59 protein-coding genes, 2 tRNA genes and 1 pseudogene (1 of these 62 cut by a window edge) are annotated in these 53,893 nt (G+C 63.7%); 24 read left to right on the forward strand and 38 right to left on the reverse strand.

The features are described from left to right. The 4 genes from BMX04_RS14030 to BMX04_RS14050 form a co-directional block, all read right to left on the reverse strand. Positions 1 to 234 (reverse strand): transposase (locus BMX04_RS14030; RefSeq protein WP_139194567.1); only part of this gene is annotated, 234 nt, incomplete at its 3' end. A gap of 21 nt (positions 235 to 255) precedes the next feature. Next, a complete protein-coding gene (locus BMX04_RS14035) occupies positions 256 to 726 on the reverse strand; it encodes a hypothetical protein (RefSeq protein WP_217644490.1) in 471 nt (156 codons plus the stop codon). 371 nt (positions 727 to 1,097) lie between these two features. Next, positions 1,098 to 1,295, reverse strand: coding sequence for a hypothetical protein (locus tag BMX04_RS14045; RefSeq protein ID WP_074787519.1), 198 nt, complete (start codon positions 1,293 to 1,295; stop codon positions 1,098 to 1,100). A 295-nt stretch (positions 1,296 to 1,590) separates the two neighbouring features. After that, a complete protein-coding gene (locus BMX04_RS14050) occupies positions 1,591 to 1,845 on the reverse strand; it encodes a helix-turn-helix domain-containing protein (protein WP_074787521.1) in 255 nt (84 codons plus the stop codon). Between the two features lie 254 nt (positions 1,846 to 2,099). Here BMX04_RS14050 and BMX04_RS14055 point away from each other — a divergent pair, with 254 nt between their 5' ends. After that, the gene (locus tag BMX04_RS14055; RefSeq protein ID WP_074787523.1) at positions 2,100 to 2,696 is read left to right on the forward strand and encodes a DUF6088 family protein; all 597 of its coding nucleotides are present in this window, start codon (positions 2,100 to 2,102) and stop codon (positions 2,694 to 2,696) included. A gap of 2 nt (positions 2,697 to 2,698) precedes the next feature. Beyond that, positions 2,699 to 3,706 carry a nucleotidyl transferase AbiEii/AbiGii toxin family protein gene (locus tag BMX04_RS14060; RefSeq protein WP_074787525.1) on the forward strand — a complete coding sequence of 336 codons (1,008 nt, stop codon included), beginning with the start codon at positions 2,699 to 2,701 and terminating at the stop codon, positions 3,704 to 3,706. Positions 3,707 to 3,780: 74 nt separating this feature from the next. Here the strand turns inward: BMX04_RS14060 and BMX04_RS14065 are convergent, their stop codons facing one another. Further along, entirely contained in the window at positions 3,781 to 4,644 is an 864-nt protein-coding gene (locus BMX04_RS14065) for a hypothetical protein (protein WP_074787527.1), read from the reverse strand. A 207-nt stretch (positions 4,645 to 4,851) separates the two neighbouring features. On the opposite strand from BMX04_RS14065, the gene BMX04_RS19460 reads away from it, so the two are divergent. After that, positions 4,852 to 4,916: transfer RNA gene (locus BMX04_RS19460), tRNA-Cys, on the forward strand. Between the two features lie 258 nt (positions 4,917 to 5,174). Then, positions 5,175 to 6,134: a DUF808 domain-containing protein gene (locus BMX04_RS14070; RefSeq protein WP_074787529.1), complete on the forward strand. Its 960-nt coding sequence runs from the start codon at positions 5,175 to 5,177 to the stop codon at positions 6,132 to 6,134. A 57-nt stretch (positions 6,135 to 6,191) separates the two neighbouring features. Here BMX04_RS14070 and BMX04_RS14075 read toward each other — a convergent pair whose 3' ends face one another. The 4 genes from BMX04_RS14075 to BMX04_RS14090 all read right to left on the reverse strand — a co-directional run bounded on the left by BMX04_RS14075 (position 6,192) and on the right by BMX04_RS14090 (position 9,794). Further along, on the reverse strand, positions 6,192 to 6,554 hold the full coding sequence (locus tag BMX04_RS14075) for a hypothetical protein (protein WP_074787531.1): 363 nt from the start codon (positions 6,552 to 6,554) through the stop codon (positions 6,192 to 6,194). Positions 6,555 to 6,788: 234 nt separating this feature from the next. Then, a complete protein-coding gene (locus tag BMX04_RS14080) occupies positions 6,789 to 8,012 on the reverse strand; it encodes a NifU family protein (protein ID WP_074787533.1) in 1,224 nt (407 codons plus the stop codon). Further along, complete coding sequence (locus tag BMX04_RS14085) at positions 8,005 to 9,195, reverse strand: P-loop NTPase (RefSeq protein ID WP_074787534.1); 1,191 nt, start codon at positions 9,193 to 9,195, stop codon at positions 8,005 to 8,007. The genes BMX04_RS14080 and BMX04_RS14085 overlap by 8 nt, the downstream gene beginning before the upstream one ends. Then, complete coding sequence (locus BMX04_RS14090) at positions 9,192 to 9,794, reverse strand: MarR family winged helix-turn-helix transcriptional regulator (protein ID WP_074787536.1); 603 nt, start codon at positions 9,792 to 9,794, stop codon at positions 9,192 to 9,194. The genes BMX04_RS14085 and BMX04_RS14090 overlap by 4 nt, the downstream gene beginning before the upstream one ends. Positions 9,795 to 9,887: 93 nt before the next feature. Between BMX04_RS14090 and BMX04_RS14095 the strand changes: the two genes are divergently transcribed. Further along, on the forward strand, positions 9,888 to 10,760 hold the full coding sequence (locus tag BMX04_RS14095; protein WP_074787538.1) for a sigma-70 family RNA polymerase sigma factor: 873 nt from the start codon (positions 9,888 to 9,890) through the stop codon (positions 10,758 to 10,760). Positions 10,761 to 10,976: 216 nt separating this feature from the next. Beyond that, a complete protein-coding gene (locus tag BMX04_RS19465; protein WP_175477377.1) occupies positions 10,977 to 11,123 on the forward strand; it encodes a hypothetical protein in 147 nt (48 codons plus the stop codon). A gap of 14 nt (positions 11,124 to 11,137) precedes the next feature. Here the strand turns inward: BMX04_RS19465 and BMX04_RS14100 are convergent, their stop codons facing one another. The 3 genes from BMX04_RS14100 to BMX04_RS14110 are packed head-to-tail and all read right to left on the reverse strand — an operon-like array spanning position 11,138 to position 15,504. Then, complete coding sequence (locus tag BMX04_RS14100; RefSeq protein ID WP_074787540.1) at positions 11,138 to 12,853, reverse strand: SulP family inorganic anion transporter; 1,716 nt, start codon at positions 12,851 to 12,853, stop codon at positions 11,138 to 11,140. A gap of 53 nt (positions 12,854 to 12,906) precedes the next feature. Further along, a complete protein-coding gene (locus BMX04_RS14105) occupies positions 12,907 to 14,583 on the reverse strand; it encodes a bifunctional protein tyrosine phosphatase family protein/NAD(P)/FAD-dependent oxidoreductase (protein WP_074787542.1) in 1,677 nt (558 codons plus the stop codon). Positions 14,584 to 14,619: 36 nt separating this feature from the next. Further along, a complete protein-coding gene (locus tag BMX04_RS14110) occupies positions 14,620 to 15,504 on the reverse strand; it encodes an MBL fold metallo-hydrolase (protein WP_074787544.1) in 885 nt (294 codons plus the stop codon). 244 nt (positions 15,505 to 15,748) lie between these two features. On the opposite strand from BMX04_RS14110, the gene BMX04_RS14115 reads away from it, so the two are divergent. The 4 genes from BMX04_RS14115 to BMX04_RS14130 are packed head-to-tail and all read left to right on the forward strand — an operon-like array spanning position 15,749 to position 20,402. Continuing rightward, entirely contained in the window at positions 15,749 to 16,912 is a 1,164-nt protein-coding gene (locus tag BMX04_RS14115) for an efflux RND transporter periplasmic adaptor subunit (RefSeq protein WP_244888559.1), read from the forward strand. After that, positions 16,912 to 18,117: an ABC transporter permease gene (locus tag BMX04_RS14120; protein ID WP_074787546.1), complete on the forward strand. Its 1,206-nt coding sequence runs from the start codon at positions 16,912 to 16,914 to the stop codon at positions 18,115 to 18,117. The genes BMX04_RS14115 and BMX04_RS14120 overlap by 1 nt, the downstream gene beginning before the upstream one ends. Then, positions 18,114 to 18,791: an ABC transporter ATP-binding protein gene (locus BMX04_RS14125; protein ID WP_074787548.1), complete on the forward strand. Its 678-nt coding sequence runs from the start codon at positions 18,114 to 18,116 to the stop codon at positions 18,789 to 18,791. Before BMX04_RS14120 ends, BMX04_RS14125 begins: the two co-directional genes overlap by 4 nt. Positions 18,792 to 18,824: 33 nt before the next feature. Further along, positions 18,825 to 20,402, forward strand: coding sequence for an ABC transporter substrate-binding protein (locus BMX04_RS14130; protein WP_074787550.1), 1,578 nt, complete (start codon positions 18,825 to 18,827; stop codon positions 20,400 to 20,402). A 78-nt stretch (positions 20,403 to 20,480) separates the two neighbouring features. Here the strand turns inward: BMX04_RS14130 and BMX04_RS14135 are convergent, their stop codons facing one another. From BMX04_RS14135 to BMX04_RS14145, 3 genes are read right to left on the reverse strand one after another with little or no spacing between them, the layout of a single operon-like run. Beyond that, the gene (locus BMX04_RS14135; RefSeq protein WP_074787552.1) at positions 20,481 to 20,870 is read right to left on the reverse strand and encodes a DUF4149 domain-containing protein; all 390 of its coding nucleotides are present in this window, start codon (positions 20,868 to 20,870) and stop codon (positions 20,481 to 20,483) included. Continuing rightward, a complete protein-coding gene (gene ubiG, locus BMX04_RS14140; protein ID WP_074787554.1) occupies positions 20,864 to 21,574 on the reverse strand; it encodes a bifunctional 2-polyprenyl-6-hydroxyphenol methylase/3-demethylubiquinol 3-O-methyltransferase UbiG in 711 nt (236 codons plus the stop codon). Before ubiG ends, BMX04_RS14135 begins: the two co-directional genes overlap by 7 nt. After that, a complete protein-coding gene (locus tag BMX04_RS14145) occupies positions 21,564 to 22,370 on the reverse strand; it encodes a methyltransferase family protein (protein ID WP_074787556.1) in 807 nt (268 codons plus the stop codon). Before BMX04_RS14145 ends, ubiG begins: the two co-directional genes overlap by 11 nt. Positions 22,371 to 22,564: 194 nt before the next feature. Between BMX04_RS14145 and BMX04_RS14150 the strand changes: the two genes are divergently transcribed. The 3 genes from BMX04_RS14150 to BMX04_RS14160 are packed head-to-tail and all read left to right on the forward strand — an operon-like array spanning position 22,565 to position 26,623. Next, positions 22,565 to 23,215: an ABC transporter ATP-binding protein gene (locus tag BMX04_RS14150; protein WP_074787558.1), complete on the forward strand. Its 651-nt coding sequence runs from the start codon at positions 22,565 to 22,567 to the stop codon at positions 23,213 to 23,215. Then, positions 23,212 to 25,596, forward strand: a complete 2,385-nt coding sequence (locus BMX04_RS14155; RefSeq protein ID WP_074787560.1) for an FtsX-like permease family protein — start codon at positions 23,212 to 23,214, stop codon at positions 25,594 to 25,596. The genes BMX04_RS14150 and BMX04_RS14155 overlap by 4 nt, the downstream gene beginning before the upstream one ends. Continuing rightward, entirely contained in the window at positions 25,586 to 26,623 is a 1,038-nt protein-coding gene (locus tag BMX04_RS14160) for a lipocalin-like domain-containing protein (RefSeq protein WP_074787562.1), read from the forward strand. Before BMX04_RS14155 ends, BMX04_RS14160 begins: the two co-directional genes overlap by 11 nt. A gap of 41 nt (positions 26,624 to 26,664) precedes the next feature. Here the strand turns inward: BMX04_RS14160 and BMX04_RS14165 are convergent, their stop codons facing one another. Next, the gene (locus tag BMX04_RS14165; RefSeq protein ID WP_074787648.1) at positions 26,665 to 27,951 is read right to left on the reverse strand and encodes a PQQ-dependent sugar dehydrogenase; all 1,287 of its coding nucleotides are present in this window, start codon (positions 27,949 to 27,951) and stop codon (positions 26,665 to 26,667) included. A 224-nt stretch (positions 27,952 to 28,175) separates the two neighbouring features. Here BMX04_RS14165 and BMX04_RS14170 point away from each other — a divergent pair. After that, positions 28,176 to 28,322 (forward strand): annotated as a pseudogene (locus tag BMX04_RS14170) (lipocalin family protein); the annotation flags it as partial. Positions 28,323 to 28,427: 105 nt separating this feature from the next. After that, positions 28,428 to 29,471: a patatin-like phospholipase family protein gene (locus tag BMX04_RS14175; RefSeq protein WP_074787564.1), complete on the forward strand. Its 1,044-nt coding sequence runs from the start codon at positions 28,428 to 28,430 to the stop codon at positions 29,469 to 29,471. A gap of 17 nt (positions 29,472 to 29,488) precedes the next feature. Here the strand turns inward: BMX04_RS14175 and BMX04_RS14180 are convergent, their stop codons facing one another. From BMX04_RS14180 to BMX04_RS14215, 8 genes are all read right to left on the reverse strand, one after another. Then, a complete protein-coding gene (locus BMX04_RS14180; protein ID WP_074787566.1) occupies positions 29,489 to 29,797 on the reverse strand; it encodes a hypothetical protein in 309 nt (102 codons plus the stop codon). A gap of 2 nt (positions 29,798 to 29,799) precedes the next feature. Further along, entirely contained in the window at positions 29,800 to 30,633 is an 834-nt protein-coding gene (locus tag BMX04_RS14185; protein ID WP_074787568.1) for a GAF domain-containing protein, read from the reverse strand. Positions 30,634 to 30,709: 76 nt separating this feature from the next. Beyond that, complete coding sequence (locus tag BMX04_RS14190) at positions 30,710 to 31,663, reverse strand: TonB family protein (protein WP_074787570.1); 954 nt, start codon at positions 31,661 to 31,663, stop codon at positions 30,710 to 30,712. Continuing rightward, a complete protein-coding gene (locus BMX04_RS14195) occupies positions 31,660 to 32,034 on the reverse strand; it encodes an ExbD/TolR family protein (RefSeq protein WP_074787572.1) in 375 nt (124 codons plus the stop codon). The genes BMX04_RS14190 and BMX04_RS14195 overlap by 4 nt, the downstream gene beginning before the upstream one ends. Next, complete coding sequence (locus BMX04_RS14200) at positions 32,031 to 32,411, reverse strand: ExbD/TolR family protein (protein WP_074787574.1); 381 nt, start codon at positions 32,409 to 32,411, stop codon at positions 32,031 to 32,033. Before BMX04_RS14200 ends, BMX04_RS14195 begins: the two co-directional genes overlap by 4 nt. Then, positions 32,404 to 33,081, reverse strand: coding sequence for a MotA/TolQ/ExbB proton channel family protein (locus tag BMX04_RS14205; RefSeq protein WP_074787576.1), 678 nt, complete (start codon positions 33,079 to 33,081; stop codon positions 32,404 to 32,406). The genes BMX04_RS14200 and BMX04_RS14205 overlap by 8 nt, the downstream gene beginning before the upstream one ends. Then, on the reverse strand, positions 33,078 to 33,527 hold the full coding sequence (locus BMX04_RS14210) for a hypothetical protein (RefSeq protein WP_074787578.1): 450 nt from the start codon (positions 33,525 to 33,527) through the stop codon (positions 33,078 to 33,080). The genes BMX04_RS14205 and BMX04_RS14210 overlap by 4 nt, the downstream gene beginning before the upstream one ends. Before the next feature lie 348 nt (positions 33,528 to 33,875). Beyond that, positions 33,876 to 33,951: transfer RNA gene (locus BMX04_RS14215), tRNA-Thr, on the reverse strand. Positions 33,952 to 34,090: 139 nt separating this feature from the next. Here BMX04_RS14215 and BMX04_RS14220 point away from each other — a divergent pair. Both BMX04_RS14220 and BMX04_RS19675 read left to right on the forward strand, forming a co-directional pair. Continuing rightward, complete coding sequence (locus tag BMX04_RS14220; RefSeq protein WP_074787580.1) at positions 34,091 to 34,966, forward strand: hypothetical protein; 876 nt, start codon at positions 34,091 to 34,093, stop codon at positions 34,964 to 34,966. Positions 34,967 to 35,098: 132 nt separating this feature from the next. Next, positions 35,099 to 35,716 carry a hypothetical protein gene (locus BMX04_RS19675; protein ID WP_074787582.1) on the forward strand — a complete coding sequence of 206 codons (618 nt, stop codon included), beginning with the start codon at positions 35,099 to 35,101 and terminating at the stop codon, positions 35,714 to 35,716. A 214-nt stretch (positions 35,717 to 35,930) separates the two neighbouring features. On the opposite strand, the gene BMX04_RS14230 is transcribed toward BMX04_RS19675, so the two are convergent. Continuing rightward, on the reverse strand, positions 35,931 to 36,191 hold the full coding sequence (locus tag BMX04_RS14230; RefSeq protein ID WP_050661118.1) for a DUF2312 domain-containing protein: 261 nt from the start codon (positions 36,189 to 36,191) through the stop codon (positions 35,931 to 35,933). 144 nt (positions 36,192 to 36,335) lie between these two features. Here BMX04_RS14230 and BMX04_RS14235 point away from each other — a divergent pair, with 144 nt between their 5' ends. Beyond that, a complete protein-coding gene (locus BMX04_RS14235; protein ID WP_050661117.1) occupies positions 36,336 to 36,551 on the forward strand; it encodes a hypothetical protein in 216 nt (71 codons plus the stop codon). Between the two features lie 19 nt (positions 36,552 to 36,570). Here BMX04_RS14235 and BMX04_RS14240 read toward each other — a convergent pair whose 3' ends face one another. From BMX04_RS14240 to BMX04_RS14250, 3 genes are all read right to left on the reverse strand, one after another. Beyond that, positions 36,571 to 37,491, reverse strand: a complete 921-nt coding sequence (locus BMX04_RS14240; RefSeq protein WP_074787649.1) for a DMT family transporter — start codon at positions 37,489 to 37,491, stop codon at positions 36,571 to 36,573. Positions 37,492 to 37,588: 97 nt separating this feature from the next. Then, positions 37,589 to 38,518, reverse strand: coding sequence for a pirin family protein (locus tag BMX04_RS14245; protein WP_074787584.1), 930 nt, complete (start codon positions 38,516 to 38,518; stop codon positions 37,589 to 37,591). 83 nt (positions 38,519 to 38,601) lie between these two features. Beyond that, complete coding sequence (locus BMX04_RS14250) at positions 38,602 to 39,195, reverse strand: LysE/ArgO family amino acid transporter (RefSeq protein WP_074787586.1); 594 nt, start codon at positions 39,193 to 39,195, stop codon at positions 38,602 to 38,604. Positions 39,196 to 39,321: 126 nt separating this feature from the next. Between BMX04_RS14250 and BMX04_RS14255 the strand changes: the two genes are divergently transcribed. Further along, entirely contained in the window at positions 39,322 to 40,209 is an 888-nt protein-coding gene (locus tag BMX04_RS14255; RefSeq protein ID WP_074787588.1) for a LysR family transcriptional regulator ArgP, read from the forward strand. Between the two features lie 72 nt (positions 40,210 to 40,281). Here BMX04_RS14255 and BMX04_RS14260 read toward each other — a convergent pair whose 3' ends face one another. Beyond that, the gene (locus tag BMX04_RS14260; protein WP_074787589.1) at positions 40,282 to 41,022 is read right to left on the reverse strand and encodes a YebC/PmpR family DNA-binding transcriptional regulator; all 741 of its coding nucleotides are present in this window, start codon (positions 41,020 to 41,022) and stop codon (positions 40,282 to 40,284) included. Positions 41,023 to 41,220: 198 nt separating this feature from the next. Here BMX04_RS14260 and bchE point away from each other — a divergent pair, with 198 nt between their 5' ends. Beyond that, entirely contained in the window at positions 41,221 to 42,882 is a 1,662-nt protein-coding gene (gene bchE / locus BMX04_RS14265; protein ID WP_074787591.1) for a magnesium-protoporphyrin IX monomethyl ester anaerobic oxidative cyclase, read from the forward strand. Beyond that, positions 42,854 to 43,468, forward strand: a complete 615-nt coding sequence (bchJ, locus tag BMX04_RS14270) for a bacteriochlorophyll 4-vinyl reductase (protein ID WP_420876409.1) — start codon at positions 42,854 to 42,856, stop codon at positions 43,466 to 43,468. Before bchE ends, bchJ begins: the two co-directional genes overlap by 29 nt. On the opposite strand, the gene BMX04_RS14275 is transcribed toward bchJ, so the two are convergent. The 5 genes from BMX04_RS14275 to mgtE all read right to left on the reverse strand — a co-directional run bounded on the left by BMX04_RS14275 (position 43,457) and on the right by mgtE (position 47,697). Beyond that, entirely contained in the window at positions 43,457 to 44,368 is a 912-nt protein-coding gene (locus tag BMX04_RS14275) for a DMT family transporter (RefSeq protein WP_074787595.1), read from the reverse strand. The two genes, bchJ and BMX04_RS14275, sit on opposite strands and share 12 nt — an antisense overlap. 1 nt (position 44,369) lies before the next feature. Continuing rightward, positions 44,370 to 45,182: a TIGR00282 family metallophosphoesterase gene (locus BMX04_RS14280; protein WP_074787597.1), complete on the reverse strand. Its 813-nt coding sequence runs from the start codon at positions 45,180 to 45,182 to the stop codon at positions 44,370 to 44,372. Between the two features lie 78 nt (positions 45,183 to 45,260). Beyond that, entirely contained in the window at positions 45,261 to 45,731 is a 471-nt protein-coding gene (locus BMX04_RS14285; RefSeq protein ID WP_074787599.1) for an OsmC family protein, read from the reverse strand. A gap of 15 nt (positions 45,732 to 45,746) precedes the next feature. Next, positions 45,747 to 46,304: a 5-formyltetrahydrofolate cyclo-ligase gene (locus BMX04_RS14290; RefSeq protein WP_074787650.1), complete on the reverse strand. Its 558-nt coding sequence runs from the start codon at positions 46,302 to 46,304 to the stop codon at positions 45,747 to 45,749. 7 nt (positions 46,305 to 46,311) lie between these two features. Beyond that, complete coding sequence (mgtE, locus tag BMX04_RS14295; RefSeq protein WP_074787601.1) at positions 46,312 to 47,697, reverse strand: magnesium transporter; 1,386 nt, start codon at positions 47,695 to 47,697, stop codon at positions 46,312 to 46,314. 146 nt (positions 47,698 to 47,843) lie between these two features. Here mgtE and guaD point away from each other — a divergent pair, with 146 nt between their 5' ends. Continuing rightward, complete coding sequence (gene guaD / locus BMX04_RS14300; RefSeq protein ID WP_074787603.1) at positions 47,844 to 49,127, forward strand: guanine deaminase; 1,284 nt, start codon at positions 47,844 to 47,846, stop codon at positions 49,125 to 49,127. 68 nt (positions 49,128 to 49,195) lie between these two features. Next, positions 49,196 to 49,438 carry a hypothetical protein gene (locus tag BMX04_RS14305; RefSeq protein ID WP_050661105.1) on the forward strand — a complete coding sequence of 81 codons (243 nt, stop codon included), beginning with the start codon at positions 49,196 to 49,198 and terminating at the stop codon, positions 49,436 to 49,438. Positions 49,439 to 49,440: 2 nt separating this feature from the next. On the opposite strand, the gene BMX04_RS14310 is transcribed toward BMX04_RS14305, so the two are convergent. The 3 genes from BMX04_RS14310 to BMX04_RS14320 all read right to left on the reverse strand — a co-directional run bounded on the left by BMX04_RS14310 (position 49,441) and on the right by BMX04_RS14320 (position 52,078). Beyond that, complete coding sequence (locus BMX04_RS14310; protein WP_074787605.1) at positions 49,441 to 50,781, reverse strand: 8-oxoguanine deaminase; 1,341 nt, start codon at positions 50,779 to 50,781, stop codon at positions 49,441 to 49,443. Between the two features lie 84 nt (positions 50,782 to 50,865). After that, positions 50,866 to 51,657 (reverse strand): inositol monophosphatase family protein, encoded by a 792-nt coding sequence (locus tag BMX04_RS14315; protein WP_074787607.1) that lies wholly within the window; start codon positions 51,655 to 51,657, stop codon positions 50,866 to 50,868. Positions 51,658 to 51,709: 52 nt separating this feature from the next. Further along, on the reverse strand, positions 51,710 to 52,078 hold the full coding sequence (locus BMX04_RS14320; protein WP_074787609.1) for a helix-turn-helix domain-containing protein: 369 nt from the start codon (positions 52,076 to 52,078) through the stop codon (positions 51,710 to 51,712). Positions 52,079 to 52,391: 313 nt separating this feature from the next. On the opposite strand from BMX04_RS14320, the gene BMX04_RS14325 reads away from it, so the two are divergent. Then, a complete protein-coding gene (locus tag BMX04_RS14325) occupies positions 52,392 to 53,360 on the forward strand; it encodes an NADPH:quinone oxidoreductase family protein (RefSeq protein WP_074787611.1) in 969 nt (322 codons plus the stop codon). Here the strand turns inward: BMX04_RS14325 and BMX04_RS14330 are convergent. Beyond that, a protein-coding gene (locus BMX04_RS14330) for a LysR family transcriptional regulator (protein ID WP_074787613.1) crosses the window boundary here: on the reverse strand, positions 53,341 to 53,893 show its 3' portion. 323 nt of this gene lie beyond the right edge of the window; 553 of the gene's 876 nt are visible here — the last part of the coding sequence; the start codon falls outside the window, past its right edge — the gene reads right to left on this strand; the stop codon is at positions 53,341 to 53,343. The genes BMX04_RS14325 and BMX04_RS14330 overlap by 20 nt on opposite strands.

The following is a 53,893-nucleotide window of genomic DNA, read 5'->3' on the forward strand; positions in this document are numbered from 1 at the left end:
GCTGTGCATCACCGTGCCAGCCGTCACGGATGTCTGTCGCCCGCAGCCAGCACATTCCCAGGTCGCCCGATTTCGCTTGAGAGGCCAACCCTTGCAGGTGCCACAAGAGGGGCAGACGAAGCCGTCCGGCCAGCGTCGTTCTGCCAGATACTCCGAACACGCTTCCTCATCGAAAAAAAGCGCGTCGAACGCTTGGCGGGACATAGGTCTATCGTTTTTCCATCTGGCTGGCATGAGCGGAACAATAAGCGAACATCACAGATTTGCAAGCCCGGTGGCACAACATCCTGTGCCGCCGGAACGAAGGGGATAAGCCTTATCTCCCCAAATGAAATTTTGTACATCCCGACCGTTAACCGTGGCAATCACAGCTGGCTCATCATCCATGCCAGAAGTAATCGTGTCCGGAAGCAAATCTTTCAACTCAGGGAAGCGAGCCAAAAGGCCCAATGCGATCATGTTGTGAGTCTTACCTCCGCCCATGGCCTGTCTGAGCTCGAAAATAGCTTGCTGACTTTGACCGCTAAGGCGCTTTAGAGCGCCGCGAAGAAATTCCGACATACCGCTAGTTACGTGGTTTCGCGCGTAGAAAGCCTTAGCCGAAGCGAGGTCCGCCCCTGTAATCGAGGACAGGTGCTCAACTTGTTCAGATCTACTCATTGAGAAAGCGTCTGGGCTGAGCTCACAAATCGACGTCACCAGGGGAATGTTATAACCAGAACTCATGAATTTCTCTTTTCTGTATCTTTAAGTAATTTAAATCCACGCCTAAACCCATCAACCTGCGTGATACCTCGCTCCGCGCACCAAACCTTGAACTCTCGCCTCTGGCGTTCAGTTATCTTAAAATTCAGACTCACGAGTTCTTCGAGAGGATCGTTCGTTTCAGGATCAGCCATGAGCACCTCAATCTTCAATACGCACCATCAATAAAGATACCTTTCTTTATTTCAAGTCATACTGTTAAGACCCACAGTTGCCCGTACAAAATTTTCCGTCGGGAACCACGTTCCGCATCGATCATTATGTGCTTTGCGGACGACAAACCGCTTCTAAGTGAATGCACTCGGGGCGGTATGTCCGCCCCGGCGCAATGATCACTCGGTGACCGGGTCGTCCTCGCGGCGCGGAAAGGCGACCATTTCGACGTCGGGGAACATGCTGTGTTTGACGTTGATTGAGGTGATGTTGCCGCTGTCGTCGGTGTTGACGAAGAGGACGCCGCAGCGGTCCCAGAAGTTCTTGCCGTCTTTTTCGCCGGATTTGACGTTCAGTTTCAGAGTTTGAGTAGCCAATTTTTGATCCTCACTTTGAGTGTTTCGATGAACATGACCAAAGCGGGCACCAAGGGGCTGTCAGCGAGAAAATTGCCTCGCGAGGAATGCGCTGGCGCAGGGGAATTTTCTTGTTGAAGCGGGGCTTGCACTGCGTCTGACACGGCTGCCTGCTTATGTTCAGCAATCAGAAACACAGCGTTGAGGATCGGACATGGCACTTGCAAACTAACCGATCGCGTCATACCGCACCAAAAAGATGAAGGGCTTTGGCCAACCGATGAGTCGCTGACAGCCACAACGCCGCGGCAACAGACTATTCAAAAATGCCATCAAACTCTGAAGACATGCCTTTGCTGCGCTTTTCGACCATGATCTCTAGGTCTAACGCAGCCAAGAGCGCGAAGATTGTGTCTAGTTTGGTGCCGCCCTTTCCAGCCTCGGCTTTTGAGATGGTTTCCTGCCAAACACCGCTGCGCGTTGCGAGTTCAGCCTGCGTCCAGTTCTTCTCTCGACGAGCCTGGCGGATTGCATGGCCAAGGTTTTTGGGAGTGCGAACAAGGTTCTGCAAATCAGTTCTCCTGCCGTGATTATGACCCTCAGATCATAAACCTCAATTATGATCGTTAGATCATACGTCAAGTAGCCTAACTCCTGGCCGTTTACGCTATAGAATAAATTCACGCAGTTTGCGCTGTAGCGTAAATTTGACACCGCCATACTACCTCCCGCTTTCATCCCTGCCGCACGGACCTGATCTGTCGCTATTAACAGCTCATTGACTTTCAGAAAAACATACCCTATTTTCTGACAAGGAGTTCAAACATGATTACGTCGAATATCAAGCAACGCATCATCGGAAAGAGACGCGGGGCAATCTTTGCACCGGCTGACTTTCTTGATATCGGGTCCCGCGCAAGCGTGGACCAAGCTTTGTCGCGTCTGGCCGATCAGGGAGTGATCCGACGGCTCACACGGGGGCTATACGACTATCCAAAGAAGAGCCCTCGCTTCGGATTTCTGTCTCCATCCACAGATGATATCGCCAAGGCAGTTGCCCTTAAGGACGGTCAGATTCTGCAACCGTCGCCATCAATGGCCGCCAACCGATTGGGCCTATCAACTCAGGTGCCCTCCAAGCCTACCTATATGACCGACGGCCCTACTCGTACCAAGAAGGTTGGGCGGCAAGTCATCCAATTCCGGAACGCGTCCTCCAAGACGCTCGTCGGCGCAGGCCATAAGACCGGGGTTGTCTTCCAGGCATTGCGTTATCTTGGCAAGGATCGTGTAGACGGCCAAATCGTCGACCAGCTTGCTCGCGCACTGGACGACAAGGACCGGATGCTGCTGGCAAAACAAAGCAGGTATGTCCCTGCTTGGATGCACCCGATCTTGCAACAGATTGTTGCACACGCATAAGCATGGAGCAGTTCGCCAACGACCCCCCAGTACTCAGAGACGAGGCCTTTCAAGAGACTGCAGCGCAGCTTGGAATATCAAAGGCAATAATTGAAAAAGACTTCTGGGTCTGCTGGTCGCTCAAACAGCTTTTCGCATTGCCATCCTTTGGCGAGCAAATGATTTTCAAAGGCGGAACCTCCCTCTCCAAAGCCTATGACGTCATCCACAGATTCTCTGAAGATGTGGACCTATCTCTCGATCGAGAACAACTTGGTTTTGTCGGTGATCGTGACCCAGAAGGCCCTGATCTATCAGGCAAGAAGCAAAAGAAATTGCTTCAGGAATTGCAGGGGGTGGCTGAAGAGGCCGTTGGTGGCCGACTGTTGGCTGAGATCCAAACAGCGTTTGACGCCAGCCTGGATCAGGAGTTCAAGCTATCAATCGACCCAAATGATGCGCAGACCATTCTCTTCGGATATCCCTCGACGGCTGAAAGTATTGCCGGGTACGTCCAACCAATTGTGCGTTTTGAGTTCGGTGCGCGCGGCGTACAACTTCCAGCCGAGCAGATCCATATTGCTCCATACTTGCATCAGGCGTTCCCTGATCTTTTGACCAACAGTCAGGTCGGCGTGAAAGTGTTGGGCGTCGAGCGCACGTTCTGGGAAAAAGCTACCATCTTGCACATGCTTTTCCATCAGGATGCCGCCAAGCCTCTCGCGGATCGAATGTCGCGCCACTACTACGACATGGCGCAGCTGATCGAGCATGAGGCCAAGGACCGCGCGCTTCAAAGTCTCGATTTGCTGACACAAGTGGCACATCATAAATCGGTCTTTTTCAAATCCGCCAAGGCGAACTACGAAGAAGCCAAACCTGGCTCTCTTCGCCTGACACCGAACGAAGAGCTCACTGCCGCGCTTCGAAAGGACTATGCAGGCATGCGGGAAATGATCATCGGTGACGTGCCCACCTTCGATGAAATTCTGGCTAAGATTCAGACTTTTGAGGCTGAGATCAACAGCTGACCCTTTTGCCCGATTTCCTGTGGTGCTTCTCAAGGCCTGCAGAGCGAGAACCGCTATTTTCAGAGCAACCCGCGTCACGCCTGCAGCCCCGCCGCGCAGACTTGCTCAGGCGTCACCTGTTTCGACAAAATCAAATCCTCAATCTGTCGATTGGTTATATGACGGCACATGGGATGACGCTCATGGATCCAGCTGGCGAGCCGAGTACGGCCGTTGACTTCGGCCTCTCGCGCCTTCTCGCGATCGGCCTGTATCTGGGCAAGCCTCTTCTCCCACCGGCGCATCTTGAACCAATTGTCCGAGAAACAGATCTTACTGCGCGTGTAACCTTCGGTCTCAGCAGCATAGGTTTTGACTGCCTTCAGCAGATCATCGGGCGCAACGCCTGCCTTCACCGCCGCAGCAATCTGGAACAGGCAGGTCCGTCGGTCTCGGATTCTGTCCTGAGGATAGGTTGCTAGGATCTTCTCAGATTCAAGATCTTCAACCTCCTCCGTCGCCTCGCGCCTGCGCGTAGGTGGTTTATGGATGGTTTTAGGAAGGTTTGGGGTCCACAGTGAACCCCGTACCCCGGCCACTGTGGACCCCGTACCGGGTTCAGGCCGGACGGGGTTCACAGTGACCCCCGTCTCGATATCGGGTTCCGCCGTGGTTTCCATCGCCGCCACGCGTTCGAGAACAATACGGTAGATGACGGTGTAGCCGTTCTTGCAGTTCCGCCGCCCCGTTTCGATCAAGATCCCCTCACGCAGGAAGTCGATGATGGTGCGTTTGACAGTGCTCTCGCTAAGCTCTGTGTGGCGCTGGATCGTTCCTTTGGAGCACCAGATACCCGAGCCGTCATCGCTTGCCTTGTCAGCCAGAAACATGATTATCTGTTTGCGCGCGGCACTACCAAAACGACGCTCTGCGCATTCATTTGCGATCCGCCAACTCATAATTGCACCGCCAATTGGCTTGAGGTCGGGCCAAAAATCGCGTAATGATGAGGGTGGAAAAATTCTTCTATGCCGTTGAGGTGGGTAGCCGCCCCCTCAGCGGTTTTTCTTTGCCTTTTGGCCTCCGAAAAACCGTTTACCTCGGCCTCGTAACCTATTGAAAAGTGACCGTGAACGAAACAAGTCCGTTTACAATTTATCCCTGCTAAATCAACGAAAATTTCCGGATTGCAAATCCGTGTACACCGGTTCGATTCCGGTACTCGCCTCCAATATGCATCACCAACCTGCATCAATCGTCCGGACCCAGCCCATGGCTCACGCGCCACGTCCGGTGCCAAGTGGCGACCGAATGCCACCCTCGCCTTCCGTCCATGCCATCCGTTGACACCGACCGAAGGCACGGACTTTCAAGGATCTGCGGGTTTCCCTGCCTTGAACACGGCGCGAAACTGCGACATCGTGACTGAGCAGTCTTTGCTCTTTGGAAGGGTCGGCTGTCGGCGCGACGAACCAAGGCAGAGAGTATCATGAGCGGATTACTGGCGCTTTTCGACGATGTGGCGGCGATTGCCAAGCTGGCGGCGACGCAGCTCGACGATGTCGCGGCACAGGCCAGCAAGGCCGGGACCAAGGCCGCGGGTGTGGTCATCGACGACGCTGCCGTGACTCCGAAATACGTGACCGGCCTGCCTGCGGCGCGCGAATTGCCGATCGTGTGGAAGATCGCGCGGGCGTCGTTTTTCAACAAGCTGGTGATCCTATTGCCTGCCGCACTTTTGTTGCAGGCATTTCTGCCCTGGATGCTGACGCCGCTTCTGATGATCGGCGGGGCGTATTTGTGTTTCGAGGGGGCCGAGAAGGTCTGGCATCTCATCGTGCCGCACAAGGACAAGGGGCCGCAGCAGGCCAAGACCCTGGATGCGGCGCATCTGGAAGAGCAGCGGGTAAAAGGCGCGATCAAGACCGATTTCATCCTGTCCGCCGAGATCATGACCATTTCGCTGTCACAGATCGACATCGGCAGTTTCTGGATCCAGGCCCTCGCGCTGGCGGCGGTGGCGATCGGGATCACGGCACTGGTCTATGGTGCTGTGGCGCTGCTGGTGAAAGCCGACGACCTGGGAATTTTCCTGAGCGCGAAAGGCCGACTCGCCGCGACCCGTGCCTTGGGGCGCGGCATCGTCAAATCCATGCCTGCCGTGATGGCGGGGATCGCCACCATCGGCACCGTGGCGATGCTCTGGGTCGGGGGCAGCATCCTCGTGCACGGGCTGCACGATCTGGGCTGGCATCTGCCCTATGAGCAAATCAACCAGGCCGCCAAGCTTGTGGCAGAGGCGGTTGGTTCTGCCCCAGGCTTCGTGACATGGGTGGTGACGGCAGGACTGGACGGCATCATCGGGCTGGCCAGCGGCCTCGCGTTGATCCCCGTTGTCACGCGCGCCCTGGTTCCTGTCTCGGGGTGGCTGTTTCCGGAGAAGGCCTGATTTGACACTGCAAATGATCACGCATTGCGCGAGACGTCTCTGAGCGCCTTTGGGCCTTCACTGAAGCGTCGCATCGAACGTGATCACGCGACGCTTGCCCTCGCCTGCGACATCCGTCGCGATCTTCGCGTTCAGAATGTCACGACCCGAGAATTCGATCGCAGTCTCGTCCAACTCGGCTTGCTGCGCGCGGATGGTGTAGCCGTTTTCCTCTAGCGCCACGGACCAATCGCCGAACAGAGCCTCCACGTCCTGCGCCGTGCTGAACGAAAACATCCGGATACTGGAGCCAATCGCCCTGTCCATCATGACCTCAGCGTCATCAGGCAACACAAGCACGTCCGGCACCCAACCCTGCGGCATGTCCTCCGCATAGACGATCACGGTCGCAAAGAGCGAAAGGACAAGAGCGAGCAGCATTTCCTTGATGTGCCCGCATACGCGGCGCAACAACGGGCGATCATAACGGGCGAGCGGAGAGAATGGGACGCAGATCGCGCCCGATTGGGGAGATAAAATGCACATACCGCCAGAATATCGCCGCCCCGAGGATGTTCAACATCGTTTCGAGGCCCGACAAAGACAACGGCGGTTTTTTGCAAGCCGCAGCACAGGTCAGTGGGCGGTGCTGCATTTGGCACAGGTCCAATCCCCTCAGGGCCGCGTGGTCAGCCTTTGACGGTATGTGGCGAGGGCCTCCTGATCTTTCGGAATGGCGTGCCCGAGGGCCTGTGCCAGATCGAAGAACCCCTTGCCCGGCAAGCCGGAATGCCGGTTGACCACCCCCGCTGCCACGAAGGGTCGGTCTGCCGCCGCGTCCTCGCGCATAGTGGCTTCGAGCGCCTGTGTCACCTTGCGCACAGAACCCGGCAGGTAAAGCCCGAGCGCCCGAGCCAAGGCGCTGTATGTTATCGGTCTGACGTCGGTATCAAGGCTGTTCAAATGCGCGCGCACCCGGTCTGTGAGGGTCGCGGTCTTGGCTTCGATCCGGGCCTCGCGGCGCGGCGGCGGCACCTCGAAAATGCGGCCATTGTCATGCAGGTCCGCCGCCCAGGACCGGGTCGGCGCGAATACGCTGACGCGCGTGATCGGGCCACTCTGACCGGTGCGGGTCTCGACATGGCGCTCGATATCGCCATTGGCGAGGCCTGCCGAAAGCGTTTCCGGGGTAAGCCCGAGACGCCTTGCCAGAAACTCCGGGTCGATCCGCAGCTCGCCCTCGCTGTGATCCACGACCGAGGCGGGCACCGGGCGGGTCAGCTTTGGCGACGGGCCATCATCGCCGGTGTAATACGGGTTCACCCCGGCGTCGTGATCGGTCACGTCGATAATCTCGGTGATCTCCGGCAGCGCCGCCCGCAGCATCGTCTCGATCCCCTCGCGCAGGGTCTGGGACGAGGCCGCACAGCCCTGGCACCCCCCGGCAAAGCGCAGATGGACGCGGGCCTTTTCCACCCGGTCAACGCTCACACTGCCGCCATGCGCCGCAATCGCCGGATTGGCCTGCCGGTCGAGCAGGTCCTGCACCTGATCTAGGAGGCGCGCATCGTCATCCCGGGGCGGCTGCGCCGTGCCAAGCGGATGATCGCAGGTATCAAGTACCCTGCGTATCGCCTCCGCGATGCGCGGCTTGAGGTGCGTCCACTCTGCCCCTTCGGCACGCCGGACATGGATCGAGGCCCCGCCGACCTGCACTTGCTCCACCCCGTCGATGGCGAAAAGGGCGGTGGCCAAGGGGGCGTTCTCGGCCTCGGCAGCCGTGAAGCTCACACTTGATCCGGGCTGAACATCGCTGTCGAGCAGGAACCGCATGGTCATCGGGTCACGATCAGAGGCCTGCACGCGAATCCGGCGCTTGGGGGGCGTAAGGTCAGACATCCTCGAGATCGCTTGCCTCCATCGCGCGCAGCGCCTTGAAGGTGTAAATCCCCGAACTGTGGCCATCGCTGAACGCGACGCCGATCCCGTAATTGCCGACATTCCAGATCCGAGTGGGTGCCACGTCGAGCGGCACGGCCGCGGGATCGAGCAGTCGCGCGCCCGACATCTCGTCGCGGCAGGCCGCACACTGGCAGGCCAGTCGCATGTCGCGCGGGTTCAGCGCCATCTCGGCCCCGTCTTCCCAGGTAATCCGCAGGGTGGCGTCGTCATAGCGCATCGCGACGGGCAGTTCCGGGTTTCCATCCGGGTCGACGGCCCCGGGGGCGGGCTGTCCCGTGCCCTTGGCCACCTGCCAGTCGAACGGCGTCTGAAGCCCACGTCTGCCACCCTCCACCCGGCCTGCCAAGGCCGAGGCAACATCACGATACGCCTGCGCGGCCTTGCCCTGGGGTGCGCTCAGGATCGCGGGCCGCCCGGTATCGCCGCTCTCCACCACCTCGGGGTCCAGCGGAACACTGCCGAGGAAGGGCACGTCGAGCGCCTGCGCGATCCGCGCACCACCGCCCTGCCGGAAAATATCAGTGACCGTGCCGCAGCACGGGCAGGTAAACCCGCTCATGTTCTCGACAACGCCGATGATCGGCACGCTGACCTGTTCCATCATCCGCAACCCGCGCCGCACGATCCGCAGGCTGACATCCTGCGGCGTGGTCACAACCACCGCACCGTTCAGCGGAAAGGCCTGCGCCAAAGTGAGCTGGATATCGCCCGTCCCTGGCGGCAGGTCGAGCAGCAAGAGGTCGATGCCCTCCCAATCGACCTGCGTGATGAACATCTGCAGATACTTGGTCACCATCGGCCCGCGCAGCACGGCGGGCTTGTCGTCGCTCGTGAGCATGGCCATTGAGATCACCTTGATACCATGCCCCTCCGCCGGGATCACTTTTTTGGCGGGCGACATGGCGGGGGGGCCGCTGTCGGACAGCCCGAGCATGCCGGGAATGGAGGGGCCGTAGAGATCAGCATCGACGATCCCGACACGCAGCCCGCTTTCGCGAAGGGCGAGCGCAAGGTTGACCGTCACGGTCGATTTGCCAACACCGCCCTTGCCGCTGCTGACCGCGATCATCGCGGGCAGGCCGCTGCGCGGGTCCGCATCCTGCTGCTGCGTCTGGCTCATGGCTTGGATCCTGTAGGTTCGGTTTTCGTGGAAGTTGTCGAGAAATTCGCGCATAGCTGGCCGATCTCGAACGGGGCGAGGTCGCTTGCCACGCAGGCGCAATAGGCGGCCCCGTCACGATCCTCGAAATAGCGGCAGTCGCCACAGGTACCAAAGCCGCGATCCCCCCGGTGCCGCGCAAGGTTCGAGGCGATATCCGGCAGGGCGCGCGCGAGGGTGGCGTGATCGGCATCGCTCAGCCCGGCAAGTGCCGAGACAAGGTGGCGCAGCGGATCGCGCGCAAGGATGTCGCGGCCCTGCCCCGTCACCTCGAAACGCACGCTGCGCTTGTCCGTGTCCGAAGCATGCCGTTCCAGAAACCCGCCCTGCACCAATGACTTGATCACCTGCGAGGCCGTGCCGCGCGTCGTCGCCTGAAAGCTGGCAAAGGCCGACGGCGTGCGCGACGCCCGATTGGCGCGCGCAAAAAATCGCAGCGCCGTCCATTGCGCGGCGGTCAGCATATCCTCGCGCCCCTCGGCGCGCGCAGACCGCCCGACATGCACGAGCATTTCGGCCAACTGCTCAAGGTGTTCGATGTGGGGGATACGGGCTGACATGGTAATTTGATAGCGATTCAAAACCAGTTTGACAAGGGCCGCCTGTTCTATATGATTTCGATTCAAAACTAAATCTCACCGTAGACCGAGCCCATGAACAAACCCTTCATCCCGAGCGATCCCAAACACCATCGCAACCGGCCAAGGCCGGGCTTTCTAAGTGCCGATGACGAACAGCGCCTCGCCCGGGCGTGGCAGGACAACCGCGATGTCGACGCGCGCAACCGGTTGGTGCGCGCCTTTGCACCGCTTGCCATGGCCACGGCCAAACGTCACTCGAGGGACAAGAAACTGGATGACCCGGACCTGATCCAACATGCCCATATCGGCCTCATCAAGGCCGCGAACGGCTTTGATCCGGACAAGGGGTTTCGCTTCTCGACCTATGCAGCCTGGTGGATCAGGGCCGAATTGCAGGAGTATCGCCTGCGCACCTGGTCGATGGTACAACGCACACGCACGGCAAAATCCCGCAAGGTGTTCTTCAATCTGCATCGCCTTGAGGATGACGTGAATGCGCCTCAAGGCGAGACCCGCGATGAAAAGAATCGCCGCGTCGCCACGGCCCTTGGTCTTGAACCATCCGAACTCGACGCCTTCAGAACCGAGTTCGCCGGGAATGACAGTTCGCTCAACCGGCCCGCCTCGTCAGAGGATGGCGATGACATCATCAATTTGCTGCAAGACCCAGATTGCGACGTCGAACAGCAGGTCTCCGACCGGCTGGACCGCAAAAAATTCTGGCAAGAGGCAAAGACCCATTTCGGCAAGCTGCCCGACCGCGAACGCGTGATCGTCGTCTCCACGGTTTTGAAGGATCCGCCGATGACGCTCGAAGAACTCGGCACGGTCTACGGCATATCGCGCGAGCGGGTGCGCCAGTTGCGCGAGCGTGGCCTCGAACGTCTGCGCGGTTCCATGGGCGACAGTCTGGACCATCACCGCCCTGCCCTCGCGCCTCGGTAAGGCAGGAGACTGCGCGTTCGACTTATGCGTTTGCAAACCGACACCGGACAGATTACGCGTCAGGCGCATGCGCTGACGCGGGCGCACGATCGCCCCGCCCTTATACGGTCATCTTCGGTCCGCGCAGTCGCCAGACACTGAAAGGGGATTCACATCACCGCCAAGTTCAAAAAATCGCCGGATTTTCCAAGTGCGCGACCCAGAACAGAGACGCCGATGGAAAAGACCAACCGCGCCGTCAAGTTGATCGCCGAAGAGGAAAACACCCAACGGCAGGAAAAAATGGCCCGTCTTCGCAAGGCCCGTCACGAAAGCGAGAAGAGCGCGGCGACACCGGCGGATGACACACAAAAGAAGACCTGAGTCAGAAAGCGGCTTCAACGGCGCGGGGTCAGGCACTGCCACGCGTCGTATTGCGACAGGAACACCTGACCACCCATTTCGTCCAGAAAATGACTGCGCTTCAGGCGGTCCATCACCGGCCCCTTGACCTCGCTCAGGTGCAGGGTGATGCCCGCCGCCTCGAGCCGTTCATTGATCGCCTCAAGGCTTTCGAGCGCCGAAAAGTCGATCTCGTTCACCGCCGAGCACATCAGAACAACGTGCCGCAACGCGCAATCCTCGGCGATCCTGTCCTGAATGAGGTCCTCCAGAAACCGCGCATTGGCGAAATAGAGGCTCTGATCCACCCGCAGCGTCAGCAGCGCGGGATCGGTCTCGACCTCGTGGCGCAGAATGTTGCGGAAATGCTGCGTGCCGGGCACCAGCCCCACCTCGGCCACATGCGGGCGCGACGTCTTGTAAAGATGCAGCGCCAGCGACAGGATCACACCAGCGGACACGCCCGCCTCCACCCCCATACCGAGGGTGAGCAGGATGGTGGCCAGAACGGCGGTGAAATCGGCCTTGGAATAACCCCAGGATTTGCGCAGGATCGAGAAATCCACAAGGCTGAGGACGGCCACTATGATCGTCGCTGCCAGCACCGCCTTGGGCAGAAAGAAAATGAGCGGCGTCAGCGCCAGTGCGGCGATGGCCAAACCCACGGCGGTGAACGCCCCGGCGGCGGGCGTCTCGGCGCCCGAGTCGAAATTCACCACCGAACGCGAAAAGCCCCCGGTGACCGGATAGCCACCGGTAAAGGCCGCGCCAAGGTTGGCCGCGCCCAGGCCGATCAGTTCCTGATCGGGGTCGATCCGCTGGCGTTTCTTGGCGGCCAACGTCTGCGCCACTGACACCGATTCGACAAACCCGATGATCGAGATGAGCACCGCAGGCAAAAGCAGCGTAGACAAAAGATCAGGTGAAAGATCGGGCAATGTCAGTGGCGGCAGGCCCTGCGGCACCGTCCCCACGATGGCCACCCCACGCGCATCCAGCCCAAAGAGCCAGACGGCAAGGGTCGAGACCGCAACGGCCGCCACAGGCCCGGTCTTGGCCAGAATGTCAGCCATGCGCGGCGCGAGGCCCGCACGGAGCAAGAGCGGCTTGAGCCCCTTGCGCACCCAGAACAGGAACGCGGTTGCCAGCACGCCGACCATCAGGGTCGGCCAGTTCACTGCACCGAGATGCGCGACAAGCGTGCGCAGCATCTCGATCAGCGTATGTCCGCCCGCAGGCACGCCGAGGATATGCTTGAGCTGACTCGTGGCGATCAGGATGCCTGACGCGGTGATGAAGCCCGCGATCACCGGATGGCTGAGGAAATTAGCGACAAAGCCCAGCCTTAGCAGCCCCATGCCCAACAGCATCGCCCCCGACAGAAGCGCCAGCGTCAGTGCCGCTGCGGCGTAGCCCATGCTGCCCGCCTCAGCGACCTGCCCGATGGCCGCTGCCGTCATCAGCGACACCACCGCCACCGGCCCCACCGCCAGTGCGCGGCTGGTGCCGAACAGCGAATAAAGAATGATCGGCACGATCGAGGCATAGATCCCCGCCTGCGTGGGCAGCCCCGCCAAGAGCGCATAGGCCAATGATTGCGGGATCAGCATGATCGTCACGATCACCGCCGCCACTAGATCATTGGTCAGCGTGGCGCGACTATAGCTGCGCCCCCAGTCGAGCGGTGGGAAATAACGGGCAATGCGGGTCATTCGTGGTGGTCTTTCAGAAAAGAGGCATCAGGCGGGGAGAGGGGGCCGCAGCCTCATCCCCCGGCGCTGATCTTCTCGGGCCGCGCCAGCCATTCGCGTCCGCGCAGCATCGCCTTCCAATAGATTGGCGGCAGCATCTTTTCCTTGAGCAGCCAGGCCAGACGGCTGGGTTTGGTGCCGTCGATGATAAACTTCGGGAAGCTGGGCTTCATCACCCCGCCATATCCGAACTCGGCCAGCACAATCTTGCCGCGCTCCACCGTCAGCGGGCACGATCCATAGCCATCATACTGCGCCACCGGTTCGCGACCACGGATGTCGGCGACGATATTCTCGGCCACCACCGGGGCCTGAATCCGCGCCGCCGCCGCCGTCTTGGCATTGGGCGCATTCATCACGTCACCCAATGACCAGATGTTGTCATGGGTCTTGTGGCGCAGCGTCGCCTGATCCACGTCGATCCATCCGGCGGCATCGGCCAAGGGCGAGACCCGGATGAAATCCGGCGCGCATTGCGGCGGGCAGACATGGAGCATGTCGAACTCCATCGTCACGCGTTCGGGAGCACTGTCAGGCTTTGCCACCTCAAAGGTCGCCTGCTTCGCCGGGCCATCCACCGCCACGAGATTGTGAAAGAAATCCAGACGTGCGCCGTATTTGTCCATGTAGGATTGCAGCGCGGGCACGTAATCCTTGACCCCGAACAGGACGCCACCCGCGTTGCAAAACCCGATCTCGATATCCCTCAGACGGCCCGTGCGAAACCAGTGATCCGCCGAGAGATAGAGCGCCTTTTGCGGCGCACCCGCGCATTTGATCGGCATCGGCGGTTGGGTGAAAAGCGCGCGGCCCTGCTTCAGCCCCTGCACCAGTTCCCATGTGTAAGAGGCCAGATCGTAACGATAATTCGAGGTGACGCCATTGCGCCCGAGGGTCTCCTCCAGACCTTCGACCCTTGCCCAATCGAGCTTGAGCCCCGGGCAGATCACGAGGCGGTCGTATTTCACCACCCGACAGCCATCAAGGATCACGGCGTTGTCCTTGGGCTCGAACGCGGCCACGGCGGATTTGATCCAATGCACCCCGCGCGGGATGAGGCTGCCCATGGTTTTTGCGGTCTCGGCAGGCTCGAAGATGCCGCCACCGACCATGGTCCAGCCGGGTTGATAGTAATGAATTTCCGCAGGGTCGATCAGGGCGATCTCCAGCCCCGGCTTGCGCGCCTTGAGGCTGGCCGCCACCGCGATGCCGCCCGCGCCGCCGCCGACGATCACTACATCGAATTTCGCATCGCCGGTATCGGTAGGCGTCTTGCCGCCATTCACGATCCGCCGCGCAACCCCGGCCATGTCGTACCCGGCGGCCTTGGTCGCGGCGAGAATTTCGGGCACCGGTCGGCTCTTGGCCTGGCTCAATGACCAGAGTGTGGCCGAGCGCGTACCGGTGCGGCAGTAGGCCAGCACCGGACCGGGCAGTTGCATCAGCGCCTGCCCGAACGCGTCGGCATCACCGTCCTGCACAATGCCCGATGTGACGGGCAGATAGCGCGCCTCCAGCCCCGCCGCCTTCGTCGCCGCCTCGATCTCGTCGAAGGTCGGCTGATCCGCCCCCTCCCCATCGGGACGGTTGCAGATAATCGCACGATAGCCCGCCTCGCGGATCGCCGCCACATCCCCGGCGCTGATCTGGGGGCTGACCGACAGCGCGTCGGTCACCTTGTTGAATTGCATTGCGTTTCCTCCCGTTCGGGGTCCTGCGCCCTGACCTCAGAGTGCGTTGACCGGCACCTTCAGCATCGGGTTGCCGTCGCGGTCCGTCGGCACCTCGCCCGCGCGCATGTTCACCTGAAGCGAGGGCAGGATCAGGCGCGGCATGTCGAGTGTCGCGTCCCGCTCGGTGCGGAACTTGACGAACTGTTCCTTTGTCTTGCCGCCACCAACGTGGATGTTATGCGCCTTTTCTTCGGCCACCGTGGTTTCCCACCGGATGTCCCGGCCATTCGGGCCGTAATCGTGACACATGAAGAGGCGCATGGCGTCGGGCAGCGCCAGCACCTTTTGAATGCTGTCATAGAGCGTCGCCGCATCGCCGCCCGGAAAATCCGCCCGCGCCGATCCGCCATCGGGCATGAACAGCGTATCGCCCACGAAGGCCGCGTTCCCCATCACATGGGTCATGCAGGCAGGGGTATGGCCGGGGGTGTGCATCGCGAAACAGGTCATGCCACCGACGGTGTAGGTATCGCCATCCTTGAACAGCCGGTCGAACTGCGACCCGTCGCGCTGAAACTCGGTACCCTCGTTGAATATCTTGCCGAAGACATCCTGCACGATCAGGATATTCTCTCCGATCCCGATCTTGCCGCCGAGTTTGTCCTGAATATAGGGCGCGGCACTCAGGTGATCGGCATGGACATGGGTCTCGATGATCCATTCGAGGCTCAATCCGCGCTTTTGGACCGTCGCGATCATCGCGTCAGCATGCTCGTACGTGATACGGCCCGCAGCATAGTCGATATCCATCACCGAATCGACGATCGCGCAGGCGTCCGAGGCCGGATCCTTGACGATGTAGCTGATCGTGTTCGTGGCCGCGTCAAAGAACGCCTCGACCTCTGGTTTCACGTCCATGTTCACAGGATAATCGGCCATGGTTTGCTCCTCGGTAGACAGGTTGCAGCGTCCCTAGCACGTCCGCGCATGACGGTCGGTGACTCCGTCACAAACATTCGAGAAACAGAATGTGTAAAACGCACAAGAAACCGCGCGCCATCAGAGGTGCTGATGATTTGCGTCAAGGTCGCGCTGTGGCAGTCGTCTATGCTGCCTTTAGGTGACGGCACCGGACCCCGCGTCGGTGGACCGGGTCGCACGCCCTGTCGGAAAGGAGGCCAATTTGGCCCCGGCTGATGAACAGTCCACGACCAAGGACGGCGTGGAGTTGTCTGCGCCGCAGCAGACGCACGGGCAGCTTGTCCCGTCATCGCGACGCGAACGTCCTAAAGCATCGCGCCGCTGGCGGTTCTGGGTCCTGCTCGCTGCTCTTGGGCTGACCTTGACGGCGCTGGTCCTGGCCCAGAGTTGGATGAACCGCCCGCCGGTCGTGCCGGTCGAGACTGTCGCGCCTGCTCCGATCACCCGTGTCCTTGCCATCAACGGGCGGATCGCGGCGGATAACTCAGTCGGGGTGACGCCGACCGTGACCGGCACACTCACCGCGCTGCCGGTGGCCGAGGGCGATGCGGTCGAGGCGGGTGATATTCTCGCTCAGGTCGACCCGAACGCGCAGCGCAAGCTGTTGCGTCAGGCGCAGGCCCGTCTGGACGCGGCCCGGGATGCGCAGGCCGAGGCGCTCGCCGAATTCGACCGCGCCGCTGCCCTCGACACGACCGTGGCGCGTTCCGTGCGCGATACCTACGCCCATAAGCTGGAAGCCGCCACGCAAGAGGTCGCCCGCCTCAGCGCCGCACTCGATCAGGCACGCATCGCGCTGGAAAATCATACCATCCGCGCCCCCGTCTCGGGTCACGTGGTGAGCCTCGATGTCGAACAGGGGCAACTCGTCAGCCCCTCCACCCCGCTGATGACCCTTGCCGATCTCGGCACCCTGCTGGTCGAGGCCGATGTGGATGAGGCCTATGCCACCCAGATTGCCACCGACCAGCCCGCCGTGCTGCAACTCGCCGGAGAAACGCAGACCCGCTCCGGGCGCGTCAGCTATGTCTCGCGACGGGTGGACATCGCCACCGGCGGGCTGGCGGTGGAACTGTCCTTTGACATGCCGGTCGTGGCCCCCGTGGGTCTGACCGTGGCGACCAACATCATCGTCGAAACGCGCGCAGCGGCCCTGACCGTGCCGCGCACTGCGCTGACAGAGGTGGAGGGCGAGACCGGCGTGTTCCTCCTGCGCGAGGGTCGCACCATGTTTCGGCCTGTCTCGGTCGTGGACTGGCCCGCCGCCCGGCTCATCGTGACCGAGGGTCTTGCCGAGGGCGAGCGCCTTGTGACCGAGGCCAGCGGCATCACTGCCGGTCAGGCCGTGACGATGGATCAGCCCTGATGCTCTATCCACTCAAGATCGCGGCGCGTTACCTGACCGCCAACATGGCGCAGACCGCGCTTCTGGTGGTGGGCGTCGCGGTCGGGGTTTTCATCTTCATCTTCATGTCGGCGTTGATTGGCGGGCTTGCGCAGTTCATCCTGTCCCGCACGGTGGGCGATATCGCGCATATCACCATCGAGGCCGAGCCCGACGATCCCGCGATCCTGATCGCGCCGCAAGGGCATGTGCTGCTGGTCACGCAGCGCGGCCGCACACGCACCGCCTCACTGGCCGAGGCCGCCACCTGGCTGCCGCTGATCGAAGACGTGCCGGGGGTCAAGGCGGTCTCGCCGCAGATCACCGGGGCGGGGTTTCTCACGCGCGGCGCGCAGGTGGCGCAGGTCAGCGTGACCGGGATCGAGCCGGGTCGCGAGGCCGCGATCCTCGATCTGCCCGGCTACATGCTCGAGGGGCGGGCGCGCTTGGGCTCGGGCCTGATCGTCCTTGGCCGGGAACTGGCCGAGGATCTTGACCTGTCGCTCAATCAACCGCTGCGCCTGCAAAGCTCCGAAGGTGTCACCGCCCTGCTGACCCTCTCGGGCATCTTCGAGACCGGCAACGGCGCGATCGACGGGGCGCGCGCGTTTGTCAGCCTCTCGAGCGCCCGCACCCTCTTTGCCATGCCGCAGGGTGCCAGCCGGATCGAGATCAAGCTCTCCGATCTCAACGCCGCTGGTGCCACGGCGGCGCACATCCGCAGCCTGACCGGGCTGGACGCCGTGCCCTGGACCGATGGTGCCGAACAGCTGATGGAGGCGCTAGATGCGCAGGCGCAGACCGGCTATTTCCTCAAGACCTTCGCGCTCATCACCATCGTGATCGGCGTCGCGTCGGCGCTTTTGCTCTCGACCTATCGCCGCCGCCCTGAAATCGGCATCATGCGCGCCATGGGTGCGGGGCGCGGCTTTGTCGTCTTCGTCTTCGTGGCGCAAGGCGCGCTCGTTGGGTTGATGGGGGGCGTCATGGGGGCGGCCTTGGGGTATCTCGCGCTACTGCCCTTCCCCCCGCGCGAGGCGTTCGAGCCGGGCACCCTGCCGATGGACATCACCCAAGGCTCCTACGGCCTGGCCATCACTCTAACGGTGATCGGCGCGATCCTCGCATCAATCCTGCCTGCGCGCTCGGCGGCGCGGGTCGATCCGGTCACGGCGATCGGCCAATGAGCGCGCTCCTGGATGTCCGCGATCTGGTCAAGACGTTTGGTGTCCGCGAGGCCGAAACCCGCGTGCTGCGCGGCCTTACACTGCATCTGGAGCGCGGCGAGATGGCGGCGCTTCTGGGGCCATCGGGCTCGGGCAAGAGCACGCTTCTGACGATCTTGGGCACCTTGATGAAACCCACATCAGGCCAGTACCGGATGCTCGAGCGGGATCTCATTGCCGCCGACGACGGCGCGCTGACCGAGTTTCGCAATGCCCATATCGGCTTTGTCTTTCAGTTCCACAACCTGCTGCCCGATTTCACCGCGCTGGAAAACGTGATCTTCCCCACAGCCGTACGCGAGGGCCGCGAGTCAGCGGGGGCCCGCGCGCGGGGGCGCGCCCTTCTCACCCGCATGGGGCTGGCAGACCGGATCGACTTTCCCGCCACCAAGCTGTCTGGCGGCCAGAAACAACGCGTCGCCGTGGCGCGCGCCCTGATGAACTGCCCCGAACTGGTCCTGGCGGACGAACCGACAGGCAATCTCGATCGCGTCTCGGCGATGCAGGTGATGGACCTCATCGCACAGATCAACCGCGAGGAGGGCACCACATTCCTGATCTCGACCCATGACGAGAAGATCGCCGCACTGTGCCAGCGGCAGATCGTGGTGGGCGACGGGGTGGTGACGGGCTAGGTCTTTCACCTGTAGCCAACACGGAGGTTCTTCATGACATACCGCATCCCTTCAAATCTCGATCCCAACCGCCGGAACGTGCTGAAAGGGGCCGTCGCGTCCGGTCTTGCCGCAGGGCTGTTAGGTGTCGCGTCCGGCCCGGCCCGCGCGGCACCGTCGCGGGGCGGCACGTTCCGCGTCGGCGTGCATGACGGCAGCAGCACCGACAGCTGGGATCCCGCCACCACGGCGAGCATACTGATGATCCACTCCAGCCATGTCGCCCGCGCCTATCTGACCGAGATCACCAACGAGAACACGCTTGGACCCGACCTCGCCACCGATTGGCAGGCCCTGGGCAAGGACGGCAGCGAATGGCGCTTCGAGCTGTCGCGCAACGCCACTTTCCACGACGGGCGCGCAGTCACGGCAAAGGACGTGATCGCCTCGATGAACCACCACCGCGGGCCGGACACCACCTCGGCCGTGGCACCGCTTCTGTCGGACGTCACCGATATCCGCGCTGATGGCGAACACGCGGTGATCTTCACCCTTTCGACCGGCAATGCCGACCTGCCCTATCTGTTGTCGGATTACCATCTGGTGATCCAGCCAGCGAAAGAGGATGGCAGCATCGACTGGGCCAACGGTATCGGCTGCGGCCCCTACAAGGTGACCGAGTTCAAGCCGGGCATCCGTGCCGCGTTCGAGCGGCATGACGGCTGGCACCGCGCGGGCAGCGGGGCATGGTTCGACGCGATCGAGATGACGGTGCTCAACGATCCTAACGCCCGGCAGGCGGCGATCGTCACCGGTGATGTCGACGCGGTGACCGATATCGACCTCAAGACCGCTGGGATGCTGGCGCGCGCACCCGGTGTCATCCTCGACGATGTGCCCTCGGGCACGCATATCACCATGCCGATGTTCTGCGACGTCGCGCCGTTCGACGATGTCAACGTGCGCCTCGCGCTCAAGCATGCGATGAACCGACAGGAAATCGTCGACAAGATCCTGTTCGGGCGCGGGACGATCGGCAACGATCATCCGATTGGTCCGACGATCCCGTATCATGCCGACCTGCCGCAGCGCGAGCAGGACCTCGACCGCGCGCGCTATCATCTCAAGAAGGCCGGGCACGACCGGCTCTCGGTGCAGATCTCGGTCAATGACACGCTGCTGTCAGGGGCCACGAACATGTGTTCCCTCTTCGCCGAGCAGGCACGGCCCGCCGGTCTCGACATCAATGTGAATCAGGAGCCCGCCGATGGGTATTGGTCGAATGTGTGGCTAAAAAAGCCGTTCTGCGTCGCATCCTGGGCCGCGCGCCCGACACCGGACGTGATGTTCTCGCTGGCTTACAAGGCCGGGGTCGAGTGGAACGAGAGCCATTGGGAGAACGAGCGTTTCAACGAATTGCTCCTCCGGGCCAAATCCGAGATCAACCAGGACCTGCGCGCCGAGATGTATGCCGAAATGCAGTCGCTCTGCCGCGATGACGGCGGCACAATCGTGCCGTTCTTCCGCAACCGCACCTCGGCGCGGCGCGACAATGTCATGCACACCGAAAGCATCGCCTCAGTCTGGGAACTCGACGGCGCGCGGGGCTATCACCGCTGGTGGTTCGCCTGATCCCGAGTGCGCGCGGAGCGGGGCGTCGTCTCGGTACGATGGCCCGCCCCAGGTGTCGCGCGGCGTCACGCTATGCCGCTACAAGAACCGGGCCAGCACCAGCCCTGCCAACCCGATATGCGCCATAGTGATCGCGACCGACAGCCCGTGCAGCCAATGGAAGCGGGCCGTCGCACCGGCATCCGTGGCTCGGTTGATCGCGGACATGAGTATCTGCCGGGTCGGCAGGGTTGTCAGGGCGACCAGCACCAGCAGCCCCGCCCCCACCGGGTCGAAAGGCCATGTCAGCGCGGCGGCCAACCCCGCGCAGCCAATCACGAATAGATAGAAATGCGGAAACGCCCGGCGGATCGTCGGCCCCGCCATATCCGCCGGCAGGGCGCTGAAGAGGAAGGCGGCAAATCCGAAGGAATAGAGCACCATGCCACCGAAGAGCAGCGAGGTGACAAGAAGAGCAGCAGTCAGCATCCGGGCCTCCGGGGTTTGCGGGCAAAGCCCATGTAAAGGATGGTGGTGAGTGGCAGGCGGCCGAAGGTCAGGTCGCCGCGCCGGTTGATTCCGCGTGGCCCCAGCCCGGTAAACGGCCCCGCCACGAGCCCGGCATCGGTGAGCGCGCGGCGCAACTCGCGCGGCTTGATGTAGAGCGCCGGGTCATGCGTGCCTCGCGGCAGCAGGCGTAGGATATCCTCGGCCACCGTGATCGTCGCGAGCCGCGCCAGCGGGTTGCGGTTGATGGTGTCAAACAGGAACAAACCCCCGGGGCGCAGCACGCGCGTGACCTCGGCCAGAACACGGGTCAGATCGCTGAGATGCTCCAGTACATCGACACAGACAACCGCGTCGAAACCCGCATCTTCATAGGGCAACGCCTCGCCCACGCCCACGTCATAGGCGATGGCGCGTCCCGCCTGTTTCGCATGCGCCTGTGCAGCGGCAATTGCGCCTTCGGCCGGGTCGATCCCCGTCACCTGCGCGCCGCGATCATCAAGCGCCTCGGCCATGAAGCCCCCGGCGCAACCCAGATCAAGCACCGCCTTGTCCTGCCACTCGATCTGCCGATCCATCCACGACAACCGACCGGGCACGAGATTCTTGAGCGTCCGCACCCAGCGGATCTCGTCCGACCACCAGTGATCGGCCACCGTATCATAGATCGTCAGGTCATTGCGCATCGTCTCGCCTCCGGCATGGGGTCACGTAGGGCACGCGGGCGCGGTAGCGATCAAAGCGCGCACCGTAGCGCGCGGCAAAACGGCGCTCCTTATGGCGCGGGGCAATCAGGCAATAGGCGGTCAGGCTCAGCGCCAGCGCCAGTTGATCCGGCGTCCAGACCGGCACCGTCCAGAGCGTCAGCGCAAAGCCCACATAGATCGGCTGCCGGATGAGGCGAAACAGGCCGCGCTCCGGCATGTCGGGGAAACGCGGCTTGCGGCGCGCCAGAAGCGACATCCAGCCAAGCGCGCCCGACTGCACCTCGGCCCCGGCATCGAAACTGGCCTTGATCAAGATGAGCCACGCGCCGGTGTAGGCCGCGCAGATCGCCCAAAAGGCCGCACCCTCGGCTCGCCACCAGATGATGCCCGACGGCGTCCAGAGCGCGAACAGCGCAAATAGTTGCAGCGATGCGATCAGGGCATAGGTCGTGGTGGTCAGGGTCGCCCCGTGCGGTCCGGGCACCAGGCGTGCCAGAAATCGCCCACCCGGCCCGGTCAAGAGCACCGAATGCACCAGCGGAAACTGCACGATCAGCGCAGCGTTGACGAGCGCGGCCCAAGGCCACGGCACACGGCCCAGGCTCTCGCTCAGACCAAAGAACATTGCCGTGATCATCGCCAGCACCGCCAAAGCAAAGACCGCGTGGCACAACACCCCCAAACCGAGCGCCAAAGCGATTCGCCCGCCCCCCGGCGGCGGTTGCAGGGCTGCACGAATCAACCGCAGCAGCCCGGCCACGCGGGGATCGGCCATGATGGTGTTCCCATTGCCTGTCTTGTCTCGTGATGTCACTGGTCGCATCCTGCTGGATTTTTCGGAGTGTTCAGCTAAGCCGACACCGGCCCGATTCAACGGGCGATGCGTCGCAGGCCGGGGCGCGCGATAAGGCCCCTTTCCGCCTTCCCATCCGTGGCTTACGGTTTATCTGGCTTCCCGAAGGAGACGCCATGCTGCTGCACCTCGATACCGTCACCAAAAGTTATCCGGACACCGAAACCCCGGTGCTGCACGGGGTCTCACTGGATCTCGACGTCGGCGGGAAGCTGGCGCTCACTGGCGAGTCGGGTTCGGGCAAGAGCACGCTTTTGCACCTGATCGGCGGGCTCGACACCGCCGATAGCGGGCGGGTCGAGATCGACGGCACCGATCTCACCCCGCTTGACGATTCGGGGCGCGCGGGATTGCGGCGCGGCACCGTCGGGGTGATCTTTCAGCAGTTCAACCTGATCCCGTCGCTGACGGTGGCGGCCAACATCGCCTTTCAGGCGCGGTTGGCCGGGCGGCATGATCCAGCGCGCGATGCCGAATTGGCGACGCGCCTCGGCTTGCAGAAGCATCTCCACAAATATCCCGAACAGCTGTCGGGCGGGCAACAACAGCGCGTGGCCATCGCCCGCACCCTTGCCGCCGGGCCGAAGCTTGTGCTGGCAGACGAGCCGACCGGCAATCTCGACGAGGCGAGTTCCGATGCGGTCATGAGCCTCCTGCAGGAACTGGTCGAGGAAACCGGCGCAGGCCTCATCCTCGTCACCCATTCCGAACGGCTCGCCGCCCGCCTGCCCCGGCGGTTGCATCTGCGCGCCGGGCAGCTGACATGAGCCGCGTCATCCTATCGGCGCTGCTGTCGCATTGGCGGCGCAACCCATTGCAGCTGATTACCTTGCTGGCCGGTCTGGCGCTCGCCACCGCGCTCTGGTCGGGCGTGCAGGCGATCAACGCCGAGGCGCGCGCCAGCTATGACGCAGCGGCGGCCACCTTGGGCGACGGGCAGTATGCGCAAATCACCGCGCGGGACGGTGGCGCGATCCCGCAAGAGACGTATGTCGCCCTGCGCCGCGGCGGTTGGGCCGTCTCGCCGGTGATCGAAGGGCGCATCGATGGCGTGCGCCTTATCGGGCTGGAGCCGCTGACCGCCCCCGGCGGGCTGGGGCCGGTGCGGGCGGGCGGCGAGGCTGATCTCGGTGCGTTCCTCTCAGGCAGCGGTCAGGTCTTCGCCCGTTCCGACACGCTCACCCGCCTGCCGGATCTGGCAGCTGAGCCGGTGACCGCCCCCGATGTGGCGCCGAACACTGCGCTGACCGATATCGGCGTGGCGCAGCGCCTCCTGGATCGCGAGGGGCAAATCGACCGACTGATCGTCCTGCCGGACCAGCCTCTCACACGGCGCCCGCTGTCGGACATTGCCCCCGATCTCATCCGCAGCGCCCCACAGGAGGGCGGAGACGTGGCGCGGCTCACCGACAGCTTTCATCTCAACCTCACCGCCTTCGGTCTGTTGTCCTTCGCCGTTGGCCTCTTCATCGTGCAGGGCGCGATCGGTCTTGCATTCGAGCAGCGCCGCCCGATGGTGAGGACCCTGCGCGCCCTCGGCGTGCCGCTGCGACGGCTGATCCTCCTCATGGCGGTCGAACTGGCGCTACTGGCACTGCTTGCGGGCGGGATCGGCGTGGCGCTCGGTTATCTCATCGCGGCGGCCCTCCTGCCAGATGTGGCCGCCACTCTGCGCGGCCTCTATGGCGCGGATGTAGCGGGGCAACTCAGCCTGCGCCCCGTCTGGTGGCTCTCGGGTCTGGGCATCGCCTTGGGCGGCACGGCGCTGGCCGCAAGCGGTGCGCTCTGGTCATTGGCGCGCATGCCACTTCTGAGCGGGGCACAGCCGCGGGCCCTGATGATGGCGCGGTCAGGGGTGGGTCAGGCAACGATTGCGGCATTGCTCCTTGTTCTCTCTGGAGCGCTCGCTCTCTGGGGTGACGGTCTGCTTGCGGGCTTTGCCATGCTCGGCGCGCTGTTGATCGGCGGGGCGCTTGCGTTGCCGCCGCTGTTGGGGCTGGTGCTGAGATGGGCCGAGACACCCGCGCGCAGCGCCACCGCAGAGTGGTTCTGGGCCGACACACGGCAACAGGTGCCGGGGCTGTCGCTGGCACTGATGGCGCTCTTGCTGGCGATGGCGGCGAATGTCGGCGTCTCCACCATGGTGTCGTCCTTCCGGCTGACCTTCACCGGCTTTCTCGATCAGCGTCTCGCCTCGGAGCTTTACGTTAGGGCTGCGGATGCCGCGCAGGCCGACATGATCCGTGAGGTGGCGCGCGATCACGCCGATGCATTGCTGCCGCTTTTGTCGACCGAGCGGCAGGTCGCCGGGATGCCCGCCAAGGTCTATGCCGCGCGCGATCATGCGACCTATCGCGACAATTGGCAGTTCCTGGACGCCGTTCCAAACCCTTGGGACAGGCTCGCGCGCGGCGAGGGCGTGCTGATCAACGAGCAGATGTTCCGCCGCTCCGATCTGAGCCTTGGCGATGAGGTGACCATCGCGCTTGGCACAGGCTTGCCCGTGCTGGGGATTTACGGCGATTACGGCAATCCCATCGGGCAGGTGATCGTGACCGAGCCGCTCTTTCGCGATCTCCACCCCGAGGTGACCGCCCTGCGTTTCGGCCTGCGCAGCGACCCCGGCCAGGTCGCAGCCCTGCGCGATGCGCTGAAGGAGGCCGGTATTCCGCAGGCCGCGATGACGGATCAGGCCGCACTCAAGCGCATGTCGCTCGCGGTGTTCGAGCGCACCTTCACCGTCACCACCGCGCTCAACGTGCTCACGTTGGCGGTGGCGGGCTTCGCCATCCTGATGAGCCTGCTGACCCTCGCCGCAATGCGCCTGCCGCAACTGGCCCCGGTCTGGGCGCTCGGCCTCACCCGCCGCAGTCTCGCGCGGCTCGATCTTTTGCGCGCGGTGGTGCTCGCGGCGCTCACCGCCGCGCTCGCTTTGCCTTTGGGCCTGGCGCTTGCCTGGGCGCTTCTGGCGGTGGTCAATGTAGAGGCGTTTGGCTGGCGGCTGCCGATGTATCTCTTTCCGCTCGATTACCTGCGGCTGACCGGGCTGGCGCTGCTGGCGGCGGCGTTGGCGGCAAGCTGGCCCGCATGGCGGCTGTCGCGCACCCCGCCCGCGCAGCTACTCGGAGTGTTCCGCAATGAACGTTAAGACGCTTTTTCTGCTGCTTTTTCTGCCCGCACAGACCATGGCGCAGGGCTTTGCCGGGCTGGGCACCACCGCCGACGGCTTTGCCACGCCGCAGCCGGACCGCGCGCTGGAGTTTCCCGCCGATCACGGCCCACACCCCGCCTATCGCATCGAATGGTGGTATCTGACCGCCAACATGACCGGCCCTGACGGCACTCCCTACGGGCTGCAATGGACGCTCTTTCGCTCCGCCCTCGCCCCGAGGGATGGCGAGGGTTGGGACACGCCGCAGCTTTGGATGGGCCATGCCGCCGTGACCACGCCAGAGGCGCATCACGTGGCCGAACGGCTTGCGCGCGGCGGCATCGGTCAGGCGGGGGTGGAACCCGCGCCGTTTCAGGCATGGATCGACGATTGGGCCATGCAGGGCCCGAATTTCGATACGCTCACCCTTACCGCGTCGGGCCCGGATTTTGCCTATGATGTCGATCTCGCAGCTACCGGCCCGCTGGTTCTGCATGGGCAGGACGGCTATTCGGTGAAATCGGCGGCGGGACAAGCCAGCTATTACTATTCGCAGCCCCTCTACGATCTCAACGGCACGCTGACACTGCCCGAGGGCGATGTCGCGGTCACAGGGCAGGCGTGGCTCGACCGGGAATGGTCCTCGCAACCGCTGGCCGAGGATCAGGACGGCTGGGACTGGTTCTCGCTCTCGTTCGACAGCGGTGACAAGTTGATGGGCTTCGTGCTGCGCGGGGCCAGCGATTTCACTGCTGGCACCTGGATCACCGCCCAAGGCGCGGTGACCGCCTTGCCCGATGGGGCGTTTTCCGCAACGCCGCTCTCATGGCACGAGGTCACCGGGCGAGAGGTGCCGGTCGAGTGGCAGGTGCGCCTGCCCGAACAAGGCCTGAACGCGACGGTCCGGGCGATCAACCCCGATGCCTGGATGACGACCTCGGTGCCCTATTGGGAGGGGCCGGTGACCATCAACGGCAGCCACACCGGCACCGGCTATCTGGAAATGACCGGCTACGAGGAGTGATCCGGTCACGCGGCACGATCTGCGGCGTGACCGGCTGACCCTTAGCCGCCAGGTGTGAGCTTGTGGATCGAGCCTTCTTCCATGGCGGTATAGAGACTGCCATCCGGCCCCAGAACCAGCGCGCGGAAGCGGCCCGATTGCATCGGCAGGGTCATTTCGGTGACATCGACCACGGATATCTCCTCGTCGAGCTCGATCACATCGATACGCTGTCCGATCGGCGTGCCGCCAAAGCCGATGCCCATCAGGCTGACCGCCAGGGCGCCGTCCCAGTCGCCCCATTGCTCACCCTCCAGGAACGCCGCCGCAGAGGTGCCCTGCGACCAGCCATTGTTGGTCCAGATCGGCGGCATTGCGTCGGGGTAGGTCTCGAAATCGGTCATCGGCATGAACGAGGCGCGCTCGTAGCGGTTCATGCCCTCCGACTGGTTGGGCATGTAGCCGCAATACCCATCCGGGCAGTCGCCGCGCCCGGCCATGTTGTCGCGCGGATCCCAGCCGCCATTCCCGCCATTCTGCAAAACCGTGATCTCGTCCGAATGCCAGGGTCCGTGTTCAGCCACGATCGGCGTGGACGTGGCGGGGTGAAAGGCGATGCCCTGCACGTTGCGGTGGCCATAGGTATAGGTCCGATTGTCAAAACCTTCAGGCGGCGTGTTGTCTTTATGGGCATTGCCGTCGGTATCGAGCCGCAGCACCTTGGAGCCCATCATCGTCGGGCTTTGCGGGATCTCCGGATTGTGGTTGTCGCCCGTGGTCAGCCACAGCGCCCCGTCGGGGCCAAAGCGCACGCGCCCGCCATTATGCGCGCCGGGGCCGCCGAACGGGTGATCGCTGGCCTCCACCTTGTAGGGCACGTCATCGACAATATCGGTGCGCTCTGACACGTCGGTGAAATCCTCGTTCACCACGAGGCGCATCAGGCGGTTGGTGCGCGGATCGGATTTCTCGGAGGTCGAATAGACATAGATCCGGCGGTTCTCGGAGAAACCGGGGTCGATTGCGACGCCCATCATGCCCGCTTGCCCTTCGCAGACAAGATCCCCGGCGGTCGAGGTATAGTCCTCGCTGCCCGACATGCCCAGAAGCGCATTCACGGTGCCGTCGGGCATCCGGACCGAGAGGCCGTCGCATTTCTCGGTGAAGAACATCGTGCCATCCTCGAGAAAGGCCATGTCCCACGGGCTGTCGAGCCCATCGAGCACGATCTCGTGTTGCAGGCTCGTGGTGTTCATGCCGGATTGCGCAAGCGCGGGGCTTGCGCCGATCACGGTGGCGATGGCCCCTGCGCTCAGGCTGGCCAAGGCGCGTTGGGTTGGTCGAATCATCATTGTTTCCTCCCTTGAACGGCCGTCGCTTGCGGCCGTTTTCCTGGTTCGCGGCACTCAGCATAACCCGTAATGCGTGTGTCGCAACACCCGACTGGTCATAAAAGGGGAAACCACCACATCCCCGCCCATGCTCAAAGGCGTGCCTCCCCCGGCCGCGCGCTTATACCCCCTTGCTGGTGCTGACAGCGGTTTTCAGCGCCATTGCCACGGTCCGGTGAGCCCCCGCGTGCGGGCTCGACGCGACGGTCCAGGCGATCAATCCCGATGCCTGGATGACCTCCTCGGTGCCCTATCGGGAACGGCCGGTGACCATCAGCGGGAGCCATTCCGTCGCCGGTTATCTGGAGATGACCGGCTATGACGAGTGATGCACACATGTGTCTGTGACACGGCACCGGGCCATTCCCCCTACAGCCCCGCGCCGATTTCGGCTATGACGGCACATGCCGCAATGCAGCAAGAAAGGGCGCCCCATGCCGAAGAACCAAAAGCCGATCAACCTCGCCCTTCAGGGCGGCGGCGCGCACGGTGCCTTCACCTGGGGTGTGCTCGACTATCTGCTGGAGGATGGACGCCTGCGCATCGCGGGCGTCTCGGGCACCTCGGCGGGAGCGATGAACGCCGTGGCACTGGCCGACGGCTATACCCGCGCCGGCCCCGAAGGCGCACGCGCCGCGCTTGATCACTTCTGGCGCGCCATGAGCACGAGTGCGCAACACACCCCCCTCCGACGCACGCCGATGGACCGACTGACCGGCAACTGGGGGCTGGAGAACAACCCGTTCTACCACTTCATGAACGCGCTGACGGGCGTCGCGTCGCCCTACCAACTCAACCCGATGAACATCAATCCGCTGCGCGACCTGGTCGAGGAGAGCATCGACTTCGAGATGGTGCGCAAATGCACGGCGTTCGAGCTGTTCGTTTCGGCCACCAATGTCGAGACCGGACGCGTCAAGGTTTTCCCGCGTGAGGACCTGACGGCGGATATGGTCATGGCCTCGGCCTGCCTGCCACATCTCTACCGCGCAGTCGAGATCGACGGCGTGCCCTATTGGGACGGCGGCTACATGGGCAACCCGGCGCTGTTTCCGCTCTACGGCAAGACCGGCACCGACGACATTGTCGTCGTCCAGATCAACCCCGTCGAGCGGAAGGGCGTGCCGCGCTCGGCGCAGGAGATCGAGAATCGGCTGAACGAGATCAGCTTCAACGCCAGCCTTCTCAAGGAACTGCGCGCCATCGACTTCGTCGACCGGCTGATCGCGCAGGGCAAGCTCTCGACCGATCACTATCGCCCCGTCAAGGTCCACCTGATCGAGAACGAGGACGCGCTCAAGCCGATCGGGGCATCGTCCAAGATGAACGTGGAATGGGCCTTCCTCACCCGCCTGCGCGACATCGGACGCGAGACGGCGGCGACATGGCTCGACACCTTCCATGATCGCATCGGCGTCGACAGCACCGTCGATCTGCGCGCCATGTTCCAGGGGATCGGGGCCGAGCATCAGGGCTGACACGCGGCCCCGACCGTTCAGGCGACGCTGCTGGCTTCACGATCAAAGGTATAGACGGCGACCGCCGACCGCTCCGAGTAGCGCAGTGAGAACGACATCTTCAGGCTGTCGAACACCTCGAACTTTCGCTTAACGAATTGGTTCATGTCCTCCAACGTGTCGAAACGGATGGTCACGACAACCAAGCCTTCCTTGTCCAGAAGAATGCTCAGGCTGGCGATATTCGATTCGAGGATCGCCCCGCCGATCTCTTCCGACAGGAACGATACGCCGTTCTTGGCCTCGGTGATCGACGTGAATTTCAGGTTGTAGATTTTGCTGTACATGCTCAGGTTTCCGCCTCGTCCATCATTTCGAACATCGCATCAAGCAGATCAGCATCGCGGATCGGCGATGCCTTGACCTTGTATGCCGCTGGACCGAGCCCCTGCCCGGTCCGTAGCGTGTTGCCCTCGGCCGACAGCGCAAGACCGGCCCCCTCCTCGATGGCCAGCCCGGCCTGCACCAGCCGGGCGCGCCCGGTCTTGTCGATGGGTCCGTTCATGCAAAGCCCCAGAAATGCCCGCGCCGTCGAGATATCTACGATCTCTGCCCCGGCAAGCGCGTCAAGCACGCCTGCGCATTTCTCGGCCAGCATCTCCTGCTGATCGGCCTGCATCTGGATCGTCAGCGCCATGTCCGCAGCAACCCCGCGCAGCAGATCAACCTGCTCCGAAGACATCTGCCTCGGCTCGAAATCGACGGCACAGATCGTGCCCAGCACATAGCCCTCCTGCGTCACCAGCGGAAAGCCCGCCCAGAACACCCAATGCGGATCACCTGTCACCAGAGGGTGATGGCGAAACACGTCATTCTCGCGCAAATCCGGCACGATGTAGGGTTTTGTGTCAAGCAGCGCGTGCTGGCATAACGTCTCCTCGCGAGCCACCTCGCTTACGCCTGTCAGGCAGCCCGTAAAATTCTCCGACAGGAAATATTGTCGGGCCTCGTCAAGGAGGCCGGTATAGGCGACCGGCACCCCCGCGATGTGCTTGAACACGCGGGTATAGATATCAAAGCGCGCCTTATTGGCGGTGCCCATCAAGCCGGTGCGCCTGACCGCCGAAACGCGACGGTCCTCATTGGCAGGCAAGCGCGCCGAGACGAATTCATGGTGTGACATTCTTCCTCCGTGAGGTTGGTACATGGATCAACGGTCACAGGGTCCGGAAGTTTAACATTGACCGTACGAAACGGCTCTACCTTCCCTTAATCCTGACGGAGAACCTGCGCTGTGCGCCGGCAGGGGGCGCGGGAAACGGAGCCGCGCGCTGCACCACGGTCAATGCGGCGCGATCGAGCCGGGTGGACCCCGAGGACTGCGCCAATCCCACCGAGGCAAGCCGACCACCGGCCGCGATGCTGAACTGCACCAGCGCGGCCCCCCGGGCCTCGGCACGCGGGCGCGGCACGCGGGCAAGATGTCGCATCACCTCGCCGGGATAACTGCTCGCGGCAGCGGTGCCCGGTTCGTCGCTTTTTATCGCGGTCTCGCGGCCTGCCCGGGTCGCGGCGGCAGTGTCGCGCCCCGTGGTGCTGCCCCGGGTTGCATCGCGCGTGGCATTGTTGCCGGACCGGCCCTGCACCTCGGCCTTGCGCGCGGGTTCGGGGGTCTGCCGGACCATGGTTTGTTGCTCGATCTCGCGGGGCCGCGCCTGTGGGCGGCGCGAGACCTGCACCCCGTCCATGGTCTCCGGCACAGCCTCGACCGTCTGTTTCGGCGCAACCTCGGCGGAGGTGCGCGACGATGGAGCGGCTGCGACGGGTGGTGCTGCCTCGACCGGACTAGACTGGCGTGCAGACAGCACCGGCACCGTGGCCACGGCGGGCCGGACCGGCGCAACCTGATCTGCCCTTGCGGGCTCGACCGATTTCGTCACCTGCTCGACAGGGGTCGCCCGCACAGCCGGGGCCTCAACCGACCGTGCCACGTGCTCCGCTTCTCGGTTGGGCGTCACCGTGCTGTTCGACACGGGCTGCGCCGTCCCCGCAACCATATCGGCAAAGGCGCTGCCCAGAACCACCTCGGACGCGCCTGCCCCGCCTTCGCTTGTGACCTGCGGGCGTGTCTCCATGCGCCATGCCCCCAGCCCGTGCAACACCACGGCAATGGCCACGCAAAACGACAGCATCAGGCGCGACGTGCAGATCATGGTAGCCCCTGCTCGGTCACCATCACCACGCGGCGAGCCCCCGCGCGACGCAACGCCTCGCCCAGCCGGATCAGGTCGGGCGCAGGCAGCGCGGCATCGGGGACAATGCGCACGATCTCCTCGGGCCAGACCTGTGCCATGTAGGCCGCCGCATCCGCCACCGCCGCGCCGCGATAGGCCAGCCGCCCGTCGGCATGGACCACGAGTGCGTCAGGCGGCGCGCGCCCCTCCAGATCGGCGGTGCGCACCAGCTTCAGCGCACCATCGAGCGGCGGCGCGAGCGTGGCAGCGGCCATGAAGAAGATGAGCATCAGGAAAACGATGTTGATCAGAGCGATCGTCGGCTCGCGGCGGGGACGGTCGGCTTTCATGACGGCACCAGCACCTGCACCGAGAGCCCCGGCACCCCGCGCAAGGCGATGAGCAGATCGGTGAGCCGCTGCGACGTGACCTGCACGCCGGTGCTGACCAGCGCCCGTGTCTCTCCCTCAATCAGCGGCGCAAGCGCCCCGGCCAATGCGTCGAACGGCACCTCCTGCGCGTTCACGCGCAGGCTGTCTTGGCGCAATTGCAAGAAGATCGGAGGTGTCCCGGACACGGCCCCATGCCCTGCCCCCGCCGTGGCCAGGTCGACCTCGGCATATTGCGAGAACGTCGAAGACAGCATGAAGAACAACAACAGCCAAAAGATCACGTCGATCAGCGAGGTGAGTGACAGCTTGCGCCGCCGGAACGCCGCCCTAGGCATCCTGGGGCACCGCCCGACCCTGCGGCATTGGCTTCGCGGCCCGCTGCAGATCAGGGCCCAGCACGACGCTCAGCGCATGATCGGCAAGCGCCCGTTCCTCAGCGATGCGCGATTCGAACCACGACAGCACCACCGAGGCGGGCATCGCCACCGCCAATCCGGCAGCCGTGGTCAGCAGCGCCACCCAGATCCCCCCCGCGAGCAGCGACGGATCGACCTGCGCCCCCGCCGATTGCAGCGCCTGAAACGCCTCTATCATGCCCAGAACCGTGCCGAAGAGCCCCAGCAGAGGTGCCACCTGCGCCACCGTATCAAGAAAGCGAAAACCACGTTCGAGTCGGGAAAACCGCGCCTCGGCCTCGGCCTCGATGCGCCGGAGCGCAGCGCGGTTGCGCGGGTCAGCGGCAAAGGCGCGGGCAATGACCGGCGCAAGATAGCTGCGTGAGGCCTCCAGAGTGCGGCGTGCGGCATTGCTCTCGCCCTGATCCCACTCAGCCACGGCAGCACGCAACGCATGATGCCGCCCCACGCCCGAAGCGTGGAACTGCCACAACTTGTAGAGGATCACCGCAAGCGTCACCACCGAAAGGCAGGCGATGATCGCGATCACCGGCCCGCCCATCTCGATCAGCGCGGCAAGCCGCGCGAGCATCGCATCCATCCGGGTCATCCCGTCACCTTGATCCGTGTCTCGCTTGCCAGGCGTAGCCCGTCCACACATGCGGCAGGTGACAGGCCGTTCCCCTCGCAGGTACCGATGCCGTTGATCAGAACCCCGCCTATGGCGTCACAGCCCTGCCCCGCCAAATCGAATTGCCGAACCCGTGGCCGCCCCTCGGGCACGGCCCCGAAATCAAACAGGGTCATGGTGGTCACGCGCCCCTCGGCGTCGAACAACACCGCCTCGGCAACAAGACTGTCGATCGCCGTCCCCAGATCGTTGCGGATGACAAAGCTCAGCCGACACCCGCCTGCTTCGGTCGCGGCGGCGGCGTTGAGGGTGATCGTCAGAGCCACTCTCTCGGCGGCTTGCGCGGGCTCCGGTGCGGCCCCGCCCGCCAGCGCGAGAATGGCAGCGAAGGTATGGCAGATGCGTCCCCGGCACGGCACGGTCATGACAGCTCCTTTCCGCCCCGCTCATAAGGGGCATTCGGATCACGAGGCTGGCACGAGGCTGGCTGAGAGAGTGAGTTACGCGCACGGCGTAGCGCACGGGTGATGTCATTATATCAATTCACGAGCAAAAGAGTCAAGTACATCCACCCGACTGCCGCGTCCCTGCTCACACCACGCCCATGCCGCGCCTCGGACTGTCCGCCGAACGATCGTTCGCACCCCTGTTCAAGACGTGCCCGGCAGGTGCATCAGAGCGATTGAGCCGGAACGCCCCGCCACGAAAACGACCAACGCCGGGACGGACATGCGGACGCAAAAGCGGGAATTATAATGATTTCAGGATTTTACTGGTGCCCCCACACGGACTCGAACCGCGGACCTACTGATTACAAATCAGTTGCTCTACCAGCTGAGCTATAGGGGCACGAGCGCGTCATTAGCGATGAATCCACGGCGGTTCAAGAGGGTTTGTGCCCGGTGCCACCGCATGGGGATTGCGGTTTCACTCCGCCCAAAACCCCTTATATTGGCCAATGAACCAAAGAAAGAGGCGCAAGGTCCCCATGCAGGTCGCACTCCACGCAGGCGCACATATGACGGATGAGGACAGGCTGATTGCCTGCCTCGCCGAAAATCGCGACACCCTCGCGCGGTTCGGCACCAACGTGCCGCCGCCGCCCAGCTATCGCAAACTTTTGCGCGACATCCTTCAGCAGGCGCAGGATGCGGGGCTTGCGGGCGATGCGCGCGACGTGGTGATCGACGCGATCAGCACCGAGGACGTCACCGACAGGCTCGTGCTCTCCAACCAGGGATTCTTCGGCACGCCCAAGATGGCGGTCGGCGGGCCGATCCTCTACCCGGCGGCGGATATGCGGCTCAGCCTCTTTCGGCAGATTTTCGCGGGCGACGAGATCGAGCTTTTTCTCGGGCTGCGCAACCCGGCGATGTTCCTGCCCGCCTTGCTGCACGGCACGCCCTACACTTCCATCGCGCGCCTTCTCAACGACAACGATCCCGCCGACATGCGCTGGTCCGAGTTGATCGCACGGATTCGCAGCGCCCATCCCGACATGCCGATCACCGTCTGGTGCAATGAGGATACACCGCTGATCTGGTCGCAGATCGTGCGCGAGATGGCTGGGATTGATGCCACAGTGCCGATCGCGGGAGAATTCGCGCTGCTGTCCGAGATCATGACAAAGCCGGGGCGGCAGCGCTTTAACACCTATCTGCAGGCACATCCCAACATGACCGAGGTGCAGAAACGCCGTGTGATCGCGGCCTTCCTCGACAAGTTCGCCGACGAAGAGGCGATCGAGGAAGAACTCGACGCGCCCGGCTGGACCGACGAGATCGTTGCACGCCTCAGCGATCTTTACGACGAGGATCTCTACGAGATCCAGCGCATCGACGGGGTGCAGATGATCACGCCCTGACCGGGCATTCACCCGCCCTGCGACACGTGTTACCCTCAGCCTGACGTCTGCCGTGCGCAGCGGTGGAATAGTTATGCAGCAAAGACGAGGTGGGTGGTGACCCAAAGACTCAGCATACGGCCCCTGGCACTGATGCTTGCGCTGCTCTTCGGCGGCGTTCCGGTCCTCGCCGAGAGCGGCCAGACCACAACTTCGGCCCAACCGCCTGCCGGGTTGTTGTGGAATCGCACCGGCCTGCCGGCGGTGTTTCCGCTTCAGGTCAAGACACCACCTGGGCCGGACTATCACCTGACCCTGATCGACACGCAGACCGGCGAGGCCGCGCTTGCCGCCTATATCGAGGGCGGCGCGTTCTTCAGGGTACTGGTGCCGCCGGGCACATTCCGCCTGCGCTTTGCCACGGGCACGGAGTGGCAGGGCGAGGATGTTCTGTTCGGACAAGGCGAGGCGACCCACCGCTTTGACCTGCGTCGCCCGCTGACCTTCGAGACGCGCGGTCTGGGCACCAAGGCGGGCCATATCGTAACGCTGACGCCCGGCACATCCGACGAGATCACGCGCGCCGCGCGCAAGGATCAGTTCATTTGCCAGTCCTTCAGACCGGGGTTTGCATCTCCCGCGCGTTCACCTCTCGACCGGCGGGCAGATCAGGGACCGCGCGGCAAGGGTGATCTCATCGACGGCGAGCCCATGTTCCATGAGCCACTTGCGCGACCGCGCCATGACGTGCGATCCCGCTACTGCGGCTGACCAACCTCCCGTAGATGATTGCCACCTGAGCACTGCATCACGCCATGCAGCGGGCCAATCGCACAAGAGAGCAGCGAATGTCAGCAGACGTTGATCGTCGGCACGCCACTGACGATCTTGCCCCCATGGTCAGGAAAAATGGCTGCGGGCAAGACCGACCGCAGCCTTTGGATCAGGTATCAAATGTCGTTGGTGTCAATGCACCGCGCCGGCATCACGCCATGCCCAGAGCTTCCTTGTACATTTCCAGCACCGCCTCTTCCTCGGCGATGTCGTCCTTGTCGCGTTTACGCAGCGCGATCACCTTGCGCATGACTTTGGTGTCATAGCCGCGCGCCTTGGCCTCGGCCATGACCTCTTTCTGCTGGTCGGCGAGGTCTTTCTTCTCGGCTTCCAGACGCTCGAACCGCTCGATGAACTGGCGCAGCTCATCTGCGGTCACGCGATAGGTGCTGTCGGACGTCATATCGTTCATTGGGGGCCTCCGCTCTGGACAGGGCGCATGACTAGCCGTGCGCGGGTCGCCATGCAAGCGGCATCTGCGCGCAGGGCTTGCAGGGCGCAGCGCTTTCGCTTACGCGCAGGCGCAACAGTCTTCTGACCAAGGAGAGAACTCGCCATGGAAATCCTGATCTGGCTCGGAGCCGCGCTATCGCTTGGCGGACTGGTGGGATTGGTGTGGTGTATCCTCACCGTCTGGAAGGCCCGCCGCGCAGGTCAATCCGACACCGACCTGCGCGCCACAATTCAAAGGGTCATGCCGCTCAATACCGGCGCCTTGTTCCTGTCGGTGCTTGGCCTGATGATGGTGGTGGTGGGCATCATGCTGGGCTGAGCCGCCAACGCCCGCACGCTCACACCTTGGTCGCCGACACCGGCGGCGTTACCCGCCGCTTGAGCACCGCCTCGCGCCAAGAGATGAAGCTGACCGAGCCGACGATGACCGTGCCACCCAGCACCACGAAGATATCGACACCCTCGCCAAAGACCAGCGCGCCCAACAGCACAGCCCAGACCAGTTGCAGAAACGTCACCGGCTGCGTCACCGTCAACGGGGCCGACCGAAACGCCAGCGTCATCGTGTAATGTCCCCCCGTCGCAAGACAGGCCACGCAGAACAGCACCCCCAATTCCCACCATGTCGGCGTGACCCACACCGCCCAGGCCATCGGGGCCAGACCGACCGTCACGGTGATCGACAGCATCGCCACGACCACCCCGGCGCTGATCCGACCCGATATCATCTTGGCCAGCAGATAAGAGCCGCCGAAAAAGATTGCGGTGAACAGCATCGCCAGGTGCCCGGTGCCCACCTCGCGAAACCCCGGCCGCAGGATGATAAGCGCACCGCAGAGCGCCACCACCACCGCCATCACCCGGCGCGCCGCCAGCGTCTCGCCAAGGAAAAGCGCCGCTCCGAGTGTTACATAGATCGGCGACAGGTAATTCATGGCCGTCACATCCGCGATGGGAATGCGCGCCATCGCATAGAACCACAGCCCGACTCCCAGAGTATGAAACGCGCCACGAGCGCCGATCAACCCCCAAGTGCCCCGGTCGAGCCGCAGATCGCGCAGCGTGGTCAGCAGCGGCAGCAAGAAGATCAGGCCCATCGCATACCGCAGGAACGCCGCCTGCGGGGCAGGTACCCGCGTGCCCAGAACCTTCACCAGCGCCGTGACCCCCACAAAGAGTAGCCCCGTCACCACCATCCAGAACACGCCCCATCCGGGACGCGCGGCGGCCTCCGCCGAAATACCGTCTTTCGCGCTCATGGCATGCATTAACTCACGCCGCGCATCATCTGTCGAGCACGCCCGACCTGCTTTCTCATGCGCCATGCGCAACACCAAGTCCCGCTATCTGCATGGCTTAGGGCAGAGGAATGAACTCGGCGTCATCTCCCGGCGGCAGTCGGAACCGCCCCTCGGCCCAGTCCCCCGTCGCCCAATCCGCCTTGGCCGCTTCGATCTTCTCACGGCTGGAGGCCACGAAATTCCACCAGATATAGCGCGGCCCGCTTAGCGTCTCACCGCCCAAGACGATCAGTCGCGCCCCGGCCTCACCCGCGCGCATACTGATCCGGTCACCGGGTCGAAAGACCATCATCTGCCCGGCCTCGAACACCTGACCCGCCACCTCGACCGCACCCGCGATCACGTAAACTCCGCGATCCTCGTGATCCTCGGGCAGCGGCAGGCCTGCCCCAGGCTCCAGCCGGACATCGGCATAGAACATGTCGGTGAAGGTGCTGACCGGCGCCGTCGCACCCCACGCCCGCCCCATGATCAGCCGCGCCTGCGCGCCGCCCTCCTCCAGCAGCGGCAGCGCGTCCTTACCGTGATGCTCGAAACTGGCGCTCCGCTCTTCCTCGGCGTCCGGCAGGGCCACCCAAGTCTGGATACCAAAGAGCCTGCTTTCACCGCGCCGGGTGGCGTCGCTCGTGCGTTCCGAATGGGTCACGCCGCGTCCCGCCACCATCCAGTTGACGGCTCCGCGATGAATCATCTGATCGGTCCCCAGACTGTCGCGATGCTGAAATTCGCCGTCGAACAGGTAGGTGACCGTGCCAAGACCGATATGCGGATGCGGGCGCACGTCGATGCCCTGCCCGGTCAGAAACTCCGCCGGGCCCATCTGGTCGAAAAAGATGAACGGCCCGACCATCTGCCGTCGTGGCGCGGGCAGCGCCCGGCGCACCTCGAACCCGCCGATATCGCGGGCGCGCGGCACGATCACCGTCTCTATCGCATCAGGCCCCGCATCGGGGCAGACCGGCTCAACTGTCGGGTTCCAGCTCATCGCGCATCCTCCATGCTATTCTCCATCATAGCACGATCACGCCCGCCGCTCAGCCGCCAGCCCCGCACAGACCCTGTGCAGGCTCAGCCGGTCAGAAGGTTCGCGGCGATCGCCCACATCACCGCCCCCACCCCGGCGTCGAGCACCCGCCAACTGCCCGGACGACGAAAGACCGGGGCCAGCAACCGCGCGCCATAGCCAAGAGCAAAGAAGAACACAAAACTCGCGCAGACCGCGCCGATGCCGAATGCCAGCCGATCCTCGTATTGCGCAGAAATCGTGCCCAGAAGCACCACCGTATCGAGATAGACATGCGGGTTGAGCCAGGTCAGCGCCAGACAGGTCAGCACCGCACGCCGCAGGCTGCCCGCACCATGGCCTGCCTCCAACACGGCCCCGCCGCGCCACGCGGCCCAGAAGCTGCGCGCGCCATAAATCAGCAGGAACGCCGCCCCGCCATAGCGCATCACCCGCTCCAGCCCCGGCACCAATTCGGCCAGCGCACCGAACCCGCTGACCCCCGCCGCCACCAGCACCGCGTCGGAAAAGGCACAGACCAGCACCACCGCCAGCACATGCTCGCGCCGCAATCCCTGCCGCAGAACAAAGGCATTCTGCGCCCCGATCGCGAGAATGAGCGAAAACCCCAACGCAAACCCCGCCAGCCCTGCCTGCATGCCCCTGCCCCTTCTTCTTGGCAAAAATACTCGAAAACCCGAGGCCGTCACCCGCGCCACGGCTTGCCTACCGCGCCACATCACATTATCCAAATTCACTATGTTTACTCAGTATAAGTACATCTGATGCCTCTCCCGTCCGATCACCTCACCACCCTGACGGCGATCCTGCAGACCGGCAGCTTCGAAGCCGCAGCGCGGCATCTCGGCGTCACCCAATCTGCGATCTCGCAGCGGATCAAGGCGCTCGAATCGCGTATCGGCGCGCAGTTGGTTCACCGCACCACTCCCTGCACGGCGACCGAGGCGGGCCAGCGCCTCGCCGCGCATGCCGATCAGGTGGCACTGCTTGACGCCCGGCTCGCCCGGGATCTGGCGGGCCTCGCTCCCGCACCGCAAACCCGGCTGCGCCTCGCGATCAACGCCGACAGCCTCGCCACATGGCTGCCCGACGCGCTTGCTCAGTTATCGGGCCATCTCTTCGATCTGGTGATCGAGGATCAAGACACGGCCCATGACCGGCTCACCCGGGGCGAGGTGCTGGGCGCGCTCACCTCGCGCGCGGCCCCGCTGCCGGGCTGCGATGTGACACCGCTGGGGCGCTTGCGCTATATCGCCACCGCCAGCCCCACCTTTATTGACCGCCACTTTAGCGCAGGCGTTACTGATGATACCCTCGCTCTCGCCCCAATGCTGCAATTCGACAGCCGCGATCAGCTGCAACATCGCTGGATCACACATGCCACCGGGGCCGCGCTCACCCCGCCCTGCCACCGGCTGCCGTCGTCCGAGGGTTTCGCCACCGCGGCCCGGCTCGGCCTCGGGTGGGGCATGAACCCCGAGCCGCTCGTGGCGCAGGATCTCGCAGATGGCACGTTGCGCGCGCTCATCCCCGACACACCGCTCGACACCCCGCTCTACTGGCAATCCTCGCGCCTGATGAGCACGGCACTCCGCCCTGTCACCCGCGCGCTGCGCCGCGCAGGGCGCACCGGGCTGCTGCCCCCCGACTGACGCAAAGGGCCGCCCAAAAAGAGCGGCCCTTATGTCATCTTGCCAGAAATACTCAGCCCGAAAGAGCAGCCGTCAAAGTTGCTCCATCACCTCGTCCGAGGCCTCGAAATTGGTGGTGACGCGCTGCACGTCATCGTCATCCTCCAGCGCCTCGATCAGCTTCATCAGCTTTTCCATGTTCTCGAGGTCCATCTCGGTGGTGGTGGTGGGCTTCCACACCAGCTTGGTCGATGTGCTCTCGCCGAGTTCCGCCTCGAGCGCATTGGACACATCATTGAGATCGGTATCGGCGCACCAGATCACGTGACCGTCTTCGACGCTCTCGACATCCTCGGCGCCGGCCTCGATCGCGGCCATCATGACTGTGTCGGCATCGCCCACCTCAGCGGGATAGGTGATCTCGCCCTTGCGCTCGAACATGAAACCGACGCTGCCGGTCTCGCCTAAGTTGCCGCCGTTCTTGGAAAAAGTCGACCGCACGGTCGATGCGGTGCGGTTGCGGTTGTCGGTCATCGCCTCGACGATCACCGCGACGCCGTTGGGTCCGTACCCTTCGTACCGGATTTCTTCATAATCCTCGGCATCGCCGCCTGACGCCTTCTTGATGGCGCGCTCGATATTGTCCTTGGGCATGGATTGCGCCTTGGCTTCCTTGATCGCGAGGCGCAGGCGCGGGTTCTTGTCGGGGTCCGGGTCGCCCATCTTGGCGGCGACGGTGATCTCCTTGGAAAACTTGGAGAAAAGTTTCGCCCGCACGGCATCCTGCCGCCCCTTGCGGTGTTGAATATTCGCCCATTTGGAATGGCCGGCCATGGTGCCTTCTCCTGCATCTTCGGAAATCTGACGCCTTTTATCCGCTGTCGCGCGACAGGGCAACGCCCCTCTCGCACGGCCTAAAAGGGGTGCGGTATCATGTCGGTATTACGTCGGTATCGCGTCGGTTTGATATATGTCAACTAAACTGGACACTTCCTCTGTTAGCCTGAATTGACAGGACAGGGAGACACCACCATGCGCATCGTGCTCATTCACCCCAACTATCACTCCGGCGGCGCTGAGATCGCCGGAAGCTGGCCACCCGCCTGGGTCGCCTATCTGGCGGGCCATCTGCGCGATGCGGGGTATGACGATGTGCAGTTCATCGACGCCATGACCAACCGTATCGACGACGACACCCTGCGCGCCCGCCTGCGCGATTTGCAGCCCGATGTGATCGGCGTCACTGCCATCACCCCGTCGATCTACGTGGCCGAAAACATTCTCAAACTCGCACAGGAGGAAGTGCCGGACGCGCTCCGCGTTCTTGGAGGCGTGCATGCCACCTTCATGTACAAGCAGGTGTTTTCCGAGGCCCCTTGGGTCGATGTGATCGTGCGCGGCGAGGGTGAGGAGATTTTCCTGAACCTCATCCGCGCTGTGGATAAGGGCGAATGGCTCGCCGCGCGTGGCGCGATCAAGGGGCTGGCCTATCTCGACGGCGACACGATCAAGGCCACACCGGCGGCGGCGACGGTCAAGGATCTCGATTCGATCAATCCCGACTGGTCGCTGCTTGAATGGGAGAAATACATCTACGTGCCCTTGGGCAAGCGCGTCGCGATCCCCAACATGGCGCGCGGCTGTCCGTTCACCTGCTCGTTCTGCAGCCAATGGAAATTCTGGCGTGACTACCGCGTGCGCGATCCCAAAAAAGTCGTCGACGAGATCGAGAACCTGGTGAACAACCACGGCGTCGGGTTTTTTATCCTCGCCGACGAGGAACCCACCATCAACAAGAAGAAATTCGTTCAATTCTGCGAGGAACTGATCAAGCGCGACCTGCCCGCCCGCGTGCAATGGGGCATCAACACCCGCGTGACGGACATCTACCGCGACCGCGATCTGCTGGCCTTTTACCGCAAGGCGGGGCTGGTGCATGTGAGCCTTGGCACCGAGGCGGCGGCGCAATTGAAACTCGATCAGTTCAACAAGGAAACCAAGGTCGAGGAGAACAAGGAGGCGATCCGCCTCTTGCGCGAGGCGGATATCTTTACCGAGGCGCAGTTCATCGTCGGCCTCGACAACGAGACCCCAGAGACGCTGGAGGAAACCTTTCAGATGGCGTGGGACTGGCAGCCGGATCTCGCCAACTGGGCGATGTACACGCCCTGGCCGTTCACGCCGCTTTTTCAGGAGTTGCGCGATCAGGTCGAGATCTTCGATTTCTCGAAATACAATTTCGTCACGCCGATCATGAAGCCCGCCACCATGACGCGCGGCGAACTCCTCGATGGAGTGATGAAGAACTATCGCCGCTTTTACATGCGCAAGGCGCTGTTTCACTACCCGTGGCGCGGCACGGGCTATCGGCGGCGCTATCTGCTGGGCTGCCTCAAGGCATTTCTCAAGGCAGGCTTTGCCCGCACCTTCTATGATCTGGGCAAGGCCGGATACTGGGGCCCGCAGACCAAGAACAAGGTCAGTTTCGACTTTGACGAGACCCGCACCATCGCCGAGGCGCAGATGGAGGATTGGGAGGCCAGCGCCGACCGCGCCGCGCGTGCCGCAGAGCGCCGCGAGGCGGTGCGCGCCCAGATGAAGGACCGCGCGGGTGAGCGCAAGCAGGGCTTCAAGATGCCCAACGGGGCCGAAGTGCGCGCCTGCGGTGGAAGCACCGAGCAGATGGATGCCTGACGGCGGCTATATTGAGGCGCGGATCGGTCCGAACGCGGTGCTGCAACTCGCCCCCGCGATGGACCGTTTCGCGGGTGAGGCGGCGCGCCGCGCGCTTTTTGCGCCTGTCGGCTTTGATCCGTTGCCTGGTGCGGAGGCGATGATCGACGAGCGCCCGGTCGCCGCGCTGCACCGTGCCCTGCGCCGGGGCCATCCCGATATCGCGGACCGAATCGCGCGGGCCGCAGGCACCGCCACCGGCGACTATATCCTTGCCAATCGCATCCCCCGCGCCGGGCAAACCCTGTTGTGCGCCCTGCCCGCTTCCCTCGCCGCGCCGCTTCTCACGCGTGCGATCTTGGCCCACGGCTGGACCTTCTGCGGCAGCGGTCAGTTGACGGCGCGCGGCCGTCACCCGGTGGTTTTCACGCTTGAGAACAACCCGATACCGCAAGTGGGAGAAAGCGCCGCGCCGGTCTGTCACTGGCATGCGGCGTGTTTCGAGCGGCTGTTCACCCGGCTTGTCCACCGGCACTCCAAGGTTGTCGAGACCACCTGCTGCGCCACCGGTGCCGCCGCCTGCCGGTTTGCGGTGTCATGGCGCTGACGGGGTAATGACCGGGGGCAGGCGCGGGCGCGGTTGCACCAGTGCAAGACCGAGGATCATCAGGCCAAGGGCGGCCCAGACATAGCCCGAATAGACCTCGGCCAGCAGCGCGACGGACCACAGCACGCCGAACCCGGTCACCAGATACGAGACCTGCGCGGCAAACACCGATCCCGCGCGCCCCACCATCCAGACATAGCCCGAGTAGACCACCGCGTGCGCCAGCGCAGAGAGCACCAGCGCCCCCTCGGCCACGCCCCAGGGCGGGCGCGGGTCGATCCACTGCCCCGACAGGAGCGCCACCGGCAGCATCACCACGAGCCCGACCAGCGAAGCACCGGTAATGAGCTGGATCGGGTCGAGCCCTGCCGTGCCCCAGCGCGCGATCGCGTTGCCCTCGCAGGCATAGCAGAACGGGGCTATGAGGGCGACGGGGATGATGGCGGCCATCGCCGGGTCCGGCAGGCTCGCCTCGGGCCCGATCAGCAGCACGATGCCCGCCATGCCGCAAACCAGCCCGCCGAGCCGGATCAGGCGAAAGATGTCGTTGCCCAGGGCAAGGGCCACCGGAAAGGCCATCATCGGCACCGTCGAGAGCAGGATCGCCAGCACCCCCGCTGGCAGGTGCTGGGCGGAGTAGTAGTAGGCCCAGCCCGGCAGGATCGTGCCCAGAGCCGCGACCATCAGGTAACGCCCCAGCGTGGCGCGCCCGAAGACCGGCCACCGGCCCCGCGCGATGCACACCGCGCCCAAGACCATCACCACGATTACCTTCTCCCAGAAGATCAGGCCGAAGGGCTGATGCCCGGTGCTGACCGCCAGCTTGCCCAGCGGCACCGACAGTCCCCAGCCCGCGCCCATCGCCACCAGAATGGCCGTCAGGCGCAACCGGTCCGCCATCTCAGGGGGCCGATTGCGGAAGCCGCCCGCCCTGCCGCACCATCTCGATCCGCGTAGCGCGGCCGGTGGCGTCGTCGGTCTCGACATAGACGCCCGAGAGCGTGACCGCCCCCATGGCGGGGGTGAAGCGTTCGCGGCCCATACCGGTCACGAAGCGGCGCATCGGCTCGGCCTTGTCCATGCCGATGACCGAATTGTAATCGCCGCACATGCCCGCATCGCCCTGAAACCCGGTGCCGCCGGGCAGGATCTGGGTGTCGGCGGTGGGAATATGGGTGTGGGTGCCCACCACGAGGCTCGCGCGGCCATCGCAGAAATGCCCCATCGCCATCTTTTCGCTGGTCGCCTCGCAATGCACATCAACCAGCGCCGCCTGCACCGCGCCGCCCAGGGGGTGCGTGCGCAGGGTGGCGTCGATGGCCGAGAACGGATCATCAAAAGCGCGGCGCATGAAGACGTTGCCCAGCACCTGCGCCACGAGGATCTTGCGCCCGCGCCCGTCGGTAAAGACACGGTGCCCGCGCCCCGGTGCCACCTTGGAATAGTTGAGCGGGCGAATGATGCGGCTGTCACGCTCGATCGCCTGCAGCATGTCCTTTTGATCGAACGCATGATCGCCGAGCGTCACGCAATCGGCCCCGGCTTCGAACAGGCCCTTGGCATGCGCGCCCGTGAGGCCCATCCCGCCCGAGGCGTTCTCGCCATTGACCACCACGAAATCGAGCTTCCACGCCGCGCGCAGCCCGGGCAGTTTGTCCGCCACCGCCGCGCGCCCCGCGCGCCCCATCACATCACCGAGAAAGAGTATTTTCATGGCATCCCTGTTAGGCGCAGGCGGGCCAAAGGGCAAGCGGATGCAAGGCCGCCCTGCGCTTCATCTTGCCGCAAATACTCAAGTCCCGATGCGATACCGCGCCTTGTAGTCGACCGCGAAATTCACCGACCGTGCGATAAAGCAATAGTCATGCACCCGCGCATGCAGCGCATCGGCCTGTTTGAGGTCGCTGCCCGGGGCCACGGTGATCCGGGGCCGCAGGGTGGCGCGCAGGAAGCGGCTTGCGCCCTGCGGATCGGTCTCGCCCACCGCCAGAGGGTCATCCTCGTAACCCGTCACCACGATCCCTGCATCGCTCGCCAGATGCAGGAACCACAGCATGTGACAGGCCGACAGCGCGGCGATCAGCATGTCCTCGGGATTGTGCAGCGCCGGGTCGCCGCCCAGGAGCGGATCATTCGAGCAGTGAATCACCGGCTTGCCCGGTGTCTCGACGTTCCACGTCCGGGCATAGCCCTTGTAGTGCCGCGTCCCCTCGCCCCGGTTGCCGGTCCAGACGACACGGGCACTATGATCATGTTCGGCCATCGGCCCCACTCCTGTTCAGAACGCGATCACCTCGGTTTCCGTCACCAACATGTCGAGCGGCTGATCGGTCGGCTCCAGCGGCAGCGTCTCGGCCTCCTGCGCGGCATAGGCGAACCCGATGGCCAGTGTCGGGCGGCGGTTGCGTAAAAGCTCCAGCGTGCGGTCATAGAAGCCACCGCCATAGCCGAGCCGCCCGCCCGCGCGGTCGAACGCCACCAGCGGCACGATCAGGATTTCCGGTTCGATGAAGCGGTCCACCTCGGGCACCATAGCGCCAAACGGCCCCTCGCGCAGCGCGCAGCCCGGCTCCCACAGCGAAAAGTCGAGCGGCAGGCCCGCGCCTGCGATCACCGGCACGGCAACAGGGCCATGTGCGGCGGCCTCGGCCATTGCGGGCAGGGGGTCGATCTCGGAGCGGATTGGCATGTAGGCCGCGAGGGGCACGCCGCGATAGCCCGCCAGAACGCCCGAGAGCAGGCCCGCGCCTGCCCCGGGATCGGCCCGGTGCGCCGCCGCCCGCCGGGCAAAGGCGGCCTTGCGCGCCGCCGCCTTGATCTCTGCCAAATCGGTCATCATTCACTCACAACAAAAACGCCGCCGCCAGCCCTAGAAAGGCGCAGAATCCGACCACATCCGTCACCGTGGTCACGAACGTGCCCGAGCCCAGCGCCGGGTCCACCCCCATGCGATCCATGACCACGGGAATGCCCGCCCCGGCAAACCCCGCAACGACCAGATTGATCACCATTGCGGCGGCGATCACGTATCCAAGGTCCGGCCCGCCAAACCAAATCACCCCGACGATGCCCATCGTGACGGCAAAGATCACGCCATTGATCAGCCCCACCAGCACCTCGCGTGTCAGCACCCGCCAGACGTTCGAGCCGGTCAAATCCTTGGTCGCGAGCGCCCGCACCGCCACGGTCAGCGACTGCGTCGCGGCATTGCCCCCCATCGAAGCGACGATCGGCATCAGCACCGCAAGTGCGACCAGCTGTGCAATCGCCGCCTCGAACTGCGCGATCACCAGCGAGGCGAGAATCGCGGTCAGCAGATTGACCGCCAGCCACGGCACCCGCTGTTTCGACGTCGCGATCACGCTGTCGTTGAGCCCGCCCTCGCCGACACCGGCAAGGCGCATGATGTCTTCTTCATGCTCCTCGTCCAGAACGATCATCGCGTCGTCGATGGTGATGACGCCGACGAGCCGACCCTCTTCATCCACGACCGGCGCGGAAATCAGGTGATACTGGTTGAACGCATAGGCCACGTCGCCCTCGTATTGGGTGACGGGGATGACGTGAAACGTCTCTTCCACCATGTCCCTGAGCGGCACGTCGCGCCGCGCCGCCATGATCCGGCCCAGCGTCACATTGCCCACCGGATGCAGGCGCGGATCGACCAGGATGATGTGATAGAACTGCTCCGGCAGGTCCTCGGCATTGCGCATGAAGTCGATGACGTCGCCCACGCTCCAATGCTCGGGGGCCATCACCACCTCGCGCTGCATCAACCGGCCTGCGGAATATTCCGGGTAGGTCAGCGATTGCTGAACCGCCAGACGGTCGCTGTCTTCCAGATACTCAAGGATTGCGTCCTGCTGCTTATCCTCGAGATCCTCGACCAGATCGACCACGTCGTCGGAATCGAGTTCGCGCACCGCCTCGGCCAGAACTTCGGGCGTCAGCAGGCCGATCACCTCTTCGCGAATCGACTCGTCGAGTTCCGACAGGATGTCGCCGTCGAATTCCCCGCCATAGAGCTTGATCAGCCGTCGCCGGTCATAGGCGTTGCTCTGTTCCAGAAGGTCGGCGATGTCGGCGGGGTGCAGCGGCTCCATCTCGGCCCAGAGCATCTCGCGGTCATCGGTATCAACGGCATACATGATGCGCGATACGGCCTGCTTGTTCAGCGGATAGCCGTCCTCGTCACGCTCGTGCTCCGTCTCCTGTTCCTGCTCTGCCATCTCGCCCTCCCGTCACGCCACCTTGGCGCAGGAGTACTCAAGCGCCGCGCGAAAAACAATGACATTGGGATGATTTACCCCGCCTTCTGCCGCGCGTATCGTAGCGCTGCACAGCCCGTCGCCAGACAGGCCCTCAGAGGTGCCCGATGACCGACCAGACCCTAATTACCGGCCAGATCCTGGCCTTTGACCGGACGCCGTTTGATGGTGATCCGGCGCAATCCGCCCGCCTGCACGAGGCGTTGGTGATCGAGGGTGGTCATATCGCCGCCCTCGGCCCCGCATCAGAGTTGCGCGCCGCCTATCCGCAGGCCCGGCATCGCGACATGGGCGCGCATCTGATCACTGCGGGCTTTGTCGACGCGCATGTCCACTATCCGCAGACCGCGATGATCGCCAGTTGGGGCAAGCGGCTGATCGACTGGCTCAATACCTATACCTTTCCAGAGGAAATGCGTTTTGCAGATCCCGCCTATGCCGCAGAGATCGCAGGGCGCTATCTCGACCTGGCGCTGGCGCATGGCACCACCACCACCGCCAGCTATTGCACCATCCACCCCGCCAGCGTGACCGCGTTTTTCGAGGCGGCGCAGGCGCGTGGGCTGCGCGCCGTGGCGGGCAAGACCTGCATGGATCGCAATGCCCCCGACGGCCTGCGCGACACGGCGCAATCGGCCTATGACGACTCGCGCGCTCTGCTGGACCGCTGGCACGGTGTGGATCGGCTGTCCTACGCCATCACGCCGCGCTTTTCGCCCACCTCCTCGCCCGAGCAACTGGGTGCGTTGGGCCATCTCTGGGCGGAATACCCCGATTGCCTGATGCAGACCCATCTGAGCGAGCAGACCGACGAGATCGAGTGGGTTCAGGCGCTTTGCCCTGAGGCGCGCGATTATCTCGACACCTACGAGGCGCACGGGCTGTTGGGCACGCGCGGGCTCTACGGCCATGCGATTCACCTCGCGCCGCGCGAGCGGGACCGGCTGCGCGAGGTGGGTGCGGCGCTGATCCACTGCCCCACCTCCAACACCTTCATCGGCTCGGGCCTCTTTGACATGGCCGCCCGTGTGGCCGAGGGGCAGCGCCTCGGGCTGGCCACAGATACCGGCGGCGGTTCGTCCTTTTCGATGCTGCGCACCATGGCGGCAGCCTATGAAATCGGGCAACTGACCGGCACGGCGCTGCATCCCGCGCAGCTTCTCTGGCTTGGCACCGCCGGGTCGGCGCAGGCGCTGCATATGGGCGATCTCATCGGCACGATCGCCCCGGGGATGGAGGCGGATCTGGTGGCGCTCGATCTCGCCTCAACCCCGGCCATCGCCCAACGCGCGGGGCGTGCGGAGGATATATGGGAGGCGCTCTTTCCGACGATCATGATGGGCGATGATCGCGCGGTCGCGCAGGTCTGGGTCGCGGGGCGCGCGGTCTGATCCTGCGACAGGCAGACAATCGGGACCGCCGCCCTATCTCTTGCTGCGGACAGTGACAGGAGCCCGCAATGACCGACAGCACCCCCGCCCGCCATCTCGCCGACGCGGTTCAGGCCATCGACGCCCAGTTCGGCGAGGGCTACGCGCGCGACCATCCCGATCTGGTCGCCAGCCTTATCCAGAGCGCCACCATCGAGGCCGCGGTTGCCACCGGTTATGGTGCGCATCAGGAGGCGCTGGCCGCCGCGCACCGGATCAGCGCCGAGATGGGCGAGACGATCCTGAAACTCAAGCCGCGCATCTTCGGCTGAGGCTACAGCCGTTCCGCCAAGCACCGCGCCAGACGGGTCTGCTGCGCGATCACCTGCGGCAGATCGAGCGTGATGAGATGCCCGTCCCGCACCAGCTGACGGCCCTCGACGAAGAGGTCGCGCACCTTTTGCGGCCCCGCCAGCACCAGCGCGGCGGGGTCCCAACTGCCTGCACTCTCGATGCCACTGACATCCCATATCGCGATATCCGCGCGTTTTCCCGGCGCGATCCGGCCGCAATCCTCGCGCCCCAGAACCTCGGCACCGCCGCGCGTCGCGATCTCCAGCGCCTCGCGCGCGCTCATCGCGTCGGCCCCGCGCGACACCCGCTGCAACAGCATCGCCTGCCGCGCCTCGCCGATCAGGTTGCCCGAATCGTTGCTGGCCGAGCCATCGACGCCCAACCCGACCCGAACACCGCGATCCCGCATCTCACGTACCGGTGCGATCCCCGATCCCAACCGACAGTTGGAGCACGGACAATGGGCAATGCCGGTTCTTGTTTTTGCAAATAATTCAATCTCCTGGCCATCGAGCTTGACGCAATGCGCATGCCAGACATCCGGGCCGGTCCAGCCCAGATCCTCGGCATACTGCCCCGGGCGGCAGCCGAACTTTTCCAGCGAATAGGCCACGTCTTCGGCATTTTCGGCCAGGTGGGTGTGCATCATAACCCCTTGATTGCGGGCGAGATTAGCAGATTCTCGCATCAGGTCACGGCTGACTGAGAAGGGCGAGCACGGGGCGACGCCCACCCGGCACATCGACCCATCTCTTGGGTCGTGAAAGCGATCTATCACGCGAATACAATCACTTATGATGTATTTCTCATCTTCCACCAGCGCGTCCGGCGGCAAGCCTCCGGCGCTTTCCCCGATGCTCATCGCGCCGCGGGTGGGGTGAAACCGCAGCCCCAGTTCAACCGCCGCCTCGATGGTATCGTCAAGCCGCGCGCCATTTGGAAAAAGGTAGAGGTGATCAGAGCTTAGCGAGCATCCTGAAAGTGCAAGTTCCGCCAGTCCGACCATCGCCGAGACGCGCATTTCCTCGGGTCCGAACCGTGCCCAGATCGGGTAGAGCGTCTGGAGCCAACCGAACAACAGCGCATCCTGCCCGCCCGGCACGGCCCGGGTCAGTGTCTGGTATAAATGGTGATGGGTGTTCACCAGCCCCGGCGTGACCACGCAACCGGTGGCCCGGATCACCTCGCCCGAGGTTTCCAGCCCATACCCGACCTGCGCGATCACGCCATCGCGGATCAGGATATCCGCGCCCTGCAGCTCTTGGCGTGCGTCATCCATGGTCAACAGATGATCCGCATCCTGAATCAGGTATTCTTTCATGAAAACCTCTCCTTACGCGTGCGTCCTCACCCCCTCTGGACGCGAATGCACGGCGGAAAGGGGCCAGAACCGCGCAAGCAGTCGCTAGGCGATCCGTGACAGGACTTCAAGCGCCGCCGCGTGCTGTTCCTGCCCACCGGCCGCCACGGCGCGCCCGCCCGCATGCACGGGGCCACCCTGCCAGTCGGTCACGATCCCGCCCGCCGCCTCGATAACCGCGATCGGGGCTTGAATGTCATAGGCGGCCAGTCCCGCCTCGATCACGAGGTCGATCTGGCCAGCGGCGACGAGAGAATACGCATAACAGTCAAGTCCATAGCGGGTGAGCTTCACCTGGCGTGCCACCTCGGCAAAGGCGGCACCCTCGGCAGCGGCTCCAACCTCGGGAAAAGTCGTGAACAGGATCGACTCGGACAAGGGCCGATCCCCGATCACCCGCAAATCGCGCTGCCCCTGGGGCCCGCTCATCGCCGCATGCCCCAAGCCGCCCTCGAAGCGCTCACCGATATAGGGCTGATCAATGATACCATAAATGGGGCCGTTTTCATCCGCGACCGCAATCAGAACGCCCCATGTCGGCGACCCGGACAGAAAGGCCCGCGTCCCGTCAATCGGGTCGAGCACCCATGTCAGGCCGCTCGTGCCGTCCCGCGTGCCGTATTCCTCGCCCAGAATAGCATCCTCTGGCCGTAGTTGCGCCAACACGTCGCGCATCGCGCGCTCCGTCGCGCGGTCGCCTTCGGTCACGGGGTCGAACGCCCCGTCAGACAGCTTGTTATCCGCCGTCAGCCCGGCGCTGCGAAAAAACGGCAAAACCGCCTCACGTGCCGCATCTGCGACTGCGTGGGCGGTTTTCCTGAGCTCTTCGGTATTCATGCCCACCCTCGATCAAACCTGAGGGAGGGCTTAGCGCGCGGGGCGCGGTGGCTCAAGCCACCTCGCTCAGCACGCGTGCCAGGTCGAACAGACGCCGGCGTTGATTTTCCGGAATCGCATAGTAGGAGCGCACCAGATCCAAGGCTTCCTTGTCCCCGATGATATCCACCGGGAGATTGCCCGGCTTTGTAACTTCTTCTTCTTTTCCAAGGCCTTCAAAGAAGAAGCTGATATCGACATCCAGCGCCTCGGCGATATCCCAAAGGCGCGACGCGCTGACGCGGTTGGCCCCTGTTTCATATTTCTGAATCTGCTGAAATTTGATTCCGACCGCTTCGGCCAATTGTTGTTGTGTCATCCCGACAAGCCATCGACGATGACGAATGCGTTTTCCGACATGCACATCTACCGGGTGCGCCATTCCATATTCCTCTCACTTAACTATCTTTGGGACTCCAAGGGTGGGCTTACCATCCTCAACCACACGCCACGCATCCCAGCAGCGCATTTCGCAAAGTAGCAACTTGGCCTTGAAACACAAGAATTATCGCTAGCCGATAACGTGCCATGTACTTAAGACACTCAATCTAAGCGGGCGACTACCCCTTTTGGATAGGCTCTGCAGGGCCCACCGATCGGTGACCACGCCGCATGGCGGACGCCAGGGGCGAATCGAATTGCAGTTCGCTGCCTGCCCGCGCTAGCATTTGCGCGACACCAACGGCAGGATTTCCATGCGCGCCTACCATATCCCCGCCCCGGACATCGCCCCGTCCATTCACGACATCGACGCGCCCGCGCCGGGGGTCGGCGAATTGTCCCTGTCGATTGCCGCCTGCGGGCTCAACTTTGCCGATCTGCTGATGATCAAGGGCGAGTATCAGGACACGCCCGCGCCGCCCTTTACCCTTGGCATGGAGGTGGCAGGCGTGGTCGAGGCACTTGGCCCCGGTACATCAGCCCCCCCCGTCGGTGCGCGGGTTGCGGTTTTCGGGGGACAGGGCGGATTGGCCGAACACGGCTGTTTTCCAGCCGACAGGGCCGTCATTTTACCCGATTCCATGGGGTTCACCGAGGCCGCGGCCTTCCAGATCGCCTATGGCACGAGCCATGTTGCGCTTGATCACACGGCACGGCTGAAGCCCGGCGAAACGCTGCTCGTTCTTGGCGCGGCGGGGGGCGTCGGCCTGACGGCGGTCGAGATCGGCAAGCTGATGGGGGCACGGGTGATCGCCTGTGCGCGCGGGGCCGACAAGCTGGAGGTGGCGCGAAAGGCGGGGGCGGATCACCTCATCGACGCCAGCACCGAGGATATCCGTGCCGTCTGCAAGGCATTGGGCGGTGTCGATGTGGTCTATGATCCGGTGGGCGGCGATCAGTTCAGGGCGGCGATGCGCGCCTGCAATCCCGAGGGCCGGATTCTAAGCATCGGATTTGCCAGCGGCGAGGTGCCGCAAATTCCGGCCAATCATCTGCTGGTCAAGAACCTGAGCGTCATGGGCCTTTATTGGGGGGGATATCTGAAATTCCGTCCCGAGGTGGTGACCGACAGCCTGCGCACACTCTTGCGGTGGTATGAGGAGGGGCGACTCAAGCCCCATGTCAGCCACGTGCTGCCGCTTGAACGCGCGGACGAGGCGCTTGAATTGCTGCGCAGCCGCCGCTCGACCGGCAAGGTCGTCGTCACGCCATCCGCAGGTTGACCGGCGCGGGCTGCGCGAAAAACCCCTGCCGCAACATGTCCGACAGCGGATCAAGCAAGGCGTCGCCTCCGGGGCGGGCGTAGAGATTGATTTTCTGCACGCCAAGATCGGGCAACGCGGTGCCTGGCTCGATCGCCTCCTGATGCGGGGGGATGCTGTCCTCGAGTAGCGCGCCCACGGCGAGATCGGCACTGACGAGGGCCTCGACCGCGCGATCATCCTCGGAGAGCACGGCCATTTCCCAGTCGATGCCTGCCTGCTCCAGCTTGCGCAGGACGATGGGCCGAAAGATGCAATTGGTGCAGAACGCGAGCCGCAACGGGCGGCGTTTCCACGATGTGCCGCCCGGCGCGCCGGTCCAGCGCAACGCCATTTCGGTCAGCGTCTCGCCGCCATCGTCGACGCCCTCTTCGGTGGTCAGGATCAGATCCACCTCGCCACGTGCAAACTCCTCGCGCAGCTTGACCGTACTCGACGAGCGCAGATGCACATTGACGCGCGGATAGGCGGCGTTGAACTGCTTGAGCACGCGC

Origin of the sequence: Roseovarius tolerans, assembly GCF_900109855.1 — a bacterium.
GTDB lineage: Bacteria > Pseudomonadota > Alphaproteobacteria > Rhodobacterales > Rhodobacteraceae > Roseovarius > Roseovarius tolerans.

Bases quoted from the DNA above. Each gene is read 5' to 3' on its own strand.
- BMX04_RS14035 (WP_217644490.1), bottom strand. From the start codon at position 726: ATGAGTTCTGGTTATAACATTCCCCTGGTGACGTCGATTTGTGAGCTC.
- BMX04_RS14055 (WP_074787523.1), top strand. From the start codon at position 2,100: ATGATTACGTCGAATATCAAGCAACGCATCATCGGAAAGAGACGCGGG.
- BMX04_RS14060 (WP_074787525.1), top strand. From the start codon at position 2,699: ATGGAGCAGTTCGCCAACGACCCCCCAGTACTCAGAGACGAGGCCTTT.
- BMX04_RS14065 (WP_074787527.1), bottom strand. From the start codon at position 4,644: ATGAGTTGGCGGATCGCAAATGAATGCGCAGAGCGTCGTTTTGGTAGT.
- BMX04_RS14070 (WP_074787529.1), top strand. From the start codon at position 5,175: ATGAGCGGATTACTGGCGCTTTTCGACGATGTGGCGGCGATTGCCAAG.
- BMX04_RS14075 (WP_074787531.1), bottom strand. From the start codon at position 6,554: ATGCTGCTCGCTCTTGTCCTTTCGCTCTTTGCGACCGTGATCGTCTAT.
- BMX04_RS14080 (WP_074787533.1), bottom strand. From the start codon at position 8,012: ATGTCTGACCTTACGCCCCCCAAGCGCCGGATTCGCGTGCAGGCCTCT.
- BMX04_RS14085 (WP_074787534.1), bottom strand. From the start codon at position 9,195: ATGAGCCAGACGCAGCAGCAGGATGCGGACCCGCGCAGCGGCCTGCCC.
- BMX04_RS14090 (WP_074787536.1), bottom strand. From the start codon at position 9,794: ATGTCAGCCCGTATCCCCCACATCGAACACCTTGAGCAGTTGGCCGAA.
- BMX04_RS14095 (WP_074787538.1), top strand. From the start codon at position 9,888: ATGAACAAACCCTTCATCCCGAGCGATCCCAAACACCATCGCAACCGG.
- BMX04_RS19465 (WP_175477377.1), top strand. From the start codon at position 10,977: ATGGAAAAGACCAACCGCGCCGTCAAGTTGATCGCCGAAGAGGAAAAC.
- BMX04_RS14100 (WP_074787540.1), bottom strand. From the start codon at position 12,853: ATGACCCGCATTGCCCGTTATTTCCCACCGCTCGACTGGGGGCGCAGC.
- BMX04_RS14105 (WP_074787542.1), bottom strand. From the start codon at position 14,583: ATGCAATTCAACAAGGTGACCGACGCGCTGTCGGTCAGCCCCCAGATC.
- BMX04_RS14110 (WP_074787544.1), bottom strand. From the start codon at position 15,504: ATGGCCGATTATCCTGTGAACATGGACGTGAAACCAGAGGTCGAGGCG.
- BMX04_RS14120 (WP_074787546.1), top strand. From the start codon at position 16,912: ATGCTCTATCCACTCAAGATCGCGGCGCGTTACCTGACCGCCAACATG.
- BMX04_RS14125 (WP_074787548.1), top strand. From the start codon at position 18,114: ATGAGCGCGCTCCTGGATGTCCGCGATCTGGTCAAGACGTTTGGTGTC.
- BMX04_RS14130 (WP_074787550.1), top strand. From the start codon at position 18,825: ATGACATACCGCATCCCTTCAAATCTCGATCCCAACCGCCGGAACGTG.
- BMX04_RS14135 (WP_074787552.1), bottom strand. From the start codon at position 20,870: ATGCTGACTGCTGCTCTTCTTGTCACCTCGCTGCTCTTCGGTGGCATG.
- ubiG (WP_074787554.1), bottom strand. From the start codon at position 21,574: ATGCGCAATGACCTGACGATCTATGATACGGTGGCCGATCACTGGTGG.
- BMX04_RS14145 (WP_074787556.1), bottom strand. From the start codon at position 22,370: ATGGCCGATCCCCGCGTGGCCGGGCTGCTGCGGTTGATTCGTGCAGCC.
- BMX04_RS14150 (WP_074787558.1), top strand. From the start codon at position 22,565: ATGCTGCTGCACCTCGATACCGTCACCAAAAGTTATCCGGACACCGAA.
- BMX04_RS14155 (WP_074787560.1), top strand. From the start codon at position 23,212: ATGAGCCGCGTCATCCTATCGGCGCTGCTGTCGCATTGGCGGCGCAAC.
- BMX04_RS14160 (WP_074787562.1), top strand. From the start codon at position 25,586: ATGAACGTTAAGACGCTTTTTCTGCTGCTTTTTCTGCCCGCACAGACC.
- BMX04_RS14165 (WP_074787648.1), bottom strand. From the start codon at position 27,951: ATGATTCGACCAACCCAACGCGCCTTGGCCAGCCTGAGCGCAGGGGCC.
- BMX04_RS14175 (WP_074787564.1), top strand. From the start codon at position 28,428: ATGCCGAAGAACCAAAAGCCGATCAACCTCGCCCTTCAGGGCGGCGGC.
- BMX04_RS14180 (WP_074787566.1), bottom strand. From the start codon at position 29,797: ATGTACAGCAAAATCTACAACCTGAAATTCACGTCGATCACCGAGGCC.
- BMX04_RS14185 (WP_074787568.1), bottom strand. From the start codon at position 30,633: ATGTCACACCATGAATTCGTCTCGGCGCGCTTGCCTGCCAATGAGGAC.
- BMX04_RS14190 (WP_074787570.1), bottom strand. From the start codon at position 31,663: ATGATCTGCACGTCGCGCCTGATGCTGTCGTTTTGCGTGGCCATTGCC.
- BMX04_RS14195 (WP_074787572.1), bottom strand. From the start codon at position 32,034: ATGAAAGCCGACCGTCCCCGCCGCGAGCCGACGATCGCTCTGATCAAC.
- BMX04_RS14200 (WP_074787574.1), bottom strand. From the start codon at position 32,411: ATGCCTAGGGCGGCGTTCCGGCGGCGCAAGCTGTCACTCACCTCGCTG.
- BMX04_RS14205 (WP_074787576.1), bottom strand. From the start codon at position 33,081: ATGACCCGGATGGATGCGATGCTCGCGCGGCTTGCCGCGCTGATCGAG.
- BMX04_RS14210 (WP_074787578.1), bottom strand. From the start codon at position 33,527: ATGACCGTGCCGTGCCGGGGACGCATCTGCCATACCTTCGCTGCCATT.
- BMX04_RS14220 (WP_074787580.1), top strand. From the start codon at position 34,091: ATGCAGGTCGCACTCCACGCAGGCGCACATATGACGGATGAGGACAGG.
- BMX04_RS19675 (WP_074787582.1), top strand. From the start codon at position 35,099: ATGCTTGCGCTGCTCTTCGGCGGCGTTCCGGTCCTCGCCGAGAGCGGC.
- BMX04_RS14230 (WP_050661118.1), bottom strand. From the start codon at position 36,191: ATGAACGATATGACGTCCGACAGCACCTATCGCGTGACCGCAGATGAG.
- BMX04_RS14235 (WP_050661117.1), top strand. From the start codon at position 36,336: ATGGAAATCCTGATCTGGCTCGGAGCCGCGCTATCGCTTGGCGGACTG.
- BMX04_RS14240 (WP_074787649.1), bottom strand. From the start codon at position 37,491: ATGAGCGCGAAAGACGGTATTTCGGCGGAGGCCGCCGCGCGTCCCGGA.
- BMX04_RS14245 (WP_074787584.1), bottom strand. From the start codon at position 38,518: ATGAGCTGGAACCCGACAGTTGAGCCGGTCTGCCCCGATGCGGGGCCT.
- BMX04_RS14250 (WP_074787586.1), bottom strand. From the start codon at position 39,195: ATGCAGGCAGGGCTGGCGGGGTTTGCGTTGGGGTTTTCGCTCATTCTC.
- BMX04_RS14255 (WP_074787588.1), top strand. From the start codon at position 39,322: ATGCCTCTCCCGTCCGATCACCTCACCACCCTGACGGCGATCCTGCAG.
- BMX04_RS14260 (WP_074787589.1), bottom strand. From the start codon at position 41,022: ATGGCCGGCCATTCCAAATGGGCGAATATTCAACACCGCAAGGGGCGG.
- bchE (WP_074787591.1), top strand. From the start codon at position 41,221: ATGCGCATCGTGCTCATTCACCCCAACTATCACTCCGGCGGCGCTGAG.
- BMX04_RS14275 (WP_074787595.1), bottom strand. From the start codon at position 44,368: ATGGCGGACCGGTTGCGCCTGACGGCCATTCTGGTGGCGATGGGCGCG.
- BMX04_RS14280 (WP_074787597.1), bottom strand. From the start codon at position 45,182: ATGAAAATACTCTTTCTCGGTGATGTGATGGGGCGCGCGGGGCGCGCG.
- BMX04_RS14285 (WP_074787599.1), bottom strand. From the start codon at position 45,731: ATGGCCGAACATGATCATAGTGCCCGTGTCGTCTGGACCGGCAACCGG.
- BMX04_RS14290 (WP_074787650.1), bottom strand. From the start codon at position 46,304: ATGACCGATTTGGCAGAGATCAAGGCGGCGGCGCGCAAGGCCGCCTTT.
- mgtE (WP_074787601.1), bottom strand. From the start codon at position 47,697: ATGGCAGAGCAGGAACAGGAGACGGAGCACGAGCGTGACGAGGACGGC.
- guaD (WP_074787603.1), top strand. From the start codon at position 47,844: ATGACCGACCAGACCCTAATTACCGGCCAGATCCTGGCCTTTGACCGG.
- BMX04_RS14305 (WP_050661105.1), top strand. From the start codon at position 49,196: ATGACCGACAGCACCCCCGCCCGCCATCTCGCCGACGCGGTTCAGGCC.
- BMX04_RS14310 (WP_074787605.1), bottom strand. From the start codon at position 50,781: ATGAAAGAATACCTGATTCAGGATGCGGATCATCTGTTGACCATGGAT.
- BMX04_RS14315 (WP_074787607.1), bottom strand. From the start codon at position 51,657: ATGAATACCGAAGAGCTCAGGAAAACCGCCCACGCAGTCGCAGATGCG.
- BMX04_RS14320 (WP_074787609.1), bottom strand. From the start codon at position 52,078: ATGGCGCACCCGGTAGATGTGCATGTCGGAAAACGCATTCGTCATCGT.
- BMX04_RS14325 (WP_074787611.1), top strand. From the start codon at position 52,392: ATGCGCGCCTACCATATCCCCGCCCCGGACATCGCCCCGTCCATTCAC.